45 protein-coding genes (2 of these 45 cut by a window edge) are annotated in these 57,671 nt (G+C 70.8%); 29 read left to right on the plus strand and 16 right to left on the minus strand.

The window, feature by feature from the left end; translation table 11 throughout:
- Together ABZ822_RS04250 and ABZ822_RS04255 are read left to right on the plus strand one after the other, a co-directional pair.
- Nucleotides 1-494 carry the 3' portion of a thioesterase family protein gene (locus ABZ822_RS04250; RefSeq protein ID WP_360846530.1) on the plus strand. The gene continues 364 nt to the left of window position 1, outside the view, so 494 of the gene's 858 nt are visible here — the last part of the coding sequence; its start codon lies off the left edge, out of view; its stop codon occupies nt 492-494.
- A gap of 262 nt (nt 495-756) precedes the next feature.
- Entirely contained in the window at nt 757-1,926 is a 1,170-nt protein-coding gene (locus tag ABZ822_RS04255) for a cysteine desulfurase family protein (protein WP_360846532.1), read from the plus strand.
- A 21-nt stretch (nt 1,927-1,947) separates the two neighbouring features.
- On the opposite strand, the gene ABZ822_RS04260 is transcribed toward ABZ822_RS04255, so the two are convergent.
- Complete coding sequence (locus tag ABZ822_RS04260) at nt 1,948-2,649, minus strand: N-acetylmuramoyl-L-alanine amidase (protein WP_360846534.1); 702 nt, start codon at nt 2,647-2,649, stop codon at nt 1,948-1,950.
- A 79-nt stretch (nt 2,650-2,728) separates the two neighbouring features.
- Here ABZ822_RS04260 and mnmA point away from each other — a divergent pair, with 79 nt between their 5' ends.
- The 13 genes from mnmA (at nt 2,729) to ABZ822_RS04325 (ending at nt 20,877) form a co-directional block, all read left to right on the plus strand.
- Nucleotides 2,729-3,898, plus strand: coding sequence for a tRNA 2-thiouridine(34) synthase MnmA (gene mnmA, locus ABZ822_RS04265; protein ID WP_360846536.1), 1,170 nt, complete (start codon nt 2,729-2,731; stop codon nt 3,896-3,898).
- Between the two features lie 45 nt (nt 3,899-3,943).
- Nucleotides 3,944-4,483, plus strand: a complete 540-nt coding sequence (locus ABZ822_RS04270) for a TIGR00730 family Rossman fold protein (RefSeq protein ID WP_360846538.1) — start codon at nt 3,944-3,946, stop codon at nt 4,481-4,483.
- Nucleotides 4,484-4,498: 15 nt separating this feature from the next.
- Entirely contained in the window at nt 4,499-5,188 is a 690-nt protein-coding gene (locus ABZ822_RS04275) for an SDR family oxidoreductase (RefSeq protein ID WP_360846540.1), read from the plus strand.
- A 5-nt stretch (nt 5,189-5,193) separates the two neighbouring features.
- Nucleotides 5,194-6,204, plus strand: coding sequence for a methionine synthase (locus tag ABZ822_RS04280; RefSeq protein WP_360847059.1), 1,011 nt, complete (start codon nt 5,194-5,196; stop codon nt 6,202-6,204).
- Between the two features lie 15 nt (nt 6,205-6,219).
- Nucleotides 6,220-8,400, plus strand: coding sequence for an NAD-dependent DNA ligase LigA (gene ligA, locus ABZ822_RS04285; RefSeq protein ID WP_360846542.1), 2,181 nt, complete (start codon nt 6,220-6,222; stop codon nt 8,398-8,400).
- 218 nt (nt 8,401-8,618) lie between these two features.
- Complete coding sequence (locus tag ABZ822_RS04290) at nt 8,619-10,748, plus strand: bifunctional diguanylate cyclase/phosphodiesterase (protein ID WP_360846544.1); 2,130 nt, start codon at nt 8,619-8,621, stop codon at nt 10,746-10,748.
- 393 nt (nt 10,749-11,141) lie between these two features.
- Nucleotides 11,142-11,438 carry an Asp-tRNA(Asn)/Glu-tRNA(Gln) amidotransferase subunit GatC gene (gene gatC, locus ABZ822_RS04295; RefSeq protein WP_360846546.1) on the plus strand — a complete coding sequence of 99 codons (297 nt, stop codon included), beginning with the start codon at nt 11,142-11,144 and terminating at the stop codon, nt 11,436-11,438.
- Nucleotides 11,439-11,440: 2 nt separating this feature from the next.
- Nucleotides 11,441-12,934 carry an Asp-tRNA(Asn)/Glu-tRNA(Gln) amidotransferase subunit GatA gene (gene gatA, locus ABZ822_RS04300; RefSeq protein WP_360846548.1) on the plus strand — a complete coding sequence of 498 codons (1,494 nt, stop codon included), beginning with the start codon at nt 11,441-11,443 and terminating at the stop codon, nt 12,932-12,934.
- Entirely contained in the window at nt 12,931-13,170 is a 240-nt protein-coding gene (locus ABZ822_RS04305; RefSeq protein WP_360846550.1) for a hypothetical protein, read from the plus strand. Before gatA ends, ABZ822_RS04305 begins: the two co-directional genes overlap by 4 nt.
- A gap of 14 nt (nt 13,171-13,184) precedes the next feature.
- Entirely contained in the window at nt 13,185-14,690 is a 1,506-nt protein-coding gene (gatB, locus tag ABZ822_RS04310) for an Asp-tRNA(Asn)/Glu-tRNA(Gln) amidotransferase subunit GatB (protein ID WP_360846552.1), read from the plus strand.
- A 478-nt stretch (nt 14,691-15,168) separates the two neighbouring features.
- A complete protein-coding gene (locus ABZ822_RS04315; RefSeq protein WP_360846554.1) occupies nt 15,169-17,358 on the plus strand; it encodes a phosphocholine-specific phospholipase C in 2,190 nt (729 codons plus the stop codon).
- Between the two features lie 198 nt (nt 17,359-17,556).
- Entirely contained in the window at nt 17,557-20,079 is a 2,523-nt protein-coding gene (locus tag ABZ822_RS04320; protein ID WP_360846556.1) for an MMPL family transporter, read from the plus strand.
- Nucleotides 20,080-20,655: 576 nt separating this feature from the next.
- Nucleotides 20,656-20,877: a hypothetical protein gene (locus ABZ822_RS04325; RefSeq protein WP_360846558.1), complete on the plus strand. Its 222-nt coding sequence runs from the start codon at nt 20,656-20,658 to the stop codon at nt 20,875-20,877.
- A gap of 525 nt (nt 20,878-21,402) precedes the next feature.
- Here ABZ822_RS04325 and ABZ822_RS04330 read toward each other — a convergent pair.
- The gene (locus tag ABZ822_RS04330; protein WP_360846560.1) at nt 21,403-22,575 is read right to left on the minus strand and encodes a PQQ-dependent sugar dehydrogenase; all 1,173 of its coding nucleotides are present in this window, start codon (nt 22,573-22,575) and stop codon (nt 21,403-21,405) included.
- 255 nt (nt 22,576-22,830) lie between these two features.
- Entirely contained in the window at nt 22,831-23,895 is a 1,065-nt protein-coding gene (locus ABZ822_RS04335) for an aldo/keto reductase (protein ID WP_360847062.1), read from the minus strand.
- A gap of 77 nt (nt 23,896-23,972) precedes the next feature.
- Here ABZ822_RS04335 and ABZ822_RS04340 point away from each other — a divergent pair, with 77 nt between their 5' ends.
- The 6 genes from ABZ822_RS04340 to serA all read left to right on the plus strand — a co-directional run bounded on the left by ABZ822_RS04340 (nt 23,973) and on the right by serA (nt 33,803).
- Nucleotides 23,973-24,911 carry a 2-hydroxyacid dehydrogenase gene (locus tag ABZ822_RS04340; RefSeq protein WP_360846562.1) on the plus strand — a complete coding sequence of 313 codons (939 nt, stop codon included), beginning with the start codon at nt 23,973-23,975 and terminating at the stop codon, nt 24,909-24,911.
- Nucleotides 24,912-25,237: 326 nt separating this feature from the next.
- Nucleotides 25,238-28,213: an EAL domain-containing protein gene (locus ABZ822_RS04345; protein ID WP_360846564.1), complete on the plus strand. Its 2,976-nt coding sequence runs from the start codon at nt 25,238-25,240 to the stop codon at nt 28,211-28,213.
- Nucleotides 28,214-28,421: 208 nt separating this feature from the next.
- Nucleotides 28,422-30,293, plus strand: coding sequence for an acetolactate synthase large subunit (locus ABZ822_RS04350; protein WP_360846566.1), 1,872 nt, complete (start codon nt 28,422-28,424; stop codon nt 30,291-30,293).
- Nucleotides 30,294-30,336: 43 nt separating this feature from the next.
- Entirely contained in the window at nt 30,337-30,861 is a 525-nt protein-coding gene (gene ilvN / locus ABZ822_RS04355) for an acetolactate synthase small subunit (protein WP_360846568.1), read from the plus strand.
- Nucleotides 30,862-30,934: 73 nt separating this feature from the next.
- A complete protein-coding gene (gene ilvC, locus ABZ822_RS04360) occupies nt 30,935-31,933 on the plus strand; it encodes a ketol-acid reductoisomerase (protein WP_360847065.1) in 999 nt (332 codons plus the stop codon).
- A 277-nt stretch (nt 31,934-32,210) separates the two neighbouring features.
- Entirely contained in the window at nt 32,211-33,803 is a 1,593-nt protein-coding gene (gene serA, locus ABZ822_RS04365; RefSeq protein WP_360846570.1) for a phosphoglycerate dehydrogenase, read from the plus strand.
- A gap of 93 nt (nt 33,804-33,896) precedes the next feature.
- Here the strand turns inward: serA and ABZ822_RS04370 are convergent, their stop codons facing one another.
- A complete protein-coding gene (locus tag ABZ822_RS04370) occupies nt 33,897-35,369 on the minus strand; it encodes a helix-turn-helix domain-containing protein (protein ID WP_360846572.1) in 1,473 nt (490 codons plus the stop codon).
- Nucleotides 35,370-35,642: 273 nt separating this feature from the next.
- Between ABZ822_RS04370 and ABZ822_RS04375 the strand changes: the two genes are divergently transcribed.
- Both ABZ822_RS04375 and pruA read left to right on the plus strand, forming a co-directional pair.
- The gene (locus tag ABZ822_RS04375) at nt 35,643-36,569 is read left to right on the plus strand and encodes a proline dehydrogenase family protein (protein WP_360846574.1); all 927 of its coding nucleotides are present in this window, start codon (nt 35,643-35,645) and stop codon (nt 36,567-36,569) included.
- Between the two features lie 64 nt (nt 36,570-36,633).
- Nucleotides 36,634-38,265, plus strand: coding sequence for an L-glutamate gamma-semialdehyde dehydrogenase (pruA, locus tag ABZ822_RS04380; protein WP_360846576.1), 1,632 nt, complete (start codon nt 36,634-36,636; stop codon nt 38,263-38,265).
- Between the two features lie 134 nt (nt 38,266-38,399).
- On the opposite strand, the gene ABZ822_RS04385 is transcribed toward pruA, so the two are convergent.
- The 3 genes from ABZ822_RS04385 to ABZ822_RS04395 all read right to left on the minus strand — a co-directional run bounded on the left by ABZ822_RS04385 (nt 38,400) and on the right by ABZ822_RS04395 (nt 41,003).
- A complete protein-coding gene (locus ABZ822_RS04385) occupies nt 38,400-39,425 on the minus strand; it encodes a hypothetical protein (protein ID WP_360846578.1) in 1,026 nt (341 codons plus the stop codon).
- Complete coding sequence (locus tag ABZ822_RS04390) at nt 39,413-40,060, minus strand: hypothetical protein (protein WP_360846580.1); 648 nt, start codon at nt 40,058-40,060, stop codon at nt 39,413-39,415. The genes ABZ822_RS04385 and ABZ822_RS04390 overlap by 13 nt, the downstream gene beginning before the upstream one ends.
- Before the next feature lie 298 nt (nt 40,061-40,358).
- Nucleotides 40,359-41,003 carry a hypothetical protein gene (locus tag ABZ822_RS04395; protein WP_360846582.1) on the minus strand — a complete coding sequence of 215 codons (645 nt, stop codon included), beginning with the start codon at nt 41,001-41,003 and terminating at the stop codon, nt 40,359-40,361.
- 437 nt (nt 41,004-41,440) lie between these two features.
- Here ABZ822_RS04395 and ABZ822_RS04400 point away from each other — a divergent pair, with 437 nt between their 5' ends.
- The gene (locus ABZ822_RS04400; RefSeq protein ID WP_360846584.1) at nt 41,441-41,578 is read left to right on the plus strand and encodes a hypothetical protein; all 138 of its coding nucleotides are present in this window, start codon (nt 41,441-41,443) and stop codon (nt 41,576-41,578) included.
- Between the two features lie 361 nt (nt 41,579-41,939).
- On the opposite strand, the gene ABZ822_RS04405 is transcribed toward ABZ822_RS04400, so the two are convergent.
- Nucleotides 41,940-43,532 (minus strand): metallophosphoesterase family protein, encoded by a 1,593-nt coding sequence (locus tag ABZ822_RS04405; protein ID WP_360846586.1) that lies wholly within the window; start codon nt 43,530-43,532, stop codon nt 41,940-41,942.
- A gap of 130 nt (nt 43,533-43,662) precedes the next feature.
- Here ABZ822_RS04405 and ABZ822_RS04410 point away from each other — a divergent pair, with 130 nt between their 5' ends.
- The 3 genes from ABZ822_RS04410 (at nt 43,663) to cimA (ending at nt 48,300) form a co-directional block, all read left to right on the plus strand.
- Nucleotides 43,663-44,703 (plus strand): 3-isopropylmalate dehydrogenase, encoded by a 1,041-nt coding sequence (locus ABZ822_RS04410; RefSeq protein ID WP_360846588.1) that lies wholly within the window; start codon nt 43,663-43,665, stop codon nt 44,701-44,703.
- A gap of 409 nt (nt 44,704-45,112) precedes the next feature.
- Complete coding sequence (locus ABZ822_RS04415) at nt 45,113-46,216, plus strand: branched-chain amino acid aminotransferase (protein WP_360846590.1); 1,104 nt, start codon at nt 45,113-45,115, stop codon at nt 46,214-46,216.
- 470 nt (nt 46,217-46,686) lie between these two features.
- The gene (gene cimA, locus ABZ822_RS04420) at nt 46,687-48,300 is read left to right on the plus strand and encodes a citramalate synthase (RefSeq protein WP_360846592.1); all 1,614 of its coding nucleotides are present in this window, start codon (nt 46,687-46,689) and stop codon (nt 48,298-48,300) included.
- Between the two features lie 111 nt (nt 48,301-48,411).
- On the opposite strand, the gene ABZ822_RS04425 is transcribed toward cimA, so the two are convergent.
- Nucleotides 48,412-49,038, minus strand: a complete 627-nt coding sequence (locus ABZ822_RS04425) for a YceI family protein (protein WP_360846594.1) — start codon at nt 49,036-49,038, stop codon at nt 48,412-48,414.
- Between the two features lie 343 nt (nt 49,039-49,381).
- Here ABZ822_RS04425 and ABZ822_RS04430 point away from each other — a divergent pair, with 343 nt between their 5' ends.
- A complete protein-coding gene (locus tag ABZ822_RS04430; RefSeq protein ID WP_360846596.1) occupies nt 49,382-50,965 on the plus strand; it encodes an acyl-CoA carboxylase subunit beta in 1,584 nt (527 codons plus the stop codon).
- 29 nt (nt 50,966-50,994) lie between these two features.
- Nucleotides 50,995-51,198, plus strand: a complete 204-nt coding sequence (locus tag ABZ822_RS04435) for an acyl-CoA carboxylase epsilon subunit (protein WP_360846598.1) — start codon at nt 50,995-50,997, stop codon at nt 51,196-51,198.
- A gap of 103 nt (nt 51,199-51,301) precedes the next feature.
- Here the strand turns inward: ABZ822_RS04435 and ABZ822_RS04440 are convergent, their stop codons facing one another.
- From ABZ822_RS04440 to ABZ822_RS04470, 7 genes are all read right to left on the minus strand, one after another.
- The gene (locus ABZ822_RS04440) at nt 51,302-51,880 is read right to left on the minus strand and encodes an ATP/GTP-binding protein (RefSeq protein WP_360846600.1); all 579 of its coding nucleotides are present in this window, start codon (nt 51,878-51,880) and stop codon (nt 51,302-51,304) included.
- Complete coding sequence (locus tag ABZ822_RS04445) at nt 51,861-52,430, minus strand: DUF742 domain-containing protein (RefSeq protein WP_360846602.1); 570 nt, start codon at nt 52,428-52,430, stop codon at nt 51,861-51,863. Before ABZ822_RS04445 ends, ABZ822_RS04440 begins: the two co-directional genes overlap by 20 nt.
- Nucleotides 52,431-52,526: 96 nt before the next feature.
- Complete coding sequence (locus ABZ822_RS04450; protein WP_098749732.1) at nt 52,527-52,940, minus strand: roadblock/LC7 domain-containing protein; 414 nt, start codon at nt 52,938-52,940, stop codon at nt 52,527-52,529.
- A gap of 10 nt (nt 52,941-52,950) precedes the next feature.
- The gene (locus tag ABZ822_RS04455) at nt 52,951-56,058 is read right to left on the minus strand and encodes a nitrate- and nitrite sensing domain-containing protein (protein WP_360846604.1); all 3,108 of its coding nucleotides are present in this window, start codon (nt 56,056-56,058) and stop codon (nt 52,951-52,953) included.
- A gap of 330 nt (nt 56,059-56,388) precedes the next feature.
- Nucleotides 56,389-56,970, minus strand: coding sequence for an ATP/GTP-binding protein (locus tag ABZ822_RS04460; protein WP_360846606.1), 582 nt, complete (start codon nt 56,968-56,970; stop codon nt 56,389-56,391).
- Nucleotides 56,951-57,358: a DUF742 domain-containing protein gene (locus ABZ822_RS04465; RefSeq protein ID WP_360846608.1), complete on the minus strand. Its 408-nt coding sequence runs from the start codon at nt 57,356-57,358 to the stop codon at nt 56,951-56,953. The genes ABZ822_RS04460 and ABZ822_RS04465 overlap by 20 nt, the downstream gene beginning before the upstream one ends.
- A gap of 133 nt (nt 57,359-57,491) precedes the next feature.
- Nucleotides 57,492-57,671 carry the final stretch of a roadblock/LC7 domain-containing protein gene (locus tag ABZ822_RS04470; RefSeq protein WP_360847068.1) on the minus strand. 234 nt of this gene lie beyond the right edge of the window, so the window shows 180 of its 414 coding nt (coding positions 235-414); its start codon lies off the right edge, out of view — the gene reads right to left on this strand; the stop codon is at nt 57,492-57,494.

Below are 57,671 nucleotides of genomic sequence, written 5' to 3' on the forward strand. Positions count from 1 at the left end.
ACCTCGCCGCCCTGCCCGACGACGTCCGCACCTCCGCCCAGCCCCCGGCCATCCCCCCGTACGAGGACTGCCCAGGGCCGCGCTCGGGGCAGCAGGCCGCACCCCTCTTCCCGGGCAGCTCGGCCATCACCGAGCGCCTCGACATCCGCCTCGACCCGGCCACCGCGGGCTGGGCTCTCGGGCGGCCGTCGGGGCGGGGCGAGATGCGCGCCTGGTTCGGGCTCGCCGACGGCCGCGACGCCGACCCGCTGTCCCTGCTGCTCGCCGTCGACGCCCTGCCGCCCACGGCGTTCGAACTCGGGCACATGGGCTGGGTGCCCACCGTCGAACTCACCACCCACGTACGGCACCGGCCGGCGCCCGGTCCGCTGCGGATCTCGGTGACCACCCGCAACATGGCGGGCGGCTTCCTGGAAGAGGACGCCGAGGTGTGGGACAGCGAGGACCGGCTCGTCGCCCAATCCCGCCAGCTCGCACGGGCGTTGCTCACCTGAGGTCGCCGCGGGACCCGGACCTCCGGCGTCCCGCGCTCCCCTGCTCCCTCCCTTGCTCCCGCAGGGACTGTCCATTCCCTGCGCGTCCCGCACCGGTGCCGCCTCCGCTGCGCCCGGCGCTTCCCGCGTCATGCGTGCGCCCTCCGGGCCCGCCGCCGCCCGCGCGCGCCGGATCCCGTGCAGGCCGGAGCGCGCTCCTCCCCGCGCTCCCCCGGACGCGTGGGGGAAAGGCTCCGGCCCCGCTCGTAGAATCGTGGGCATCATGGCCTACCTCGACCACGCCGCCACCACCCCGATGCTCCCCGAGGCGGTGCGGGCGATGACCGCCCAGCTCGCCGTCACCGGGAACGCCTCCTCGCTGCACGCCGCCGGCCGGCGAGCGCGCCGTACGGTCGAGGAGTCGCGGGAAACCCTCGCCGCCGCGCTCGGCGCCCGGCCCAGCGAGGTGGTGTTCACCGCGGGCGGCACGGAGTCCGACAACCTCGCGGTCAAGGGTCTCTACTGGGCCCGCAGAGCCGCCGACCCCCGTCGCACCCGCGTCCTGGCGAGCCCGGTCGAGCACCACGCCGTACTGGACGCCGTCGACTGGCTCGCCGGACACGAGGGCGCGCGCGTGGAGTACCTGCCCGTCGACTCCTACGGCCGCGTCCACCCCGGCGACCTGCGCGAGGCCATCGCCCGTGACCCCTCGGACGTCGCCCTGGCAACCGTGATGTGGGCGAACAACGAGATCGGCACCGTCATGCCGGTCCGTGAACTCGCAGATGTGGCCGCTGAGTTCGAGGTGCCGCTGCACGCCGACACCGTCCAGGCCTTCGGGCAGCTCCCCGTCGACTTCGCCGCGTCGAACCTCGCCGCGATGACGGTGAGCGGCCACAAGATCGGGGGCCCGTACGGCATCGGGGCGCTGGTGCTGCGCCGCGAGGAGACACCCGTACCGCTGCTGCACGGCGGCGGGCAGGAGCGGCACGTGCGGTCCGGCACCCTCGACGTGCCCGCCGTCGCCGCGTTCGCCGCCGCCGCCGAGCACGCCGCCGGGCAGCACGACGCCTTCGCCCGCGAGATCGGGGCGCTGCGCGACAAGCTGATCACCGCGGTCCGTACGGCCGTCCCGGACGCCGTCCTGGGCGGGGACCCCGACCCGGCGGGCCGGCTGCCCGCCAACGCGCACTTCTCCTTCCCCGGCTGCGAGGGCGACTCGCTGCTGCTGCTCCTGGACGCCCAGGGCATCGAGTGCTCCACCGGCTCGGCCTGCACCGCGGGCGTCGCCCAGCCCAGCCACGTGCTCCTCGCCACCGGCACGGATCCTGAGCTGGCCCGCGGCACCCTCCGCTTCTCCTTCGGACACACCTCGACGGCCGAGGACGTGGACGCGGTGGCGGCGGCGATCGGCCCGGCGGTCGAGCGGGCGCGCACGGCGGGGCTCTCGTAGGGCCGCCACCCGCGGACCGGGTCACGCCGTCCTGAGGCTCGCCTCCCGTACGAGCCTCAGATAGCGGTCCCAGTCCCAGTGGGGGCCGGGGTCGGTGTGATCGGTGCCGGGCACCTCCACATGGCCCACGATGTGCCGGCGGTCGACCGGTATCCCGTACCGCGCGCATATCCCGGCGGTCAGCCGTGCCGACGAGCGGTACATCGCTTCCGTGAACGACCCTCGGCGGTCCACGAAGCCCTCGTGCTCGATGCCGATGCTGCGCTCGTTCCAGCCGCGGTTCCCCGCGTGGTACGCGACGTCCAGCTCGCGGATCATCTGCGCGATGTGGCCGTCCTTGCGCACCACGTAATGGGTGGCCGCGCCGTGCTCCGGGTCCTGGAAGACCTTCAGCGCGATCGGAAAGCTGCCCTCGACGACATGGATCACCACGCGGTCGATCGTGTAGTCGTCGGGCCGGTCGGCCATGCGCCAGTTCGCCGTCGACGCGGCGATCCACTGGGCGCCCCGGTGGTCGAGCTCGCCCTTCTTGCGCGGCTTGTCATTGCCGGGGATCCGCCACCAGAGGCGGGCCAGCTGGTCCGCGCCCAGCACCCCGGCCGTGCCGACGGCCGCGGCGGCGCCCCCGGCGATCAGGGCACGGCGGCTCAGCCCGGCTCGGCGCGGCGTGCCGCTGCCGGTGCGGCGCTCCGCGCGGGACTCCCCTCGGGCCTGCTCGTCCATCCGCCCCCTTCGCGCATACGGTTCACCGGTACATAACGCCTTCGGGGTCCCGCGCGGTTCCCCTTACCCTGGAGTCGCTATGAACGCCTCTCCCGTCCCCCAGACCAGCCCCGCCGCGCCAGCCGGCCCCGGCGACGGACGCCGCCTGAAGGTGCTCGCCGCCATGTCCGGCGGCGTCGACTCCGCAGTCGCCGCGGCCCGCGCCGCCGAGGCGGGCCATGATGTGACCGGTGTGCACCTCGCGCTCTCCGCCAATCCCCAGTCCTTCAGGACCGGGGCCCGCGGCTGCTGCACGATCGAGGACTCCCGCGACGCCCGCCGCGCGGCCGATGTGATCGGCATCCCGTTCTACGTCTGGGACCTCGCCGACCGGTTCCGGCAGGACGTCGTGGAGGACTTCGTCGCCGAGTACGCGGCGGGCCGCACGCCCAATCCCTGCCTGCGCTGCAACGAGAAGATCAAGTTCGCGGCGCTGCTGGACAAGGCGCTGGCCCTCGGCTTCGACGCCGTGTGCACCGGCCACTACGCGACGGTGGTCCTGCGCGAGGACGGCACCCGCGAACTGCACCGCGCCACCGACATGGCCAAGGACCAGTCGTACGTCCTCGGTGTCCTGGACGAGCGGCAGCTCGCCCACGCCCTGTTCCCCCTCGGCGACACCCGCACCACCAAGGACGAGATCCGCGCCGAGGCCGAGTCCCGCGGTCTGGCCGTGGCCAAGAAGCCCGACAGCCACGACATCTGCTTCATCGCGGACGGCGACACCCAGGGCTTCCTCTCGCGGCACCTCGGCACCGCCGAGGGCGACATCCTCGACGAGGACGGCACCAAGGTCGGGACCCACACCGGCGCGTACGGCTACACGATCGGCCAGCGCAAGGGCCTGCGGCTCGGGGTCCCCGCGCCCGACGGCAAGCCGCGCTACGTCCTGGACATCTCGCCGGTGGACAACACCGTCACCGTCGGCCCCTCCGCGGCCCTCGGCGTCACCGCCCTCACCGGGATCAAGCCGCGCTGGTGCGGCACGCCTCCCAGCGGCCCCGGTACGTACACCGCGCAGCTCCGCGCCCACGGCGGGGAGACCGAGGTGACCGCGGAGTTCGCCGACGGGGAGCTGCGGGTCGCCTTCACCGAGCCGGTGCGCGGTGTGGCACCCGGCCAGGCGATCGTTCTGTACGACGGCACGCGCGTCGTCGGCTCGGCGACGATCGCGACGACACAGCGCGCCCGGCCCGTGCCCTCCGGCTGACGCCGACCTCCGGGCGCACGGCGTGCCGCTCGTACAGTGGCGGGCATGAACATCTGCGTCTTCTGCTCCTCCGCCGACCTCGATGAGCGCTACACGCGCCCCGCCCGCGAGTTCGCCGAGCTGATCGGCAAGGGCGGGCACACGCTCGTCTGGGGCGGGTCGAACGTCGGTCTGATGAAGGTCGTGGCCGACGGGGTCGAGAAGGCGGGCGGCCGGCTGGCCGGCGTCTCGGTGGAGTTCCTGTCCGACAAGGTCCGTCGCGGCGTGGACGAGATGGTGATCACCAAGAACCTCGCCGAGCGCAAGGCGGAGATGCTGGCGCGCGCCGACGCCGTCGTGATCATGGTGGGCGGCACGGGCACGCTCGACGAGGCCACGGAGATCCTGGAGCTGAAGAAGCACCGCATCCATGACAAGCCCGTCGTGCTGCTCAACACCGCGGGGTTCTACGACGGTCTGAAACTGCAGTTCCAGCGCATGGAGGACGAAGGCTTCCTGCCCTTGCCGCTGGACCGGCTCGTCGTCTTCGCGGAGGAGCCGGCCGAGGCCCTGGCGCACCTGGAGGAGGCCGCGGGCGGCCGGTGAGGCAAGCTGGGGGCCATGACTGCACACCTGATCACCGGGGCGGGCTCCGGCATCGGCGCGGCCGTCACCGAGCGGCTGGCCGAACGCGGTGACGAACTCTGGCTGCTGGCGCGCGACGCCGGCCGCGCCAAGGAGCTCCAGCAGCGCTTTCCCGGTGCCCGTACGGTCGTCGGCGACCTGGGCCACCCGGAGAAGCTGTCCTGGGCGTTCGGACACCAGGAACTCCCCGACCGGCTCGACTCCCTCCTGCACGTCGCCGGCGTCGTGGAGCTGGGTCCCATCGGGGAGATGACCCCCAAGGGGTGGAACGCGCAGCTCGCCGCCAACCTCGTCTCGCCCGCCGAGCTGACCCGGCTGCTGCTGCCCCAGCTCCGTGTCGGGCGCGGCCATGTCGTCTTCGTCAACTCCGGTGCGGGGCTGCGTGCCAACGCCGAGTGGGGCGCGTACGCGGCCAGCAAGCACGGCCTCAAGGCTCTGGCCGACTCCCTCCGCCTGGAGGAGCACGACGCCGGTGTGCGTGTCACCTCCGTCTACCCGGGCCGCACGGCCACGCCCATGCAGGCCGACGTGCACCGGCAGGAGGGCAAGATGTACGACGAGTCCCGCTGGATCGACCCCGGGTCCGTCGCCGTGACGATCCTCGCCGCGCTCGACCTCCCGCGCGACGCCGAGGTCACGGATCTGTCCGTACGGCCCGGCTCGTGAGCGGCGTGGACACACCCCGTTTCCCGTGGGGGCCCGCCGCCGCGACGGGTGTCGGCTCGATGCCCGGGACGGACGCGCGGGAAGCCGCGAAGACCGTCACCGGCGCGCTGGAGACCTTCCCGCATCTGCCCGAACTGCCCGCCCGGGGACCGGGCGCCGACATGATCGGGCGTACGGCCGGGCTGCTGGTCGAGATGTACGCACGCGTGGAGCCCAGCGGCTGGCGGATCGGCGACCGGCCGGGCCGCGACACCCGGCGCGCCTGGTCCTGGCGGGGCGAGGACCTCGACGCGCTCGAGGAGTTCACACAGGGGTACGAGGGCCCGCTGAAGGTGCAGGCCGTCGGACCGTGGACGCTCGCGTCCGCGCTGGAGCTGAGGAACGGCGAAGCCGTCCTGTCCGACCCGGGTGCCCGCCGGGACCTCGCCGGATCGCTCACCGAAGGGCTGCGCGGCCACCTCGACGAGGTGCGGCGCCGGGTGCCCGGGGCGCAGGTCGTGCTGCAGCTCGACGAGCCGTCGCTGACGGCCGTGCTGCTGGGTCAGGTGAAGACGGCCAGCGGCTACCGCACGCACGGTGCCGTCGACCGGGCCGTGGCCGAGGGCACGCTGCGCGAGGTGTTCGGCGCGGCCGGGGGCGCCCCCGTGGTGGTGCACTCCTGCGCGCCGGGCGTGCCGTTCGCGCTGCTGCGGCGCGCGGGCGCGACGGGCATCTCGTTCGACGCCGCACTCCTCACGGAGCGTGAGGACGAGCGGATCGGCGAGGCGGTCGAGGGCGGGACCGCGCTCCTCGCCGGAATCGTGCCCGGCACGGACACCGGATTGTCGGACCCTGCCGGTAGCGTCGGGGGTGTCAGGACGCTGTGGCGCAGGCTGGGCCTGTCACCGGGGACTCTCGCCGAGTCCGTGGTGATCACTCCGGCATGTGGTCTCGCGGGTGCCTCACCGGCGTACGCCCGGAAGGTGCTGGCCCATTGCGTCCGGTCCGCGAGATCGCTCGCGGACAACCCTGAGTAACGGGAGGAAGCAACGGTGGCCGGCGAACAGCAGGGGAGCGTGCCCGCGAAGGCGCGGGAGCGGCATGCACAGCTCGCTGAGCAGGTGGAGGAGCACCGCTTCCGCTACTACGTCAACGACGCCCCCGTCATCAGCGACGGGGAGTTCGACAAGCTGCTGAGGTCCCTGGAGGCGCTGGAGGAGGAGCATCCGGAGCTGCGCACGCCGGACTCGCCCACCCAGAAGGTCTCGGGGCACTACGAGACCGAGTTCACCGCCGTGGAGCACCGCGAGCGGATGCTCAGCCTCGACAACGCCTTCGACGAGGCGGAGCTGGAGTCCTGGGCGGACCGCGTCGCCCGCGAACTGAGCGGCTCCGCCTTCCACTTCCTGTGCGAGCTGAAGGTCGACGGCCTCGCCGTCAACCTCACCTACGAGCGCGGCCGTCTCACCCGCGCCGCCACCCGCGGCGACGGCCGCACCGGCGAGGACATCACGCCCAACATCCGGACGATCGCCGAGATCCCGGACCGGTTGCACGGGGACCGCGTCCCGGACCTGGTCGAGATCCGCGGCGAGGTCTTCTTCCCGATGGAGAAGTTCCAGGAGCTGAACGCCCGCCTGGTGGAAGCCGGCAAGCCGCCGTTCGCCAACCCGCGCAACGCGGCGGCCGGTTCGCTCCGCCAGAAGGATCCCAAAGTCACCGCCACCCGCCCGCTGCACATGGTGGTCCACGGCATCGGCGCCCGCGAGGGCTTCGGCATCGCCCGCCTCTCCGAGGCGTACGGACTGCTCCACGAGTGGGGCCTGCCCACGTCCAAGGCGTACAAGGTCGTCAATTCCCTCGACGACGTGCGGCAGTTCATCGACTACTACGGCGAGAACCGCCATGCGGTGGAGCACGAGATCGACGGCGTGGTCGTCAAGCTCGACGAGGTGCCCCTGCAGGGCCGGCTCGGCTCCACCTCACGCGCCCCGCGCTGGGCCATCGCCTGGAAGTACGCGCCCGAGGAGGTCAACACCAAGCTGGTCGACATCCGGGTCGGCGTCGGACGCACCGGGCGCGTCACGCCCTACGCGGTGGTCGAGCCGGTCAAGGTCGCGGGCTCCGAGGTCGAGTTCGCCACGCTGCACAACCAGGACGTCGTCAAGGCCAAGGGCGTGCTCATCGGGGACACGGTCGTGCTGCGCAAGGCGGGCGATGTGATTCCCGAGATCCTGGGGCCCGTGGTGGACCTGCGGGACGGCAGTGAGCGCGAGTTCGTCATGCCGGCCCGGTGCCCGGACTGCGGCACCGCCCTGCGCCCGATGAAAGAGGGCGACATCGATCTGCGGTGCCCCAACGCCCGCTCCTGCCCTGCCCAGTTGAGGGAGCGGATTTTCTATCTCGCGGGCCGCAGATGCCTGGACATCGAGAACTTCGGCTATGTCGTCGCCTCGGCGCTGACCCAGCCGCTGGAGCCCTCGGAGCCGCCGCTGAAGGACGAGGGCGACCTCTTCGACCTCACCGTGGAGGAGCTCCTGCCCATCCGGTCGTACGTCCTCGACATGGACACCGGACTGCCCAAACGGGACCCGAAGACCGGTGAGGAGAAGGTCGTCACGCTCTTCGCCAACCAGAAGGGCGAGCCGAAGAAGAACACCCTCGCGATGCTCCAGCACATCGAGGAGGCCAAGCAGCGCCCGCTCGCCCGCATCATCACCGGCCTGTCCATCCGTCATGTCGGACCGGTCGCGGCGGAGGCCCTGGCCAGGGAGTTCCGCTCGGTGGACCGCATCGCCGAGGCGGACGAGGAGGAACTGGCCGCCGTGGAAGGCGTCGGGCCGACGATCGCGGCCTCGGTGAAGCAGTGGTTCGCGGAGGACTGGCACCGCGCGATCGTGGAGAAATGGCGTGCCGCTGGAGTCCGGCTCGAGGAAGAGGGCGGAGAGGACAGCGGTCCCCGTCCGCTCGCGGGGCTCACGGTGGTGGTCACGGGAACGCTGGCGTCCTGGACGAGAGATGGCGCGAAAGAGGCCCTGCAGAACCTAGGAGCGAAGGCGGCCGGTTCCGTTTCGAAGAAGACCAGCTTCGTTGTCGTAGGTGACAACCCGGGTTCGAAGTACGATAAGGCCCTCCAGTTGAAGGTTCCGGTACTGGACGAGGACGGCTTCGCCGTACTGCTGCAGCAAGGGCCCGACGCCGCCAGGGAAGTGGCCGAGGTGTCACCCGAATAGCCGTCAGGGACCACCCGTACGGCGCATATCAGATGGTTCCGGGTGCCTGGGTCGCATTCGGGCAACCGCTGCGGATCGCTGCCCGTTCCAGCCTTTCGCGGCCTACTGTTGAGATGTGCGCCTCCCGGGCACGGCTGCGTGGTCGAACGTGACGTGGTGGCATCGGAAGGGGTGCCGCTTCGTCGCGTGGGCACCGCCGGCTGTGAGAGGGACGGGAGATGAAACCCACCGAAAGCGCCGATCCGGCGTCATCAGTGCGCCGGGTCGCCGTGCCCGGACTGCCCGCCCTGGTCGTCGTCGTGGCCGTCGCGGCTCTGACCGCGGGGGTCATCCGGGTTCTCGGCGACGGTCATGCGCTCTTCCCCGACGCCACGGTCGGCTGGTCCCTCGCCGTCCTCACCGGCATCATCGTCGGCCACCTGGTCGCCCTCGGCCGTGACCGCTGGTGGGGCGGCACCGGTTCGGGCGCCGCCCTCACCCTCGCCGTGCTGCTCCTCAACGGCTGGATCCCCGCCGTCCTGGTCAGCCTGGCCGTGGTCGTCCTCGTCAGCACAGCGCGCCGGCACCGCTGGAAACAGGGCGTCCTGCACGGCGCCGTGGACATCCTCGGCATCGGTTCGGCGGGACTCGCGCTCGCCGCCTGCGGCACGGTCCCGACCGTCGAGGACCCGTGGCTCCCCGGGCACTGGGACCTCGCATCCGTCCCCCAGGTGATCCTCGCCGCGCTCACCTACCTCGCGGTGACCCGCGCGCTGCTCTGGTACTCCCGCACCTCGCGCGACGGCGGCCTGCGGACCATCGCCCGTACGGCGCTGGCCCGGCAGGCGCTCGTCGGCGTCGCCCTGCTCGGGATCGCCCCGCTCATCTGCGTCGTCGCCACCACACTGCCGGTGCTGCTGCCGCTGTTCGCCGTCCCGTTGGTCGCCCTGGACTCCACGCTGTGGATCGCCCGCGCGCGGGCGGAGGAGCAACTCCGCGACCCCCTCACGGGTCTGCCGAACCGTCAGTGGCTGCTGGAGCGCACCTGGACCGCGCTCGACGAGGCCGAACGGATCGGAGCGCGCGCGGCGCTCGTCCTGATCGACCTGGACCGCTTCCGGTCGGTCAACGACACGCTCGGACATCTGGCCGGCGACCGGTTGCTGCTGCAGATCGCCGAGCGTCTGCGGGTGGCGCTGCCCCGCGGCGCGGAGGCCGCCCGGCTCGGCGGCGACGAGTTCGCCGTTCTCCTCCCCACCGCGGACTCCACGACGTCCGCCCAGCGCGTGGCCCGCCAGCTCGTCGCCACCCTCGGCTCCCCGCTCGACCTCGACGGCCTCACGCTCGTCCTGGAGGCCAGCGCCGGGGTCGCCGTCTACCCCGATCACGCCCTGGACGCCGAAGGCCTGCTGCGCCGCGCGGACGTGGCCATGTACCAGGCGAAGCGCGACCGCAGCGGCGTCGAGGTCTACGAGGCGAAGCGCGACGGCAACACCCCCGACCGCCTCGGTCTCCTCGGCGACCTGCGCCGTGCCCTCGACGCCGGCGACGTCGAACTGCACTACCAGCCCAAGGTCGGCTTCGACGGCCGGGTCGCGGGCCTCGAGGCGCTCGTACGGTGGGTGCACCCGGAGCGCGGGCGGGTCAGCCCGGACGAGTTCATCGCCATCGCCGAGTCCTCCGGCCTGATGCCGCATCTCACCGAGTACGTCCTGGAGACCGCCCTCTGCCAGGTCGCCCGGTGGCGCGCCACGGGCCTGGAGGTGCCGGTCGCCGTCAACGTCTCGCCGCGCGACGTCCACACCCCCGGCTTCGCGGGCGCGGTCGCGGCCCGCCTGGCGCGCCACGGTGTCCCGCCCGGCGCCCTGCAACTGGAGATAACGGAACACGTCCTGCTCGAGGACCCGCAGCGCGCGGCCGACACCCTGGCCGGGCTCACCGGCCACGGCGTCAAGATGTCGCTCGACGACTTCGGCACCGGCTACTCCTCGCTGGTCCACCTGCGGCGGCTGCCGGTCAGCGAGCTGAAGATCGACCGCTCGTTCGTGGCCCGGCTGGCGGTCGACGCGGAGGACGCCGAGATCGTCCGCTGCACGGTCGACCTCGCGCACTCGCTCGGCCTGCTGGTGGTCGCGGAGGGCGTCGAGGACGACGAGACCTGGGAGCGGCTGCGCGACCTCGGCTGCGACGCTGTCCAGGGCTGGCTTGTCGCGGCCGCGATGCCGCCGGACGAGACGACGGCCTGGCTCCGCCTCCGCGGCGAGCGCGGCTGGCAGCGCGTCGCCCCGTCCGAGGACGGCACGGAACCGGAGCCGGAACATGCGGCGATCGAGGAGGCCGACCACCCCTCGGGCACGCCGGTCAACTGACAGGGGCACGGCGCGGTTCTCCGCCGACCGGCGGGACGCGACTCCGTCCGCCGAGGCCCCGCGCGCCGGGCAGGAACGGGGTACGGCGTACGGGGCGCGCCGCCGTGTCGCATCGCGTCCAACGGCCTCGGCCGCTCTCGGGCCCTGCCGCATGCCCATGTCGCTCCCGAGCCCCTGCCGTGCACCCGTTCCTCGTACGACGGATCGTTCCTCCCGCTCCACGGTGGCCCGTTCCGCCGTCCCGCACCCGGCGGTGACCGCCCCGCCGGCCCGACGGAGCGCGCCCCTGCCGGCGGGGCGTACGGGCGGCAGGCGAATGCGTTTCGCTCCCACCCCTGCCGCCGCCATAGGATTGGGCCAAAACCGTTGCACACTCACCTTGAGGATCGCTGCATGCCTGGCATCACGCGCGAGGAGGTCGCCCACCTCGCCCGGCTGTCACGTCTGGAGCTGTCCGGCGAAGAGCTCGACCATTTCGCCGGACAGCTCGACGTGATCATCGGCGCGGTCGCCCGCGTTTCCGATGTGGCCGACGAGGACGTTCCGCCGACCTCCCATCCGCTGCCGCTGACGAACGTCATGCGGGCCGACGAGGTCCGTCCGTCACTGACCCCGGAGCAGGCGCTGGCCTGCGCCCCGGCGCAGGAGCAGCAGCGATTCAAGGTGCCGCAGATCCTGGGGGAGGACTGAGCATGACCGACCTCACCAGGCTCACGGCCGCCGAGACCGCCGCGAAGATCGCCTCGGGCGAGGTGACCGCGGTCGCCGTCACCGAGGCCCATCTGGCCCGGATCGACGCCGTCGACGAGAAGGTCCACGCCTTCCTGCACGTCGACCGCGAGGGCGCACTCGCCCAGGCGCGCGCCGTCGACGAGAAGCGGGCCCGGGGCGAGAAGCTCGGCCCGCTCGCCGGCGTCCCGCTCGCGCTCAAGGACGTCTTCACCATGGAGGGCATCCCGACCACCTGCGGGTCGAAGATCCTCGAGGGCTGGGTCCCGCCGTACGACGCCACGCTGACCCGCCGCCTCAAGGAGGCGGACGTCGTCATCCTCGGCAAGACCAACATGGACGAGTTCGCCATGGGGTCCTCCACCGAGAACAGCGCGTACGGGCACACCGGCAACCCCTGGGACCTGACCCGTATCCCGGGCGGTTCCGGCGGTGGCTCCTCCGCCTCCATCGCCTCCTTCCAGGCGCCCCTCGCCATCGGCACGGACACCGGCGGCTCGATCCGCCAGCCCGCGTCGGTGACCGGCACCGTCGGCGTCAAGCCGACCTACGGCGGGGTCTCCCGCTACGGCCTGATCGCCTTCTCCTCGTCCCTCGACCAGGGCGGCCCCTGTGCCCGTACGGTCCTGGACGCGGCGCTGCTGCACGAGGCGATCGGCGGCCACGACCCGATGGACTCCACCTCCATCGACGCCCCGGTCCCGCCGGTCGTCGAGGCGGCCCGCAACGGCTCGGTCCAGGGCATGCGGGTCGGTGTCGTCAAGGAGTTCAGCGGCGAGGGCTACCAGCCCGGCGTGATGCAGCGGTTCAACGAGTCGGTCGAGCTGCTGCGCGAACTGGGCGCCGAGGTCGTGGAGATCTCCTGCCCGTCCTTCGACAAGGCGCTCGCCGCGTACTACCTGATCGCACCGAGCGAGTGCTCCTCGAACCTCGCCCGGTTCGACGCCATGCGCTACGGCCTGCGCGTCGGCGACGACGGCACGCGCTCCGCCGAGGACGTCACCGCCCTCACCCGCGCCGAGGGCTTCGGCGCCGAGGTCAAGCGCCGCATCATGCTCGGCACGTACGCGCTCAGCTCCGGCTACTACGACGCGTACTACGGCTCGGCGCAGAAGGTCCGCACGCTCATCAAGCGCGACTTCGACCGCGCCTTCGAGCAGGTCGACGTTCTGATCTCGCCGACCACCCCGACGACCGCCTTCCCGATCGGGGAGCGCGTCGACGACCCGATGGCGATGTACCTCGCCGACCTGTGCACCATCCCGTCCAACCTGGCGGGCAACGCCGCCATGTCGCTGCCCTGCGGCCTCGCCCCCGAGGACGGGCTGCCGGTCGGACTGCAGATCATCGCGCCCGCCATGGCTGACGACCGGCTCTACCGGGTAGGCGCCGCGGTCGAGGCCGCATACACCGAACGCTGGGGACATTCCCTGCTCGAGGAGGCTCCGTCGCTGTGAGCAAGCTGGAGAAGGCCAAGGGCTTCAAGAAGTCCAAGCCCGGCACGTACCTGTCCATCGGCACGTCGCTCTTCGGCGCCGTCAGCATCATCAAGCAGGCGAAGAAGGCCCGCTTCGAGAACGACAAGCTGATGCTGGCCGACGCGGTCGTCTCGGCGGCCGCCATCGTCACCGGTGTCGCCCTGCTCGTGCGCGAGCTGCGCCGCATGGGCGACGACGACGTCCTGCTGGGCTGAAGGGTTTGGGGAAAGTGACCGTCACTGAACTGGTGTCGTACGAGGACGCGTTGGCGGCCTACGAGCCCGTGATGGGCCTGGAGGTCCACGTCGAGCTCGGCACCGCGACCAAGATGTTCTGCGGATGTTCCACGGAGCTCGGCGCCGAGCCCAACTCGCAGACCTGCCCGACCTGTCTCGGCATGCCCGGCTCGCTCCCGGTCGTCAACGCGAGCGGCGTCGAGTCCGCCGTCCGGATCGGTCTCGCCCTCAACTGCGAGATCGCCGAGTGGTGCCGCTTCGCGCGGAAGAACTACTTCTACCCGGACATGCCGAAGAACTTCCAGACCTCGCAGTACGACGAGCCGATCGCCTTCAACGGCTATCTGGACGTCGAGGTCGATGGCGAGAACTTCCGGGTCGAGATCGAGCGCGCCCACATGGAGGAGGACACCGGCAAGTCCACGCACGTGGGCGGCGCCACGGGCCGTATCCACGGTGCGACGCACTCGCTGCTCGACTACAACCGGGCCGGTATCCCGCTCATCGAGATCGTCACCAAGCCCATCGTCGGCGCCGGTGACAAGGCTCCCGAGATCGCCCGGGCGTACGTCGCCGAGCTGCGCGAGCTGATCAAGGCGCTCGGCGTCTCCGAGGCCCGCATGGAGATGGGCCAGATGCGCTGCGACGTGAACCTGTCGCTGCGGCAGCACGGCGTCGAGAAGTTCGGCACCCGCTCGGAGACGAAGAACGTCAACTCGCTGCGCAGCGTGGAGCGGGCGACGCGCTTCGAGATCATGCGCCACGCAGCGGTGCTGTCCGAGGGCGGCACGATCGTGCAGGAGACCCGGCACTTCCACGAGGAGGACGGTTCGACCACGTCCGGCCGTGTGAAGGAGGAGGCCGAGGACTACCGGTACTTCCCGGAGCCGGACCTGGTGCCCGTCGCCCCCGCGCGGGAATGGGTCGAGGAGCTGCGGGGCACGCTGCCCGAGCTGCCGCGCGTACGCCGCAACCGGCTGCGTGAGGAGTGGGGCATCTCGCAGCACGAGATGCAGTCCGTCCTCAACGCGGGCGCGATCGGCCCGATCGTCGCGACGATCGACGCGGGCGCCCCGGCCGACCAGGCTCGCAAGTGGTGGATGGGTGAACTGGCCCGCCGCGCCAATGAGGAGGGCACCGAGCTGACCGCCCTCCCCATCACCCCGGAGCAGGTGGCGCGGGTGTGCGCGCTCGTCGCCGAGGGCTCGCTCAACGACAAGCTGGCCCGCCAGGTCATCGAGGGCGTGCTCGCGGGTGAGGGCGGCCCGGACGAGGTCGTCGAGAAGCGCGGCCTGAAGGTCGTCTCGGACGACTCGGCGCTGGGTGCCGCGGTCGACGAGGCCATCGCGGGCAACGCGGCCATCGCCGACAAGATCCGCGGCGGCAAGGTGCAGGCCGCGGGCGCGCTGGTCGGCGCGGTCATGAAGGCCACGCGGGGTCAGGCGGACGCGGCGCGCGTACGCGAACTCATCCTGGAGAAGCTGGGCGTTCAGGGCTGACGCCTCCCGGCGTTCCCGGCCCCGCACGGCGGGGCGACGGCTTGCGGAATCGCGGACGGACTCGCGGACACCAGGGCCCTCCCGGACGAACCGGGAGGGCCCTTCGCCGTTTCCGGGGGAGCGGTGCCCGCGGCGCGGTGCCTGCGGCGCGGTGGGGGCGCCGCGGTGGGCCCGTCGCCGTGATGCGGTGCGGGCGCCTCGTACGTTCCGTGGGTGGCGGGGCGGGTGACGGCGTCGGTGCTGGTCACGGCATCAGGGGGCTGGGGCCCGAGCGCCTGGCGCCTCGTGGTGCTGGGGCCGTACGTCCAGCGCCTGATGGTGCAGGGGCCGTGCGCGTCCGGGGCCCCTGGCGCTGAGCCCCGTACGCCCCGGCCGTGGGCGCCTCCGTACGTTTTCCGCCAAGCCGTCCACATGTCTGTCCGTCGCCACCTGCCCTCGCTACCGTCCCGGCCGTCAACAGGACGATCGGGAGGCTGTTTTGGCAACGGACATCTCACGGCGGCGGCTGCTCGCCCTCGGCGCGGGCACGGCCGGCGCCGCCGCGGCGGGCTCCCTGCTGCCGCCCTCGCTGCAGGCCGCCCTGGCCGCGGAGCCCCCGCCCGGCGGAATGGACGCGATCCGGCATGTGGTGATCCTCATGCAGGAGAACCGCTCCTTCGACCACTACTTCGGGACCCTGCGCGGCGTACGCGGCTTCGGCGACCGCAACGCGATCACCCTGCCCCATGGCCGGCCCGTGTTCGAGCAGCCGGGGCTGCTGGGACTGGGACACGTCCTCCCCTTCCCCGTCCGCGATGCCGCCGAGGCGCAGAAGAAGGACCTGCAGTACATCGGCGATCTCGACCACAGCTGGGACGGCGGCGCGGTGGCCTGGAACAACGGCTGGTCGGACCGCTGGGTCACCGCCAAGTCCGCGGCCACCATGGCGTACTACGACCGCCGCGACGTGCCCCTGCACTACGAACTGGCCGACACCTTCACCGTGTGCGACGCCTACCACTCCGCCATCCACAGCTCCACCAGCCCCAACCGCAACCACCTCGTGAGCGGTTGGACCGGTTACGAGCCCAACGGCAAACGCGCCGTCGGCAACGACGCCTACGACGAGGACCGCCACACCGGCTACACCTGGACCACGTACGCCGAGCGGCTGGAGAAGGCGGGGCGGACCTGGAAGACGTACCAGGAGTGGGACAACTTCCAGGACAACAACCTCGAATTCTTCGCGACCTTCAAGGCCGTCGCCCGCAAGGCGCTGTCCCGGGCGGGCGACTTCCGGAACACCGAGGCCTTCTACGCCCGGGTGCGCAACGCCGCGACGCCCGAGGCGGAACGACGGCGGCTGCTGGGCCTTCTCGAGGAGGGGGTCGCCGCGCTGGACCCGGCCGAGCGGAGTCTCTTCCAGCGGGGGCTGCGGCGCGGCGAGACCGGCGGCCTGGCTGCGGAATTCCGCAGCGACGTCGCCGCGGGCCGACTGCCGGAGGTGTCCTACCTGGTGCCCTCGGCCGCCGACTCCGAGCACCCGGGGGCGTCCTCGCCGGTCGCCAGCGCCACCCTCGTCAATCAGGTGCTCGACGCCCTCGCCTCCCACCCGGACGTCTGGCGTCACACGGTCGTCCTCCTCACCTACGACGAGAACGACGGCTTCTTCGACCACGTCCCGCCGCCTGTGCCGCCGCGGGGGGAGACCGACGAGATATGGGGCGGCCGCCCCACAGGGCTCGGGGTCCGCGTACCGCTGCTGGTGATCTCCCCGTGGACGGTGGGCGGCTACGTCTGCTCCGAGGTCTTCGACCACACCTCGCTCGTACGGTTCCTCGAGCGGTGGACCGGTGTCGAGGAGCCCAACATCACGCCCTGGCGTCGCCGGGTCACCGGCGATCTGACCTCCGCCTTCGACTTCCGGCGCGGGCGGCCGCAGCCGGAACTCGACCGCCCCGCCCCGATTCCGCCGTTCACGGGGCGGTGGCGGCCCGAGCCTCCGTCCGAGCAGCAGATGCCGGTTCAGGAGCCGGGGCGCCGGCGGGCGCGCCCGCTGCCGTACCAGCCGGACGCCCACGGGCGGGTCGACGGGCGCAGCGTCCGGCTGCTCCTGGTCAACACGGGCAGGCGGAGCGCCCACTTCGCGCTCTACCCGTACGCGGGTGAGTTCCCGGCGCCTCAGCACCGGGACGTGAAGGGCATCGCGGGCTGGGAGGTGCCGGTCGTGGGGGAGGAGTACCGCTTCACGCTCACCGGGCCGAACGGCTTCCGCCGCGAATTCGCGGGACGCCTGGCGGACGGCGCGGACGGCGCGGACGGCGGCCACGGCAGGGACGGCGCGGACGAGGGCCTTGGGGCAGGTGCGGGCCATGGCGCGGGTGCGGCGGCCGCCGAGGTCGCCACGCGTATCGACCCGCGGGACCGCGACGTCCATCTCACTCTGGCCAACCGTGGCACCACACCGCTCACCTTCACCGTGCGCCCCACGGGTTACGTCGACGAGGCGGACCTGGGGGACTGGACGCGCGAGATCGTCGTGAAGCCGGGGCGCAGCAGGTCCGTCGTCCACTCGGCGGCGGACGCGCACGGCTGGTACGACCTGACCGTTGCCATCGCGGAGGATCCGGCCTTCCACCGCCGGTTGATGGGGCACATCGAGAACGGGCGGGAGAGCGTCAGCGGCTGACCCGGCGTATGCGCGCCATCACCTTTCGAAAAGGGCAGATCTCGGTGCGAGATCTGCCCTTTCGGGCATATCGGTGTGACTAACCACACGAAAGGGTCCTTTGATCTTGACTGGCTGCCACAGTGTTCGGCGTACGTCTTGTGATCTTTGGTGGCTGTTGTCCGAAAAGATCCACGAACCGCTCAGGGAGTCCAGGGAATGCCCGCACTTGCCCGGTGGTGTCTTCGTCGCCGTTTCACCGTCATCCTGCTGTGGCTCGCCGCCTTCGTCGGCGTCGCCGCCGCCGCGGGGGTGGCGGGGTCCTCGTACTCGAACGACTACGACATTCCAGGCACCGAAGCCGGCAAGGCCACCCAGATCGTGAAGGAAGCCTTCCCCGGCAAGAGCGGTGACAGCGACACGATCGTCTGGCACACCGACGACGGCGACACCGTTCGCGCGGGCACCGTCGAGGACCGGATGACCGAGACGCTGAACGAGATCGAGCACCTCCCCGGCGTCTCCGGCGTCACCAGCCCGTACGGGACCGTCGGCGCGGGCCAGATCAGCCGCGACGGCCACACCGCGTACGCCACCGTCACCTTCGACAAGCCGGCCGACGACCTCGACCGCGGTGACGTGGAGAAGGTCGTGGACACGGCCAAGTCCGCGGAGCAGGACGGACTCCAGGTCGAGCTGGGCGGCGCGGGCATCGGGCTGACCGAGAAGTCGACCGCGCACATCAGTGAGGTCGTCGGCATCCTCGCGGCCGCCGTCGTGCTCTTCCTGGCCTTCGGCTCCCTCTTCGCGATGCTGTTGCCGATCGCCACCGCGCTGGTGAGTGTCGGCACCGGCTATCTGGCCATCGGGCTGCTCGGCCACGCCATGACGCTCGCCGACTTCGCGCCCATGCTCGGCATGCTCATCGGCCTCGGTGTCGGGATCGACTACGCGCTGTTCATCGTCACCCGCCATCGCAAGGGCCTCAGACAGGGGCTACCGGTCGAGGAGGCTGCCGCACGGGCGGTCTCCACCTCGGGACGCGCCGTCATCTTTGCGGGTGTGACCGTCTGTATCGCGCTGCTCGGCATGCTGGTCCTGCGGCTCGACTTCCTCAACGGCGTGGCCATCGCCGCCTCGCTCACCGTCGTGCTCACCGTGGCCGCGTCGATCACGCTGCTGCCCGCGCTGCTCGGCATGATCGGGATGCGGGCCCTCAGCAGGCGCGAGCGCCGCAAGCTGCTCGAGCACGGGCCGCAGCCCGAACTGCCCACCGGCTTCGCGGCACGCTGGTCGGCCTTCGTCGAACGGCACCCGAAGCTGCTCGGCGCCGTGGCGGCCGTCGTCATGGTCGTGCTCGCCATCCCGACCTTCCATCTGCACCTCGGCAGCTCCGACCAGGGCAACAACCCGACCACATCGACCACGCGGCAGGCGTACGACCTGATCTCCGACGGCTTCGGGCCCGGCACCAACGGGCCGCTGACCCTCGTCGCCGATCTCGACGACGCCGGCGACCGGGTCGCCTTCGAGAAGCTGCCGCAGACCCTGCGGGACACCGAGGGCGTGGCCCAGGTGTCGCCCGCCTCGCTCAACGGCGCCCGCGACGCGGGCGTGATCACCGTCGTCCCGGACAGCGCACCCCAGGACGAGGAGACCTCGCAGCTGATCAAGCATCTGCGGGACGACGTGCTCCCCGAGGCGCAGGAGGGCACCTCGCTCGACACGCACGTCGGCGGCCAGACCGCGGCGTACGAGGACTTCGGCTCCGTGATCATCGGGAAGCTCCCGCTGTTCGTCGCCGTCGTGGTGGCGCTGGGCTGCTCGCTGCTGCTGCTCGCCTTCCGCAGCATCGGCGTACCGCTCAAGGCGGCCCTGATGAACATCCTCGCGGTCGCCGCCTCGTTCGGGATCGTCGTCGCGATCTTCCAGATGGGCTGGGGGAGCGAACTGCTCGGACTCGGCAGTGCGGGACCGATCGAACCGTTCCTGCCCGTGATCATGGTCTCGGTGCTCTTCGGACTCTCCATGGACTATCAGGTCTTCCTGGTCAGCCGGATGTACGAGGAATGGCGGCAGACCGGCGACAACCGGCGCGCCGTACGCGTCGGGCTCGCCGAGACGAGCCGGGTCATCAACTCCGCGGCTGTCATCATGATTTCGGTCTTCGGCGCCTTCGTGCTCAGCGGCGACCGGATCATCGCGATGTTCGGCATCGGGCTGGCCGCCGCCGTGGCACTCGACGCCTTCCTGCTCCGAACACTGCTGGTCCCGGCCCTGATGCACATGCTGGGCGGCGCCAACTGGTGGCTCCCCAAGTGGCTGGACCGCATCCTGCCGCGCCTCAGCATCGAGGCTCCGGAGGAGGCCCCGGCCACGACTCCGGAACCGGAGCTGGTGCCCGACTCCGAGCTGGTTGCCGAACCGGTACCGGTGGGCGCGGCGCCGGGCGTGCCGACGGCCGAGCACACCACGGATCCGGAGCGAGTACGGGTCTCGATCGCCAAGCCCGAGCGAGGCAACGAGTTCCTGCGTGAAGCCGACCCGTCGAAGGTCCTCCTCCCGTCGCAGCGCGCGGGCGGCCCTGCCCGATCGATCCGGCCGCCCCGCACGACGAACGGCACGGCCCGCACCCGCGGGGCGGCAGACCCTGCAGGGTCTGCTGGAACTGCGAGGTCTGCCGAGACCGCAGGTGCGGCCGAAGGAGCCGACAGGCAGGCGGAGACAGAGCGCGAGAGTTGAGCGCCCGTCGCCGGGGCCGTGCCTGACGGCATGCCCGGCGCACCGCAGGCGCCCCCCCAGCACGGCACCCCTCCACCCGAGGTCAGGCGGGTGGAGGGGCGCCGCCATTTCCGCGGCCGTGCCGTTCCCGGGTGTGCCCCTCCTACTCCAAGCCGGACCAGCCCTCTGGCACCTCGAAGTCCGCCCCCTCTCAGCTCGTTCTGCTCGTCCCTCGGGACCGGGCTCGAATCCGACGAGCAGTCGCCGCCCCTCCCGTGCTGTTTCGTGCTGCTCCCGGTCGTCTTCGCCGGGCGCGCGGTGGGCCGCCTCCGCTTCGCGGAAGGGAAGCATCGGCATGCCCTCGGCGGATGATCCCGAGCGCTCCCCAGGGACCTGCTGACTCCGGCTCCCGCTCCTCGCTCCTGAGTTGCCGATGAGGTGCCGATGAGGTGCCTATGAGGTGCCTAAGGCATGCGCGACGCCGGACTAAGGCACCCGCCCCTGAGGAGATCGGGAAGTCGCCCGATGTGGCGGCCCCACCTGCGGGACGAAGGTTGAGGCACAACACAACGAACCTTTCGTCACCAGGAGATGGTCATGTTCGAGATGGTCGAGCAGGAGCTGATGCGGAACCGCACGGAGGAGCTGAGGCGCCAGGCCGATGAGTACCGCCGTGCTCGTCAGGCCCAGGCCGGCAGCCGTCGACGCCGCTCCGGCGCGACGCCCAAGACCGCCGAGCCGGAAGCCGAGGGGCGGGTGAGCAGAACTTTCCGGAAGATCGGACGTCGATCGCAGCGGGGCGCTCCCCGGACCTGCTGACACCCCTCCACCCAGGGTGGGATCAATGCCCGACCGCCTGTCCTGCCTTGCGGTCGTCCTGCCCACCGCCGATCCGCCCGGCCGGAGCGCCGCCCGCCTCTCCGGCCGAGCACCCGCCCTCCGGCCGAGCGCCTCACGGGGAGCACCACCCGGCCCCGCCGCGTCAGCGCCCGCCCGTCCGACGCGATCGACGTCGGCCCGCGCTCCCGGTGGGGAGGGCACGGGTGCCCTCCCCACCGGGAGCGCGTAGCCCCGAGCAGGAAGGCGCAGGGCAGGCACGGCCCGCGGGTGGCCTGGAGCATCGACCAGCGACTGCGCAGCCCGAGCGAGCCGGGCCGCCCAAGGGCCCACCACCACTCTGAGCCGCATAGCCACGACATCGGCCAGGCGCCGATCGGGAGACGCAGGCGGCGCGCGGCCGGGCGGTACGCAACCGGCGCTGTGGTCCGCGCCGGTCCCGTTCGCCACCCTGAGCTGTTCGCCACCCGACGCCGTTCGCCACCCGACGTCGTACGCCAACCGGCCTCAGCTCACGCGCAGTTGAAGGATGCGGTCATCACCGGCGGCCGGGCTGCCGCGGCCGTCCGTCTCGCTGGTGACCAGCCACAGACCGTCCGAGCCGTCGGCGAGCACCGTGCGCAGCCTGCCGTAGCGCCCGTCCAGGAAGGACTGCGGATCCGCGACCGGCTTGGTGCCGGCCAGGGGGATGCGCCACAGCCGCTCGCCGCGCAGGCCCGCCATCCATATCGAGCCCTTCACATAGGCGATACCGCTCGGCGAGGCCTGATCGGTCGTCCACTGCTCGACGGGATCGACATAGCCGGGCTTGCTGTCCTTGCCCTCCACCTCCGGCCAGCCGTAGTTCTTTCCGGGCTGGATGAGGTTGAGTTCGTCCCAGGTGTTCTGACCGAACTCGGCCGCCCACAGCCGCTTGTCTGCGTCCCAGGCCAGCCCCTGCACATTGCGGTGACCGTAGGAGTAGATCACCGAGTCCGCGTCCGGATTGCCGTGCACCGGCTCGCCGTCCGGGGTCATACGGAGAATTTTGCCGCCGAGGGACTTCTTGTCCTGGGCCAGGCCCTCGTCCCCGCTCTCGCCCGTCCCCGCGTACAGCATCCGGTCCGGGCCGAAGGCGATCCGGCCGCCGTTGTGGATCACACCCTTGGGGATGCCCTTCAGCACGGTGTCCGGCGCGCCGAGCTTGCTGCCGGCGGGCTTCTCCTCGTCGTGGACCATCCGCACGATGCGGTTGTCCGACTCGGTCGTCAGATACGCATAGATGAAGTGGTCCTCGCCGAAGGTCGGCGCGATGGCGAGGCCCAGCAGGCCGCCCTCCCCGGCGGCGGAGACGCCCGGCACGGAGCCGAGCTCGGTCTTCTTCCCGCTCTCAGCCGAGACCTGGAAGATCGTCCCGTCGTCACGCGAGGAGACCAGCAGGTCCCCGTCGGGCAGCGCCGCGAGTCCCCAAGGCGATTTCAGCCCGGTGGCGACCGTGCGCTCCACCTTCACCGAGCCCTTTGCGGGCGGTGCCGAAGCACCCGGGGGAGGGGTGGTCTTCGAAGCGGAGGTGTCCGGTGATCGCTCCGGCGAGCCGGTGTCCCCGTCCCCGGACGAACAGCCCACGGCCAGCAGCAGCGCTGCGGCAGCGGCGGATACGGCAGTCACAGCAGGGCGTCGCACGATGACCGGTCCTCTCATTCGCAAGAAGTGCCTCACACCTCTCATACACCGGTGCAACGAATGAGGTTCCCGATCAGTCCCAGAACTCCGGTCGATCCGCAGGCCCGGTCGATCCCCGCGCTCGATCGATCCCGGCCCGATCGATCCCCCGGCCTGATCGATCCCCCCCTGACCCGATCGGTCCCGGAACCGATCGGTGCCGACCGGGATCAGCCCCCGGCGCCCGGCGATCAGCCCCTGGCCCCCGGCGCCCGGCGCACCCACCGGCACCTGTCAGTCCCACGACCCCTTCGCCGACGGCAGCGCGCCGATGACCGCGAGATCCTCCGCGGTCAGCCGGACCGTCGCCGCCCGCGCGTTCTCCTCCGCCCAGTGCTCCTTCTTCGTGCCCGGCACGGGTACCACGTGCCGCCCCTGCGCCAGCAGCCACGCCAGCGCCGTCTGCGCCGGCGTCGCCCCGTGCCGTTCGCCGACCCGCCGCAGTCCGGCCACGATCGGCTGGTTCGCCGCCATCATCTCCGCCGTGAAGCGGGGATGGCGGGCCCGTACGTCCTGCCGCTCGAACCCCTGCCCCGGGGTGAGCGTGCCGGTGAGATAGCCGTTGCCCAGCGGCATCGCGGCAAGGAAACCGACGCCGCGGGACTCGCACCACGGCAGCAGCGCCTCCAGAGCCTCCGGCGACCAGACCGAGAACTCCGCCTGCACGCTGCTGACCGGGAAGACCTGCTGCACGCGCTCCAGCTGCCGGACGGTCGCGTCGTGCACCCCGGCCCGGCCGGTTCCGGCGGCGCCGGCGCGGGAACCGGCGCGCGTCCGTTCCCGTTCGCTGCCGGCCGGCCTCCGGCGGACACGCTCCGCGCCGCCGTTCTGGATCGCGCAGAGCCCCAGGGCGCGCACCTTGCCCGCTGTGACGAGTTCGGCCATCGCGCCCCAGGTGTCCTCGACCGGCACCTCCGGATCGGCCCGGTGCAGTTGGTAGAGGTCGATGACATCGGTCTGCAGCCGCCGCAGCGAGGCGTCGCAGGCCCGCTTCACATAGCCGGGGCGGCCGTTGGCGACGATGTGCTGTTCCCCCACCAGCAGCCCGCACTTGGTGGAGACGAAGGCGTCCGATCGCCGCTCCTTGAGCACCCGCCCGAGCAGCAGCTCGTTGGTGAACGGCCCGTACATGTCGGCGGTGTCGAGGAGAGACATGCCGTGGTCGAGAGCGGTGTGCACGGTCCGCAGCGAGCTCTCTCCCCGCTGCTCGGAGGCGGTGTACGCCCAGCTCATCGGCATGCATCCGAGGCCGATCGCGCCCACCGTGAGCGCGCCTGCACCGACGGTCCTGAGCTCCACCTCGTCCTGCACCCCTCCCTGATCGGTCCTACAAACTAACCTCTGCGGCCGGCCGCTCTTCGCCTAGCCTCTCGACCATGAGTGCTGACGTATGGCTGCCGCTTCCGCCCGACGGCATCGAAGGGCTCCCCGAAGGTTTCGCGTACCACTTCTGGGACGGTGATCAGGACTTTCCCGCGGATCCGGCGCGGTGCGTCTTCTACGGCGTCCCCTACATGAAGGGCCCCGACGTCCCGTCCCGTCCCCTGCCGCGGATGACGTCCCTGCGCGTCGTGCAGACCCTGACCGCCGGGATCGACCACGTGCTCCCGGCGCTGTCCGGACTCCCGCCCGGCGTGCGCCTGTGCAACGCCCGCGGTGTGCACGAGGCGAGCACGGCCGAGCTCGCGCTCACGCTCACCCTCGCCTCCCTGCGCGGCGTCCCCGACTTCGTGCGGGGGCAGGATGCCGGGGAGTGGCGCCAGGGCTTCCGTCCGGCGCTCGCCGACAAGTCGGTGCTGATCGTGGGCTACGGCGCGATCGGCAGCGCCATCGAGGACCGGCTCACGCCGTTCGAGTGCGCCCGTGTCATGCGCGTCGCGCGCTCCGCCCGCACCACCCCGCGCGGTCCCGTGCATCCACTCGCCGAACTTTCCTCACTGCTCCCGGACGCCGACGTCGTCATCCTCTCGACCCCGCTCACGGACGAGACCCGTGGTCTGGCCGGCGCCGGTTTCCTCTCCCGGATGAAGGAGGGAGCGCTGCTGGTGAACGTCGCCCGCGGCGCGGTCGTGGACACCAAAGCCCTGCTCACGGAGCTGGAGTCGGGGAGACTGCGGGCCGCGCTGGACGTCACGGACCCCGAGCCCCTGCCCGCGGGACACCCGCTCTGGCACGCCCCGGGCGTGCTCATCACGCCGCACGTGGGCGGGCCGACGTCCGCCTTCCTCCCGCGCGCGCAGCGCCTGTTGCGTGAGCAATTGGTCCGTTTCGAGGCCGGTGAACCGCTGGCCAACGTCGTCACGACGACGGGCTGAGCAGGGGCCAAAGGGTCGTTCTCTGCTCGTTTCGGCACGCTCCGCGATCATTCGGTTGCGCGCAGTTTCCTTAATTCCCCTGGTAGTTACGCTGTGTAGAGACACTATGTCCCTGAGTGACGGTCCTGGTGTATCGTCCCGACGGGGGCTGTCCCGCGGAGCAGTACGGCGGCGGCAGCGACGGACAGGACTCTAGGGGGGCGACGGGCAGTGCACGGCCAATGGACGATTTTCCCGAAACGGCGCGGACCCGGCTGCAGACAGCCCCTGTTGTATGTATCCCCGCGCAGGCAAGAGCCGAGGACCGAGCCCCCCAGGACGGTCCGGTGACCTCCCCGGGGCAGGTGATCCCCCGCCGCACGGTCTGCGGTGGAGGGACCGGGGCGCTTCCCCAGCTCGCGCTCGCCCTGGTCTGCGGGGGATACGCCCTCGGATCCGCGGTGGGCTGGGGGTCGCCGTGGTTCGCCCTCGTCATGGGTGACTTCGGCCTGGGAGCCGCGGCGATGATCGCCGCAGTCTCCTGCCTGTGCTACGCGCGCATCAGCTCCAGCCGACTCCGTCCGGCCTGGGTCCTCTTCGCCGTCTCCTCGGCCATGGCCGCGTTCGGCAATGTGATCTGGGGCTGGTACGAGGTCGTGCTGCAGCAGCCGGTGCCGACGCCGTCGGCCGCCGACTTCTGCTTCCTGCTGTTCGCGCCACCCGCGATCGTGGGCCTGCTCGTGCTGGCCAAGCGTCCCGTCACCAAGGCGGGATGGATCTGTCTGGCTCTCGACGCGTGGCTCATAGGCGGTTCCCTGCTCACGCTCTCCTGGAGTCTGGCGCTCGCCCACACAGCGCACTGGGAGGGCGAGTCCGTGGCCCGTGCCGCGCTCTCGCTCGCCTATCCGCTGCTGGACATCGTGCTGGTCAGCATGGTCCTGGCCCTGCACTTCCGGTCCGCCTCCGCCAACCGCGCGGCGAACCGGTCCGCGGTGCGCCCCGGGAACCGCTCGGCGATCAACACCGCCATCGCGGCCCTCGCCCTGACCGTCCTCTGCGATGCCCTGTTCACGCTGCCGATGCTGCGCGAGCACTACCGCTCGGGCGAACTGCTGGACGCGGGCTGGTTCGCGGGATCCATACTCCTGGCCTACGCGCCCTGGGTAAGCCGTCGCGACGCCGACGGATGGGACCCCGCGGCCGTGGCGCGCTACCGCCGGCAGCCCCAGGGCACCCGTCCCATCGCGGGCTCCATCGCGGCGCTCACCCCGTATCTGGCGGCCGCCGTCTGCACGTTGGGGATCCTCTCCAACATCATCGACGGCCGGGTCCCCGACCGTGTGGTGATCTTCACGGCCTGCACGGTCGTCCTCGCCCTCGTCGTACGCCAGGGCATCATGCTGCTCGACAACATCAGCCTCACCCATGAACTGGCCCAGAAAGAGAACCACTTCCGCTCCCTGGTCCAGGGCTCCAGCGACGTCATCATGATCGCCGCACCGAGCGGGGTGCTGCGCTACGTCAGCCCGGCCGCCGCCGGTGTCTACGGCATCGAGCCCGACGATCTCGTCGGCACCGAACTCTCGTCGCTGATCCACCCAGAGGACCTGGGTTCGGTGGTCCACGAGCTGCGCCGGTTCATCGCCGCCCGCCCCGAGGACGAGCCCAACACCCGTATCGAGTGCCGATTCCGGGCCGGGCGGAGCCGCGTCGGCGGCGGCGCCTGGCTCAATGTCGAGTCCACGGTCAACCGCCACCACGGCGGCCTCATCCTCAACAGCCGCGATGTCACCGAACGCGTCCGCCTCCAGGAGCAGTTGCAGCACAACGCCGAGCACGACCCGCTCACCGATCTGCCCAACCGCGCGCTGTTCACGGAGCGGGTCCGCCAGGCCCTCAGCGGCCGCCGCACGACCGACCCCGGCACCGCCGCGCTCTTCATCGACCTCGACGGCTTCAAGGCGGTCAACGACACGATCGGCCACCAGGCGGGCGACGAGCTGCTCATCCATGCCGCCCGCCGCCTCCAGGAGTCCGTACGGGCCGGGGACACCGCGGCACGCCTCGGCGGTGACGAGTTCGCCGCCCTCATCCTCGGCGACGGCACCCTCGACGACGCCGAACGCGAGTGCCGCATCCTGGAGATCGCCGACAGGCTGCGCGACCGGCTCTCCCGGCCCTACCGCGTCTCCGGCACCGACGTCCGCGTCGCCGCAAGCATCGGCGTCGCCTTCGCCGAACCCGGCATCACCCCCACCGACCTGATGCGCAACGCGGACCTGGCGATGTACCGCGCCAAGGCCGCGGGCAAGGGACGGGTCGAGCTGTACGCCCCGCAGATGCAGGCCGACCTCGTACGCCGCACCGAACTGGCCGCCCGGCCCCGAGCGGCCTTCCACGACGGCGAGTTCGCGTTACTGCACCAGCCCGTCGTGGCGCTCGAGAGCGGCCGGATCACCGCGGTGGCGGCCCAGGCGCGCTGGCGTTCGCAGCAGGGCATCCTCTTCACCCCGGCCGACTTCCTGCGCGTCTGCGACCACGAGGGAGGGGAGCGCAGCCCCCGCCCCGGCAGCGACGGCGGCTCCGGAAGAGCGGAACTCGGCCGCTGGCTGCTCGACGAAGCGGTCGCGCAGGCGGCGGAGCGGCACCGCGCGGGCCACGTGTCGCCCGTCGCCGTACGGCTCTCGCCCCGGCGCGTGATGGACCGCGGCATGGGGCAGCGCAGCGTGGAGACGCTCCTCACGCGGCACGGACTGCCCTCCGGCGCGCTCATCCTCGAGCTTGCCGACAGCGATCCGCGCGTCCCGCTGGACGAGCTGGAGCGGCGTCTGGTGGCGCTGCGACGCCTCGGGGTCCGGATCGCGCTCGACGGATTCGGCGGGGGGTGCGCGGCCTTCGGCGCCCTGCGCAGGCTCCCCGTCGACGTCCTGAAGCTCGACCGGTCGCTCGTCGCGGGGGTCGTGGAGTCCGCGCGGCTCAACAAGATCACCGCGGGACTGCTGCGGATCGCCGCCGACTTGGGCGTCCAGTCCGTGGCCGACGGTGTCGACCTGCCCGAGCAGGTCGTGGCGCTGCAGTCGATGGGCTGCACCCACGGTCAGGGCATGGCCTTCTCCGGGCCGCTCGACGAGCACCGGCTGCGGCGTGCGCTCACCCTGGGGGAGTACCCCGTACCGGAGTTCGCCGAGGCGGCCGGCGCCGCCCGCAAAGCGGTTCTGACCAGCGGCGCTCTGCCGGTGCGGCTGGGTGGAGCGGCCGCTCCGGACTCCGTCGTTCATCCACCATTGCGCTCAAATAATGAGACGCCCGTCCCACCCACTTGACACCTCCTATGCGCCGGAGAGAGGGTCAAGCCATGCGCACCCGAATTCTCGTACTTGGACAGCGCGTCGGCTGAAGCAGGGCCTACTTGATCGCCCTGCGGACCGCACCGGCGCGCTCCCCTCGCTTGCCTCACGGCACGAGGGGTTTTTTGTTGCACCGAACTTCGCAGAACACCACAAAACCCTCATCTTCGAGAAGAGATTGCCGATGACCGAGCAGGCCACCGGGGCCCAGAATCCGCACCCACGGCCCCGTAACGGCGGACAGCAGCCCTCCATCACCGAGCACGTCACGGGTGCGCAGTCCCTGATCCGCTCGCTCGAGGAGGTCGGCGCCGACACGGTATTCGGCATTCCCGGCGGTGCGATCCTTCCGGCCTACGACCCGCTGATGGATTCCTCGAAGGTCCGTCACATCCTGGTCCGGCACGAGCAGGGCGCGGGTCACGCGGCCACCGGCTACGCCCAGGCGACCGGCAAGGTCGGTGTGTGCATGGCCACTTCCGGTCCCGGTGCGACCAACCTGGTCACCCCGATCGCCGACGCCCACATGGACTCGGTCCCCATGGTCGCGATCACCGGCCAGGTGGCGGCCAAGGCCATCGGCACGGACGCCTTCCAGGAGGCGGACATCTGCGGCATCACCATGCCGATCACCAAGCACAACTTCCTGGTCACCGACCCCGCCGAGATCCCGAAGACGATCGCCGAGGCGTTCCACATCGCCTCCAGCGGCCGCCCGGGACCGGTTCTGGTCGACATCGCCAAGGACGCACTCCAGGCGCGCACCACCTTCGTCTGGCCGCCGCAGACCGACCTGCCCGGCTACCGACCCGTGACCAAGCCGCACGCCAAGCAGATCCGGGAGGCCGCCCGGCTCATCGCCGAGGCCCGCCGACCCGTGCTGTACGTCGGCGGCGGTGTCATCAAGTCCGGTGCCACCGCGGAGCTGAAGGTCCTGGCGGAGCTGACGGGCGCGCCGGTCACCACCACCCTGATGGCGCTCGGGGCCTTCCCCGACAACCACGAGCTCCACGTGGGCATGCCGGGCATGCACGGCTCGGTCACCGCCGTGACCGCGCTGCAGAAGGCCGACCTCATCGTGGCGCTCGGCGCACGCTTCGACGACCGCGTCACCGGCAAGCTGGACTCCTTCGCCCCGTACGCCAAGGTGGTCCACGCCGACATCGACCCGGCGGAGATCGGCAAGAACCGCGCCGCCGACGTCCCCATCGTGGGGGACGCCCGCGAGGTGATCGCCGACCTCGTCGTCGCAGTCCAGGCCGAGCACGACGCGGGCCGCACCGGGGACTACACCGAGTGGTGGCGCTCCCTGAACCGCTGGCGCGACACCTACCCCCTGGGCTACGACCAGCCCGAGGACGGCAGCCTCTCCCCGCAGCAGGTCATCCAGCGCATCGGCCGGCTCGCGCCCCAGGACACCATCTATGCCGCGGGCGTCGGGCAGCACCAGATGTGGGCCGCCCACTACATCGACTACCAGCAGCCCGGGACCTGGCTGAACTCCGGCGGCGCCGGAACCATGGGCTACGCGGTCCCGGCCGCGATGGGTGCCAAGGCGGGCGCCCCGAACCGTACGGTCTGGGCGATCGACGGCGACGGCTGCTTCCAGATGACCAACCAGGAGCTGGTCACCTGCGCGCTGAACAACATCCCGATCAAGGTCGCGATCATCAACAACGGCGCCCTGGGCATGGTCCGTCAGTGGCAGACGCTGTTCTACAACCAGCGCTACTCCAACACGGTCCTCCACTCCGGCCCGCAGGCGCTGCAGGACGCCGCAGCCGAGGGCAAGCAGCCGAGCGCCGGGACCCGTATCCCCGACTTCGTGAAGCTGTCCGAGGCCATGGGCTGTGTGGCGCTGCGCTGCGAGGACCCGGCCGACCTGGACAAGGTCATCGCCGAGGCCAATGCCATCAACGACCGCCCCGTCGTGGTGGACTTCATCGTCCACGAGGACGCGATGGTGTGGCCGATGGTCGCCGCCGGCACCTCCAACGACGAGGTCATGGCCGCCCGCGGTGTGCGTCCCGACTTCGGCGACAACGAAGACGACTGACAGCCGGGACCACAGCCCTCAAGCAGAGAGATTCGAGCAGCCCATGTCCAAGCACACGCTCTCCGTCCTGGTGGAGAACAAGCCGGGTGTCCTGGCCCGTATCACCGCCCTGTTCTCCCGCCGCGGGTTCAACATCGACTCCCTGGCGGTCGGCACCACCGAGCACCCCGACATCTCCCGCATCACCATCGTCGTGAACGTCGAGTCGCTGCCGCTGGAGCAGGTCACCAAGCAGCTCAACAAGCTCGTCAACGTACTGAAGATCGTCGAGCTGGAGCCGACCGCTGCCGTTCAGCGGGAACTCGTCCTGGTGAAGGTCCGCGCCGACAACGAGACGCGCTCGCAGATCGTCGAGATCGTGCAGCTCTTCCGCGCCAAGACCGTGGACGTCTCCCCGGAGGCCGTCACGATCGAGGCCACAGGCAGCAGCGACAAGCTCGACGCCATGCTCCGGATGCTCGAGCCGTACGGCATCAAGGAACTGGTCCAGTCCGGCACGATCGCCATAGGACGAGGTGCCCGCTCCATCACCGACCGGTCGCTCCGCGCGCTCGACCGATCCGCATAACGAGACTGAGATTCCCCTCGGACCCCACCGTCATACGGTGGGACGCACAACCCCGATCAAGGAGAAACCCGAAGTGGCCGAGCTCTTCTACGACGACGACGCAGACCTGTCCATCATCCAGGGCCGTAAGGTCGCGGTTCTCGGCTTCGGCAGCCAGGGCCACGCCCACGCGCTGTCGCTGCGCGACTCGGGTGTCGACGTGCGCGTCGGCCTTCCCGAAGGCTCCAAGTCGCGGTCGAAGGCCGAGGAGCAGGGCCTGCGCGTGACCACCCCGGCCGAGGCCGCCGCCGAGGCCGACGTGATCATGGTCCTGGTGCCGGACCCGATCCAGGCCCAGGTCTACGAGGACTCCATCAAGGACAACCTCAAGGACGGCGACGCGCTGTTCTTCGGCCACGGCTTCAACATCCGGTTCGGCTTCATCAAGCCCCCGGTCAACGTGGACGTCTGCATGGTCGCCCCGAAGGGCCCGGGCCACCTCGTCCGCCGCCAGTACGAGGAGGGCCGCGGCGTCCCGTGCATCGCGGCCGTCGAGCAGGACGCCTCCGGCAACGCCTTCCCGCTGGCGCTCTCCTACGCCAAGGGCATCGGCGGCACCCGCGCCGGCGTCATCAAGACCACCTTCACCGAGGAGACCGAGACCGACCTGTTCGGCGAGCAGGCCGTGCTCTGCGGCGGTGCGTCCGCCCTGGTCAAGGCGGGCTTCGAGACCCTGGTCGAAGCCGGCTACCAGCCGGAGATCGCGTACTTCGAGTGCCTCCACGAGCTGAAGCTGATCGTGGACCTCATGTACGAGGGCGGCCTGGAGAAGATGCGCTGGTCGATCTCGGAGACGGCCGAGTGGGGCGACTACGTCACCGGTCCGCGGATCATCAACGACCAGACCAAGGCCGAGATGAAGAAGGTTCTCTCCGAGATCCAGGACGGCAGCTTCGCCCGGAGGTGGATGGAGGAGTACCACGCCGGTCTGCCGAAGTACAACGAGTACAAGAAGGCCGACTCGGGTCACAAGCTGGAGACCACCGGCAAGGAGCTGCGGAAGCTCATGAGCTGGGTGGACGAGGAGGCGTAAGGCGTCACGCCGGGGGCCGCGGTGACGCGCGAGCGGAGACCGCCGCGGCCCCCTGTCGAGCGTGGCGAGCCACGACCGAGTGATCCTTCCCCGGAGGCGCATGACGCGCCCCGGCACGCCGATACACTGCAAAGACAAGCGCGTCAGGCTCACAGCGTCGTGCGTCTTCCACGCGGCTGCCCCCTTCACGCCTGCGGCCGTCGGGACGGCCGTCCTCCCCCGGGCCCCTTGGGGTGCGGGAGGGGCCATCCAAGGACAAGTGAGGACTGAGGACCCCGTGAGCCCGAAACCTGTCGTACTCATCGCCGAAGAGCTGTCGCCCGCCACCGTCGACGCCCTCGGCCCCGACTTCGAGATCCGCCACTGCAACGGCGCCGACCGAGCCGAGCTGATCCCCGCCATCGCCGAGGTCGACGCGATCCTCGTGCGCAGTGCCACCCAGGTCGACGCCGAGGCCATCGCCGCCGCGAGGAAGCTCAAGGTCGTCGCCCGTGCCGGCGTGGGTCTCGACAATGTGGACGTCTCCGCCGCCACCAAGGCCGGCGTCATGGTCGTGAACGCCCCGACCTCCAACATCGTCACCGCGGCCGAGCTCGCCTGCGGCCTGATCGTCGCCACCGCCCGCAACATCCCGCAGGCCAACGCCGCCCTCAAGGACGGCGAGTGGAAGCGCAGCAAGTACACCGGTGTCGAGCTGACCGAGAAGACGCTCGGCGTCGTCGGCCTGGGCCGCATCGGTGTCCTCGTCGCCCAGCGGATGGCCGCGTTCGGCATGAAGATCGTGGCGTACGACCCCTACGTGCAGCCCGCGCGCGCCGCGCAGATGGGGGTCAAGCTGCTCTCCCTCGACGAGCTGCTCGAGGTCTCGGACTTCATCACCGTCCACCTCCCCAAGACACCGGAGACCGTCGGCCTGATCGGCGACGAGGCGCTGCACCGGGTCAAGCCCGAGGTGCGGATCGTCAACGCCGCCCGCGGCGGGATCGTGGACGAGGCCGCCCTGGCGAGTGCGCTCAAGGAGGGCCGGGTCGCGGGCGCGGGTCTGGACGTCTTCTCCAAGGAGCCCTGCACCGACTCCCCGCTGTTCGAGTTCGACAACGTGGTGGCCACCCCGCACCTGGGCGCCTCCACGGGCGAGGCCCAGGAGAAGGCGGGCATCTCCGTCGCCAAGTCCGTACGCCTCGCGCTGGCCGGTGAGCTCGTGCCGGACGCCGTCAACGTCCAGGGCGGTGTCATCGCCGAGGACGTCAAGCCCGGTCTTCCGCTGGCCGAGAAGCTGGGCCGGATCTTCACCGCGCTGGCGGGCGAGGTCGCGGTCCGGCTGGACGTCGAGGTCTACGGCGAGATCACCCAGCACGACGTGAAGGTGCTGGAGCTCTCCGCGCTCAAGGGCGTGTTCGAGGACGTCGTCGACGAGACCGTCTCCTATGTGAACGCCCCTCTGTTCGCGCAGGAGCGCGGCGTCGAGGTGCGCCTCACCACCAGCTCGGAGTCGCCCGACCACCGCAATGTGGTGACGGTCCGCGGCACCCTCGCCGACGGCCAGGAGGTCGCCGTCTCCGGCACCCTGGCGGGCCCCAAGCACGTCCAGAAGATCGTCGCGGTCGGCGAGCACGACGTGGACCTCACGGTCGCCGACCACCTGGTCTTCCTGCGCTACGCGGACCGGCCCGGCGTCGTCGGCACCGTGGGCCGCATCCTGGGCGAGGCCGGTCTCAACATCGCGGGCATGCAGGTCTCGCGGAACGCGCAGGGCGGCGAAGCGCTCGTCGTCCTGACCGTGGATGACGTCGTTCCGGCGGCCGTGCTCTCCGAGATCGCCGAGGAGATCGGCGCCACCTCGGCCCGTACGGTCAACCTGCAGGACTGACGCCCGCGCGACAGCGATGCACGGAGCGGAGCCCGGCGCGACGAACGCGCCGGGCTCCGCCGCGTCCTCGGCAGAAGTGACCGGGGCTCCGGGCTAGATCCGGGCGGCCTTCAGCGCCATGTGGAGGAGCAGACGGTCCTCGCCCACGTTCAGGTCGAGCCCGGTGAGCTTCTCCACCCGCGACAGCCGGTAGTAGAGCGTCTGGCGGTGGATCCCGAGCGCCGCCGCCGCACGCCCCGCCTGCCCCGCGCAGTCCAGGAACACCTCGGCCGTGTGCGCGAGCTGCACCTGCCCCGGTTCGAGCAGCGGGGCGGCCGCCGGGTCCGCCGGACCCATGGCCGGCAGCCGGGTGAGCGTGCGGTACGGGCCGATCGCCGCCCACTCGGCGACCGGGCCGAGCCGGGCGTCGCCCCGGGCGACACGGGCCGCCGCCACCGCTTCGCGCCAGGCGGCGGGCAGGTCGCTGACGCCGCGCCGCGGCTCGCTGATCCCGGCAGCCGCATCGGCCGGTTCGCCCGACGGGAGAGCGGCGGCCCATCCGGTGTCCGGGCGCTCGGCGGTGGCGGTCCCGTTCCGGGCGGCCCCGCCGCTGCCCGTCCGGGCGTTCCGGCCCCCGCCCGCCCGGGCGCTCGGGCCGCCCCCCGTCACGGCCGCCGTACCCGTGGCACCGCGCCCGTGGCCTCCGCCGGCCGATCCGGCGCGCGGCGAACCCAGCAGGCGCTCCGCCGCCGTCAGCGCCGGATCGAGGGTGGTCGTCGTCCGGAGCCGTACGAGTGCGGCGAGCCCCTCGCCGCCCGCCTCGGCCGCTGCCCCCTCGGGCTGCCAACCCGGTGACGCCATGGGATCGCCCGTGCCCTGCGCCCCGCCCGGGACCGGCACCACGCACATCGCGGCCACCCCCGGCTGCCCCGCCAGGCCGGACCCGGGCCCCTCACCGGAAGCGTCCCCGCCCGTACCGCTCCCGCTCCGCCACGGCACCACCGCGACCATCGCCAGCGGGCCGTCGGCCGACGCGCCGAGCGCGCCCCGGAGCCCGGACAGGGCGTCGTCGCGGCTGCCCGGTGGCCCGGTCAGCACCTCCAGCAGCAGTTCGCCAGCCTCGGCACCCGCCCGGTCCTCCGCCGCGAGCAGTGCCCCGATGCGCGCGGCCGTGTCCATCGCCTGCGCCAGCACGGGGTCGGGTGGCACGCCCGGACGGCCGGTTTCCAGCCGGGAGAGATGGCCGTCGTCGAGCAGCCAGACGTAGCCGTGGACGACGCCGCCATGGCGCACCGGAAGACATATGCGGCCCATGACCACGCCGGCGGCGGGGTCGGGCGGGATGCGGAGCGGGCCCGTGGCGCGCGCGATGCCGAACGCCTCGAACCACGCCCGTACGGCGGCGGTCGAGCGGCGGTGGAGGATCGAGCGGGTCCGTACGGGATCCATCGTGAGCTGGCTGTCGTCGTCCGAGGCGTTGCCGTGCGCGCCGAAGGCGATGAGGCCGAAGTCGCGGTCCTCGAGGGTCGCGGGGGCGCCGAGCACCGCCGAGATCTCGTCCACGAGCTGCTGATAGTCGCCGCGCATGCACCGCTCCGGTTGTTCTCGTGCAGGTGGTCCCGGTGCCGGACGTCCTCCGGTCCGCTGACGGAACGCTCCACGGGACCGGAGGACGTCCGGCACCGCGATTCCGTGACCGAAACCCATTCTCATACATCTGTCTGAGATACGTCCCACGGATGCGTGACACGTGTCGATGGATCACCGCCGAGGCGATCCCTAGGTTTCACGGTGGTTCTCCTTGCCGACCGCGGAACGTTCCGCGACGGCAGCTTCCGTCCTCTTCGTGGAGGTGCCCCCGTGCTGGGTCCCGTGCTCCTCGCCGCCGCGCGCAGCGACAGCATCCGCCGCCTCGTCTCGGCGGCGCCCGTCACCCGCCCCGTGGTCGACCGGTTCGTCGCCGGCGAGCACCTCGACGAGTCGCTGGCGGTCGTGCGGTCGCTGGCCGCGCGCGGCCTGGAGGTCACGCTCGACCGCCTCGGCGAGGACATCACCGACCCGGCCGAGGCCCTGCGTACCCGCGACGCCTACCTCGCGCTCGCCGAAGCCCTCGGCCGCGAGAACCTGGGCGTACGCGCCGAGATGTCGGTGAAGCTCTCCGCCTTCGGACAGGCCCTGTCCGGCGGTCACGACCTGGCGCTGGCCAACGTCACCCCGGTCGTCGAGGCGGCCGCCGCGGCCGGGACGACCGTGACCCTCGACATGGAGGACCACACCACCGTCGACTCCACGCTCGCCATCCTGGCCGAGCTGCGGAAGACCTTCCCCCAGACCGGCGCCGTCGTGCAGTCCTACCTCTTCCGCACCGAGGACGACTGCCGCGCGCTGGCCGGGGAAGGCTCCAGGGTGCGACTGGTGAAGGGCGCGTACAAGGAGCCCGCATCCGTCGCCCACCAGGACAAACGCGAAGTCGACCGGGCGTACGTCCGCTGCCTGAAGATCCTCATGGCGGGCCAGGGCTACCCGATGATCGGCTCCCACGACCCGCGGATGGTCGCCATCGCCCAGGAACTCGCCTTCCGCGCCGGCCGCAAGCCGGCCGACTACGAGTTCCAGATGCTCTACGGCATCCGCGAGGCCGAACAGCAGCGCCTCGTGGCCGAAGGTCACCGTATGCGGGTCTACATTCCGTATGGCACAGACTGGTACGGGTACTTCATGCGGCGGCTCGCGGAGCGGCCGGCCAACCTCGCCTTCTTCCTCCGCTCGCTCGCCACCCGCGGCTGAGGCCGCCCCGACACTTCCGACTCTCCGTCCCCGACCGACCGATCGAAGGAGACAACGGCCCACCATGGACGCTGTGACCCAGGTCCCCGCGCCGGTGAACGAGCCGGTGCACACCTACGCACCCGGCAGCCCGGAACGCGCCCGGCTCGAGAAGAAGCTGAAGGAGCTCGCGGGCAACCAGCGTGAGCTGCCGATGACGATCGGCGGCACGAAGAGGATGGGCGGCGGTGAGCGCTTCGACGTCGTCCAGCCGCACAACCACGCGTCCACGCTCGGCACCTACGCCAACGCGACCCAGCAGGACGCGCAGGACGCGATCGACGCCGCCCTGGCCGCCGCCCCGGCCTGGCGAGCGATGGCCTTCGACGACCGCGCCGCGATCATCCTCAAGGCCGCCGAGCTCCTGTCGGGCCCGTGGCGCGAGGTCCTGGCCGCCGCGACGATGCTGGGGCAGGGCAAGACGGCGCAGCAGGCCGAGATCGACACCCCCTGCGAGCTGATCGACTTCTGGCGCTTCAACGTGCACTTCGCGCGCCAGATCCTGGCCGAGCAGCCCGTCGCCAACGACAAGGGCGTGTGGAACCGCACCGACCACCGCCCGCTCGAGGGTTTCGTCTACGCGATCACGCCGTTCAACTTCACCGCCATCGCGGGCAACCTGCCCACCGCCCCGGCCCTCATGGGCAACGTGGTGATCTGGAAGCCGTCCCCGACGCAGACCCTCGCGGCCGTGCTGCTGATGGAGATGCTGGAGGAGGCGGGCCTGCCGAAGGGCGTCATCAACCTGGTGACCGGTGACGGCAAGGACGTCTCCGAGGTGGCCCTGGAGCACCCGGACCTCGCCGGTATCCACTTCACCGGCTCGACCAAGACCTTCCAGTACCTGTGGAAGACGGTCGGCAACAACATCGAGAAGTACAAGACGTATCCGCGTCTGGTCGGTGAGACCGGCGGCAAGGACTTCATCGTCGCCCACCCGTCGGCCGACCCGGCGGTGCTGCGGACCGCGATGACCCGCGGCGCCTTCGAGTTCCAGGGCCAGAAGTGCTCCGCGGCGTCCCGCGCGTACGTCCCGCGTTCGATCTGGGAGAGCGGCTTCAAGGAGGAGCTGGCGGCCGAGGTCGACGCCCTGCAGATGGGCGATGTCACCGACCTGTCCAACTTCATGGGCGCCGTCATCGACGAGCGTGCCTTCGCCAAGAACAAGGCGGCGATCGACCGGGCCGCGTCCGACCCGACGATCGAGGTCGTCGCGGGCGGTACGTACGACGACAGCGAAGGCTGGTTCGTCCGCCCGACCGTCCTGGTCTCCTCCGACCCGGACAACGACATCTTCAGGACCGAGTACTTCGGCCCGATCCTCGGCGTCCACGTCTATGAGGACGACGCCTACGACGAGATGCTCCAGCAGATGGAGTCGGCCTCGCCGTACGGCCTCACGGGCTGCGTCATCGCCCAGGACCGCGCGGCCGCGGCGCACACCGGCGAGGTGCTGCGCTTCGCCGCGGGCAACTTCTACATCAACGACAAGCCGACGGGCGCGGTCGTCGGCCAGCAGCCCTTCGGCGGCGGCCGTGCCTCGGGCACGAACGACAAGGCGGGCGCCAAGCAGAACCTGATGCGCTGGACCTCTACCCGCTCCATCAAGGAGACCCTGGTCCCGCCGACGGACTACCGCTACCCGCACATGGGCTGACACCGCCCCTGTGACACTCCGCCCCCGCCCGGTATGGCTCCGGGCGGGGGCGGGTGCGCTTTCCGCGGTCTCGTGGCGCGCGGGAGTCCGCCAAGTCCTGTGTGCCGACGGACCGTTGGGCGCCTGGCGCGCTGTCAGCGGTTGATGGCCTGGACTTCCTGGACCGTGACGTCGGTCGTGGTGCCGAACGTGCCGTTCGGCAGGTCGCCGCCCTGACCGTTGGAGCCCTCCCAGGAGATCTCCCACGTGAGCGTCGCGTTGAACTCGTACGGACTGCCGTCCGCCGACGCGCGCAGGTAGGTCAGGCCGCACGGCGGCGTCTGCTTGCCCTTGCCCTTCGTGTACGGCGAACCGATGCGGCCGTCGTCACCGATCGGGCATTCGCCGGACCCCGGATGCAACGTGGCGTCCTTGGTGCCCGGTTCGAGCTTCAGCGAGACCGGACGGGCGGTGGTCGTGGCGGAGAGGTTCAGCGCGTCGAGCGACGCCGTCACCTTCACCGGCTTGAACCTGGCCTGGTCCAGCCACGCCCACGTCGCGAGGTTGACGGTCTGCTTACCCTGCGGCGAGAGCTCGACCGTGGTGTCCGGGACGCGGATCTTGTCGTACGCGAGCTGCGCCAGGATCTCGGGCGTCACGGCGTTCTCGACGTTCGGCGGTTCACCGGTGTCGACCCAGAAGTAGGGCTTGTCGCAGTCGAGGGCACCCGGATCACCGATCCGGTCGGGGTTGGTCTGGGAGCTCCACCAGTGGCCCTTGCCCTGCTTGTCGAGGTTGAAGTCCTTGTAGGGCTTGCCGCCCTCGTAGCGCTCGCGCTGCTGGGCGTCCCACTCGTAGCCGGTGGACCCGGCTTCCCAGATGGGCTCGACGTACGCCTTGAACTCCTTCGGCGACCACTTCGGCTCGTACCAGCACGCGGGCGGCGTCCAGTTGCCCACCGGCGTGACGGCGCCGGTCGTCTTCCCTGTGCCGTTCTGCGAGGTGTCGAACGTGATGGACGTCGCGGTGGCGGACAGTTCGCCGTCCTGCTCCCCACCGTCCGTCTGCGTACTGCCCCCGTGCCCCCTCTCCGCGAGGGCAGGCGGCGCGGATGCGATGGCCGCCAGGACGAGGCCGGCCGCGATCGCGACTATCCGAGCGGATCTGTTCATGGCTGACACTGTGAGACCCCCCGCTGTGAAATCATGCGCTCGGTGACCCAAACTCCCTTGTCATTCTTGCGGAGTTGGGTGTTGTACGCGACGTAGCTGTCCTTGGTCGCGGGATTCTTGTCGACCTTCTTGGACTTGAGGTCCATGTTGAAGGCCTTGCTCTCGTCCGTGCAGTAGACGAGCGACGCCGTTCCGTCCTTGGACACGGTGGCCTTCCGGTCGAAGACGCGAAGCTCACCGGTCGTGCGGTCGCCGTACTGGATGTATTCCTTGATCCATTTTTCGGTGCCCGCCGCGGCCAGCCCCTCCGAATAGAACTGGTACGCCTTGTCGCGCGCATCGCTCCGGGCAATGGCCAGGTCGGTGGCCTTGATGAACTGCTCGTTGTCGCGGAGTACCGCATCTTTGTCCGGGTCGCCCGTCTTCGTGGGCGTGAAGGAGTACGTCAGGTCGCTCGGCAGCTCGATCTTGGGCCGGTCGATGTCGTCCTCGGCCGCCGTCGCGCTCGGCGACGCGGACTTCTTGGCCTTGTCCGCTCCGGCGATCTTGTCCTTCGAGGTGTCGTCGCCCCCGCCGCAGGCGGTCAGCAGCAGTGCTCCGGCCGCGGCGAGCGCGGCGGCTGTGGGCAGGAAACGGCGGGTCAAGGTCAACTCCCGGTGGGGCGAGGCGTATTTCGGCGAACGAGACGCTATCGGGGTGCTCTTCGGTTTCGCCAGAGAGTTCCCCGTGCCGTGACGCGCCTGTTTCCTGGCCTCGACCTCCGGTACCCCGTTGGTCGCGCTGCCGTGAGGACCTGGCCTTGCCGGGCGTTGAGTTCACCCGCGCGCGTGATGACGAGCGTGGGCCATGCGGCGTTCGAGAATTCCTCCGAGGAAGCCGTGAGACGGAACGACAGGTAGCGGCTGTTCCGCGCTGCTCTGCTGAGCCGGGCCGAATGGCGAGCTACGGCCGGCATTGTGCGGCACCCCGCCGGGAGACCACCTTCTCCGTGACCCAGACACCCCGGTCGTTCTTCCTGAGCCGGGTGCTGTACACGACGTAGCTGTTCTCGGAGACCGGCGTGACATCGACCTTCCCGGTCTCGATGTCCTTGTTGTAGGCCTTGCCCTGGTTCTCGCAGTAGACGAGCGAGGCGGTGCCGCCCTTCACGGAGACACGCGCCTTAGAGAAGCGGTACGTGCCCGTGGTGCGGGCCTTGTGGTCGACGAACCGCTGGACGTAGGTCTGCGTCCCGGCGGCCGCCTCGCCCTCCGCGTAGAACCGGTAGGCCTGATGTGTGGGGTCCTGCTCCGCGATCGCGAGATCGGTGGCCTTGATGAACTGCTCGCCGTCGCGCAGCACGGCGTCCTTGTCGCGGTCACCCGTCCTGGCCCAGTCGAACTCGTAGGTCAGATCACTCGGCAGTTCGATCCTGGGCCGATCAGGGCCCTTCTCCGCCGTTGCGCCGGGCGCGGCGGACCGCGTGGCCTGGTCCGCTTCGGCGGCCTTGCCGCCCCCGGTGGTGTCCTCGCCTCCGCCGCAGGCGGTCAGGAGGAGTGCTGCGGCCGTGGTGAGGGCGGCGGCTGTGGGCAGGGGACGGCGGGGCACGGCAACTCCCGGTGGCGGGCGGCGGATTCGGGCGAACCAGAGGCTATCGGGGCGGTCGTCGCGCTCCGCCGGGGCCGTCGTCAGGGGTGCCCGAGCGTCTGCTCCACGTATCTCCGTCCCCCCGCTCGGCCCCGACGCCGTACCCGCGCCGGGCCTGTACCGATGACCGCCTTCCGCGCTCGCTGGGCTCACCCACACGTGTGATGTTCGCCGTAGGCGTCTCAGATAGTAGGAAGCCCAAGTATTTGTGCAGACAGCCGCGCCGACCTGTCCTACTTTTGTAGAAGCCGAACGTCTCGCTCGATCCAGCGATCGGCGGTCGAGGGCAAGTGCTCCGTCGCAGGTGACCCCTGTTGAGCCGACGCCCCCCGCCCCTCCGGCGTCCCGATCAGCAATCTCGGGGATCTTCCTCGCTCTGTTATTGGAGACGTGCACCCATGAACGAGACCCTCCGCAAGGTCCGCCACACCGCCGCCCGCAACGCCGACGCCGTCGCCCGGAAGAACGCAGCCGCCGCCCTTCAGCGCGCGCTGGACCGCCGGGACAACGGAGGCTCCACGGGTCACGGGCACTGACCACCACGGTGAGCGCCGGGCCGCGACCAGCGGCCTGGCGCGCCATGCCCCGGGTCCGGCGCACCGCATCCCGGGTCCAGCGCGTTCAGGTCCCGGCCTGATGTGCCCGTCGTCACGTACGGCGCAGCCGTCACGTAAGGCGCACCTGCCGTCGTGACGGCCTGCCCGTCGTCGCCGCGCGGCACGCGCCGCGCACCCGTCGTCCCGTACGGCATGGACCGGCCCCGCCGCCGCGGCGGCCCCGCAAGCCCCGCCGCAGCACCAACCGGCAGCCGCCCCATTTCCGTATCGCCGTCGCGGTGCGGGCGACCGCCGGGTGTCGTCGCCGTGCGGCGTGACTCGGCGGTCGCCCGGTGTCGTGCTACCGGCCGCTGCCCGGCCGTACGATCTCGAACGCGTCGATGCGCTCGCCGCTCTCCGCCAGCGCGGTGACCTTCATCCGAGGGCGGCTGCCCGGCTCGGCCTCCACCGCGAGGAACGAGAAGCCGGTGTAGCGGACGCGCGACCACTCCACCGTGTCCGGGTCCGGCAGCCGCGACTTCGTCCAGTGGAAGGTCAGGATGTGGTCGTGGTCGTGGACGTGCCCCTCGTAGCTGTCCTTGACGCCCGGCCCGAAGCCGTAGAGGTCCTTGCCCGCTCCGCCCGCCGTCACGTAGACGATGCCGTCGCGCGTCGGGTCCGCCGTGGCGCCGATCGGCACGGGCTTGCCGACCTCGCCGCCCTTGATCGCGTCGGTGCGCTCGTAGACGTGGTTGTGCCCGGTGATGACCAGGTCGACCTGATGCTTCGCGAAGAGGTCCCCCCATGCGTCCCGCACCCCGCCGTCCGAGGCGTGCGTGCTGGTGGAGTACGCGCAGTGGTGGAAGAAGACCACGATGAAGTCGATGCCGGAGTCGGCGCGCAGGGAGCGCAGGCGCTTGTCGAGCCACTCGGTCTGCTTGCCGTCCGTGTAGCCCTGGTTGGCCGGGATCTCGTAGCTGACGTCGTTGGCGTCGAGCGCGACCACGCCGACGTTGCCGTAGGTGAACGAGTAGACGCCCGGGGCCTTTTCCGGGTCCGGGCCGTTCTCGGGGAGGGACCAGCGGGCGGACTGCCCGCCGTAGCCGTTGGGGGAGTACCAGGCCTCCATGTCATGGTTGCCGGTCGTGACCATCCACGGCACGCTCGCCGCCACCGACTCCGTCTGCGCCAGGAACTGGTCCCACACGCGGGCGTCGTAGGTGTCGGACTCCTTGCCCTTTCCCGAGGAGTCCGCGTAGCAGATGTCGCCCGCGTGCAGGTGGAAGGACGGGTTCTGGCCCAGGATCAACTGGTCGTTGGCGAGGGCGTCGTAGCTCACGCCCTGGTCGCCGAAGGCGGTGAAGACGAACTTCTCCGCCTTCGCCGGGGCGGTGCGGAACGAGCCGATCGTGGAGAGCCGGCTCGCCTCGGCCGGGTCGAAGCCGTCGTGCCCGACGCCGTAGTAGTACGTGGTCCCCGGGCGCAGCCCGTCCAGCGCCACGTGGAGGTAGTACTGGTCGACGGCCGGGAGCTTCTTCGACAGCGAGGGGGTGTGCAGATCGCGCACCTCCGCCTCGACCTTGCGGCTCAGCTCCCAGGGCTTGAGCCCCACGCGCAGGTACGGCCGCTTGACCGCGAACGGCACCTGCCAGGAGATCCGCATCTGTGTCCTGGGGTCGGCGCCGAAGGCCAGATGGCGTCCGAAGGGGGCCACAAGCGCGCCGTCGACCTCGGCGGTCGCGCGGGCGGTGACGAGTGTGGGGGAGGGGGTGCCGTGGGCGGTGCCCGCGGAGCCGGCGAGGAGGCCGAGGCCGCCCGCCGCCCCGGCGGTGGCCGCGCCGCCCACCAGCACCTTGCGGCGCGACAGCTTCGAGCGCAGGTACTCGTGCTGTTCCGGCATGCTCATCCGGTTCTGGAGCTGCTCCGGGATGCCGACACGTGGGGTATCAGTCATGCCGAACAACTTGCCAGTAACTTTCAACTCCCCGCTATCCGCCAGGTGAACAGAGTTCGTCGGCGACCCGGATTGTCCGGATGGCGGACAGGGCGTGTCGAAGCATGGGACGGGGAGTAGGGTGCGAAGCATGTCTCGCAGCATCGATCTCGCAGTGATTCCGGGTGACGGCATCGGTCAGGAAGTCGTGGCCCAGGGCCTCAAGGTCCTCTCCGCCGTACTCCCGCAGGATGTGAAGCTGGAGACGAAGACCTACGACCTGGGCGCCCGGCGCTGGCACGCCACGGGCGAGACCCTCCCGGACGCGGATCTGGAGTCCCTCGCCGGGCACGACGCGATCCTGCTCGGCGCGATCGGCGACCCGTCCGTGCCGTCCGGTGTCCTGGAGCGCGGGCTGCTGCTCAAACTCCGGTTCGCCTTCGAGCACTTCATCAACCTGCGGCCGTCGAAGCTCTTCCCGAACACGGCCACCCCGCTGGCCGGCCGTCCGGACATCGACTTCGTCGTCGTCCGCGAGGGCACCGAGGGCCCGTACGTGGGCAACGGCGGTTCCCTGCGCACCGGTACGCCCGCCGAGGTCGCGACCGAGGTCAGCCTCAACACGGCGTACGGCGTGGAGCGCGTGGTCCGGGACGCGTACGAGCGGGCTCAGGCGCGCCCCCGCAAGAAGCTGACGCTCGTTCACAAGAACAACGTCCTCGTCCACGCCGGGCACCTCTGGAAGCGGATCTTCGACGCGGTCGGGGAGGAGTACCCCGAGGTCACCACCGACTACCTGCACGTGGACGCCGCGACGATCTTCTTCGTCACGCAGCCCGAGCGGTTCGACGTGATCGTCACCGACAACCTCTTCGGCGACATCCTCACCGACCTCGCCGCCGCCGTCACCGGCGGCATCGGCCTCGCGGCCTCCGGCAACATCAACCCCACGCGCGCGTTCCCGTCGATGTTCGAGCCGGTCCACGGCTCGGCCCCCGACATCGCGGGCCAGGGCAAGGCGGACCCGACGGCGACGGTCCTCTCCGTCGCACTGCTCCTCCAGCACCTCGGCTACGCGGACGAGGCCGCCCGTATCGAGGCCGCCGTCGCCGCGGACCTCGCGGAGCGGGGCGAGACGCCGCGCACCACCGATGCGATCGGCGACGCGCTGGCCGCACGAGTATCCGGCTGATCCGCCGGGACGACCCACCCGCCCGACGGCGCGTCCGCCCCTCCCGGGGCGGGCCGCCGCCCAGCGGTGTCACGCACTCGCACATCCCGCGAGCACCCCGGCCCTCCCGCACACCTCCCGGCACCCGGAGTGGGGGCACCTCCCAGCGGTAGCTGGGGGAACACGTCACGGCTGACGGCTCCGGCCGCTGACAACGGCGGTCGCCGGGTGCCACCATCAAGCTGGACCGCAGCTGCCGAGCCCGCCGGCACGGTGCCCGTGTTCTCGCTCGCGGCGCGATTCGCGATAATCGGACGAGGGCCGCATCCGGAGAGAAGCTCGGACGTCCTAGCATCGCCCGAGGCGGCGTGCCACGGCGAAGGCGGAGCGCGCGGTCCGCCACGACCTCACGGTGAAGGACAGAGCAGACATGACGACCCCCTCGATCGAGTTCAAGCCATCGGCCCACCCGCTCTCGGACGCGGAGCGTGAGGCGATCCTGGCCGGCCCCGGCTTCGGCCGGCACTTCACCGACAACATGGTGACGATCAAGTGGACCGAGGGGCGGGGCTGGCACGACGCCCAGCTCGTCCCGTACGCGCCGCTGTCGATCGACCCCGCCAACATGACGCTGCACTACGCGCAGACGATCTTCGAGGGGCTCAAGGCGTACCGGCAGCCCGACGGCAGTGTCGCCACCTTCCGCCCGGAGGAGAACGCCAAGCGCTTCCAGGCGTCCGCCCGCCGTCTGGCCATGCCCGAGCTGCCCGTCGAGACCTTCATCGCCGCCTGCGACGCCCTGGTCACTCAGGACAAGGCGTGGGTGCCGAGCCAGGGCGAGCAGTCGCTCTACCTGCGGCCGTTCCTCTTCGCCACCGAGGTCGGGCTGGGTGTGCGGCCCGCCAACGAATACCTCTTCATGGTCATCGCCTCGCCCGCCGGCGCGTACTTCCCCGGCGGCGTCAAGCCGGTCTCGGTCTGGCTGTCGGAGGAGTACGTCCGGGCCGCGCCCGGGGGCACCGGCGCCGCGAAGGCCGGCGGCAACTACGCCGCCTCCCTCGTCGCCCAGGCGCAGGCGGCCGAGCAGGGCTGCGACCAGGTGGTCTGGCTGGACGCGATCGAGCGCCGCTGGATCGAGGAGATGGGCGGCATGAACCTGTACTTCGTGTACGGAGAGGAGGGCGGCAAGCGCCGGATCGTGACCCCGGAGCTGTCCGGGTCGCTGCTGCCCGGCATCACCCGCGCCTCGCTGCTGCAGATCGCCGCCGACCTGGGCCACGAGGTGTCCGAGGGGCGGATCTCGGTGGACGACTGGCGCGAGGGCAACGCCGACGGCTCGCTGACCGAGGTCTTCGCCTGCGGCACCGCGGCCGTGATCACCCCGGTCGGCTCGGTGAAGTCCGCCAAGGGCGACTGGGCCGTGGCCGACGGGGAGCCGGGCGAGGTCACCATGCAGCTCCGCAGGGCGCTGCTGGACATCCAGACGGGCCAGGCCCCCGACACGCACGGCTGGATGCACCCGCTGGGCGGCTGACACCCCCTCGCAGACGGTCTCCAGGGCCGCGCCCCGACCGGCGTCGGGGGCGCGGCCCTCGCCGTACGCAACGCCCCGGTGCGCGGCCCTCGCCGTACGCCCCGCCCGGTACGAACCTCGCCCGGCACCCGATGCGTGGCCCTTCACCGCGGCCCGACGCCCACATCGTGAGACCTTGTCTCGCCGTGAGCGGATTCCGTGCAAGAATGCCCGCGTGCTCTCGTTCGCCATGATTATTGGCAGGGCGCGCCGGTCCGCAGTGACCGCCCCGTAGGACCCGATACGGAGCGGACACCGTGTCCTATGACCCGCGCGCAGACCTCTCGCACCCGCGAGGGGTTTTTTCGTTTTCCGGCCCACTCATGCCGGACGCGGAGCGCGAGGAGTCACGAGGGACGGTGGAGCCGGATCCCCCGTGGCTCGTCTCCGGGGGTCCCAGGTAGACCGAGATCCAACAGGAGTCAGACAGCATGACGGACGCAAACGGTCCCTCTTCTCCCGGGGACGACTTCCACGTCTTCGACACCACGCTGCGCGACGGTGCCCAGCGGGAGGGCATCAACCTCACCGTCGCGGACAAACTGACCATCGCCCGGCACCTGGACGCATTCGGCGTGGGCTTCATCGAGGGCGGCTGGCCCGGTGCGAACCCGCGGGACACCGAGTTCTTCGCCCGCGCCCGGGCCGAGATCGACTTCCGCCACGCACAGCTCGTGGCCTTCGGCGCGACGCGGCGCGCGGGAGTCTCCGCCGCCGACGACCCGCAGGTGCGCGCTCTGCTGGACTCCGGTGCCCCGGTGATCACGCTGGTCGCCAAGGCGCACGACCGCCATGTGGAACTGGCGCTGCGCACCACCCTGGAGGAGAACCTGGCGATGGTGCGCGACACCGTCGCCCATCTCCGCTCCGAGGGCCGCCGCGTCTTCGTCGACTGCGAGCACTTCTTCGACGGCTACCGGGCCAACCCCGCGTACGCCAAGGAGGTCGTGCGCACCGCGTCCGAGGCGGGGGCGGACGTGGTCGTGCTGTGCGACACCAACGGCGGCATGCTGCCCGCCCAGATCCAGGCCGTCGTCGCGACCGTGCGGGCGGACACCGGCGCACGACTGGGCATCCACGCCCAGGACGACACCGGGTGCGCCGTCGCCAACTCGCTCGCGGCCGTGGACGCCGGTGCCACGCACGTCCAGTGCACGGCCAACGGCTACGGCGAGCGGGTCGGCAACGCCAACCTCTTCCCCGTCGTCGCCGCGCTCCAGCTCAAGTACGGGCGCCAGGTGCTGCCCGAGGGCGCGCTGGAGGAGATGACCCGGATCTCGCACGCCATCGCCGAGGTCGTCAACCTGACTCCCTCCACCCACCAGCCGTACGTCGGTGTCTCGGCCTTCGCGCACAAGGCGGGGCTGCACGCGTCCGCGATCAAGGTGGACCCGGATCTGTACCAGCACATCGACCCCGAGCGCGTCGGCAACACCATGCGGATGCTGGTCTCCGACATGGCCGGACGCGCCTCCGTCGAGCTCAAGGGCAAGGAGCTGGGCGTCGATCTCGGCGGGGACCGCGAACTGGTCGGCCGCGTCGTGGAGCGGGTCAAGGAGCGCGAACTCGAGGGCTACACCTACGAGGCGGCCGACGCGTCGTTCGAGCTGCTGCTCCGCGAGGAGGCCGAGGGCCGCGCCCGTCGCTACTTCCGCATCGAGTCCTGGCGCGGGATCGTCGAGACCCGCCCGGACGGGACGCACGCCAACGAGGCGACGGTGAAGCTGTGGGCCAAGGGCGAGCGGATCGTCGCCACAGCCGAGGGCAACGGTCCCGTCAACGCCCTCGACCGTGCGCTGCGCGTGGGTCTGGAGCGGATCTACCCGCAGCTCGCGAAGCTGGAGCTGGTCGACTACAAGGTCCGCATCCTGGAAGGCAAGCACGGCACCCAGTCCACGACCCGGGTGCTGGTCTCCACGACCGACGGCCGGGGTGAGTGGGCGACCGTCGGGGTCGGGGACAACGTGATCGCCGCGTCCTGGGAGGCCCTTGAGGACGCGTACACCTACGGGTTGCTGCGGGCGGGCGTCGAACCGCAGGAGTGACGGCAGCGGGCGGACGGCCCGCGGGCGAACGCACGGCGCCCCGGCCGGGGTGGGGAGACCCTGGCCGGGGCGCGGTGCCGTACGGCGGCGGGGCCGGCGCCGCCGGGAGTGTCACGCGGCCTGCGGCGCGGACTTGATGGCGGAGATGTCGAAGGTCAGCTTGACCTTGTCGCTGACCATGACGCCGCCGGTCTCCAGGGCCGCGTTCCAGGTGAGACCCCAGTCGGAGCGCAGGATGTCGGCGCGGCCCTCGAAGCCGACGCGCTCGTTGCCGTAGACGTCGGTGGCGGAGCCGTTGAACTCCAGGTCGATGGCGAGCGGACGCGTCACGTCCTTGATCGTGAGGTCTCCGGTGATCCGGTAGGTGTCGCCGGACAGGTGCTCGGCCGCGGTGGAGCGGAAGGTCATCGACGGGTACTTCTCGGCGTCGAAGAAGTCACCGCTGCGCAGATGACCGTCGCGGTCCGCGATGCCGGTGTCGATGCTGGCGATACGGACGTCGAGGGACGCGCCGGAGCGGGAGACGTCGGCGCCGTCCAGCGAGAGCGTGCCGTCGAAGTCGCCGAAGTCGCCCCGGACGTTGGTGACCATGGCGTGGCGGACGGTGAAGCCGAGGCTGCTGTGCGCCGGGTCGATGGTGTAGTCCCCGGTGAGCGCGGCGAGAGCCGCGCCGGGGGCGGCCGCTGCGGCGGAGCCGGCGGCCGGGACGTCTGCGCTCTTCCGGTTGAACAGAGCCATGGCTTCCTCCAGGGAGTGGTGTAGTCGTTTAAGCTTCAACTAGTGAGGCCCACTGTAGGGGAAAGTGGTTGACGAATCAACATGGGGCTCTCGTGGGCTGCGCCGGAGAAGTGCGCGGGTTCCGGCTGTAGGCAGGCCACACGCATGGCTGTACGGTCTCCACTGCGTGAACGCAGGAGGCATGGCGGACCACGATTGTGGGATGTGCACAGCGCAGAGCCGCCTCAGTCGTAGCTACTCAGGTCTACGGTGGCGGTTCTGTCCAAGGGTTCCAGGAAAACCCTGGGGAGACTGTTAGAAGTCAACGGGCCGTTTTCGGGCCCTCTTTTCGTAGGGTCGTTACATGACCCTTCTCGACGAGTCGCCCACCGGGGCGAGCGATGCCCGTGGGCGAGTGGCCGAGCTGCATGCGATCCGTGAGCAGGCTCTGCGCGGGCCGAGTGACCGTGCGACCGAGGCCCAGAAGGCCAAGGGGAAGCTGACGGTTCGTGAGCGGATCGAGGTGCTGCTGGATGAGGGCTCCTTCCACGAGGTGGAGCCGTTGCGGCGGCACCGTGCGACGGGGTTCGGTCTGGAGGCGAAGAAGCCGTACACCGATGGTGTGGTGACGGGGTGGGGGACGGTCGAGGGCCGGACGGTCTTCGTCTATGCGCACGATTTCCGGATCTTCGGTGGGGCGCTGGGTGAGGCTCATGCGACGAAGATCCATAAGATCATGGACATGGCGATCTCGGCGGGTGCTCCGCTGATCTCGCTGAACGACGGTGCGGGGGCGCGCATCCAGGAAGGCGTCTCCGCGCTGGCCGGGTACGGGGGGATCTTCCAGCGGAACACGCGTGCGTCCGGGGTGATCCCGCAGATCTCCGTGATGCTGGGCCCGTGCGCGGGCGGCGCCGCCTACTCACCCGCGCTGACGGACTTCGTGTTCATGGTGCGGGAGACCTCGCAGATGTTCATCACCGGTCCGGACGTGGTGCGGGCGGTGACGGGTGAGGAGATCAGCCAGAACGGTCTGGGCGGTGCGGACGTGCACGCCGAGACCTCGGGTGTGTGCCACTTCGCCTACGACGACGAGGAGACCTGCCTGGCCGAGGTCCGCTACCTGGTCTCCATGCTGCCGTCGAACAACCGGGAGAACCCGCCGTCGTCGACGTGCGAGGACCCGGCGGACCGGCGCTCGGAAGCGCTGCTGGACCTGGTGCCCGCCGACGGCAACCGGCCCTACGACATGCGCCAGGTCATCGAGGAGATCGTCGACGACGGCGAATACCTGGAGGTCCACGAGCGCTGGGCGCGGAACATCATCTGCGCGCTGACGCGGATGGACGGTCAGGTGGTGGGGATCATCGCCAACCAGCCGCAGACGCTGGCCGGGGTGCTGGACATCGAGGCCTCCGAGAAGGCCGCCCGGTTCGTGCAGATGTGCGACGCGTTCAACATCCCCATCGTCACGCTCCTGGACGTACCCGGGTTCCTCCCCGGTGTGGACCAGGAGCACGGCGGCATCATCCGGCACGGCGCGAAGCTGCTGTACGCGTACTGCAACGCGACGGTGCCGCGGATCTCGCTCATCCTCCGCAAGGCCTACGGCGGCGCCTACATCGTGATGGACTCGCAGTCCATCGGGGCCGACCTGACCTATGCGTGGCCGACGAACGAGATCGCGGTCATGGGCGCCGAGGGTGCGGCGAACGTCATCTTCCGTCGTCAGATCGCGGACGCCGACGACCCGGAAGCCATGCGGGCGCGCATGGTCAAGGAGTACAAGGCCGAGTTGATGCATCCGTACTACGCGGCCGAGCGCGGCCTGGTCGACGACGTCATCGACCCCACCGAGACCCGCGCCGTCCTCATCGGCTCCCTCGCCATGCTCCGCACCAAACACGCCGACCTGCCGTCCCGCAAGCACGGCAACCCCCCGCAGTGACGCGGCCCACGAAAGGCACGGAGATTCCCATGAGTTCAGACTTCCTTCGCGTCGAGAAGGGCCACGCCGAGCCCGAGGAGCTGGCCGCGCTCACCGCCGTCCTGCTCGCTCGCGCCGCCGGCGGCGGTCACCACCGCGAGGTGGCCGCGGCCCGCAACCACGGCTCCACGGCCCGCTGGCGCCGTCTGGAGCGCCAGTCAGGGTTCCGGGCACCGCACAGCTGGCAGCGCTAGCACCAGGCCGCGAGAAAGGCGCTGAGAGCGCCCGCAGAACGACGAAATCCCCCTGCAACTCCTCGAGTTGCAGGGGGATTTCGTGTGTCCGTGCCCGGAAGGGCTAGCGCAGCCGCGCCATCAGGGCGTGCTCGACCAGCGTGATCAGCGCGCTCTTGGCCTCGCTGCGGTGGCGGGCGTCGGTGGTGATGATCGGGGCGTCCGGTCCGATCTGCAGCGCCTCGCGGACTTCCTCCGGGGTGTACGGCTGGTGCCCGTCGAAACCGTTGAGCGCGATGACGAAGGGCAGCCCGCTGTTCTCGAAGTAGTCGACCGCGGGGAAACAGTCCGCCAGCCGCCGGGTGTCGACGAGCACGACCGCGCCGATGGCGCCGCGGACGAGGTCGTCCCACATGAACCAGAAGCGGTCCTGTCCGGGTGTACCGAAGAGGTACAGGATCAGGTCCTGGTCCAGGGTGATCCGGCCGAAGTCCATCGCCACGGTCGTGGTGGTCTTGTCCGGGGCGTGCGTGAGGTCGTCGATCCCCGCCGATGCGGAGGTCATCACGGCTTCGGTGCGCAGTGGGTTGATCTCCGAGACCGCGCCGACGAACGTGGTCTTGCCCACGCCGAAGCCGCCCGCCACCACGATCTTCGCGGAGGTGGTGGAGCGGGCTGCACCGCTAGAGCTTCCGAAGTCCACTGAGCACCCTTTCGAGCAGTGTCACGTCTGGCTGTCCGCCGGCGGCCGCGTCGCCGCCGGGCTGGTGGATGGCGACGAGTCCGGCCTCGGCCAGGTCGGCGACGAGGATACGGGCGACGCCGAGGGGGATGGTGAGCAGGGCGGAGATCTCGGCGACCGACTTGATCTCCCGGCAGAGGTGGCAGATGCGCTGGTGTTCCGGAAGCTGCCCCTGGAGCTGCGAGGGCGCCGCGGTGGTGTGCACCAGCGCCTCGATCGCGAGCTGATAGCGCGGCCGGGTGCGGCCACCGGTCATCGCGTAGGGACGCACCAGCGGGTTGGAGCCTCCGCTCGCCGGAGAGGGCTGCGGCGCCGGGCTCTGCGGCTGCACCGGCTGGATCCGCGGCGGCGGCGGGTCGTACGGCTCGTACCCACCCGGCTGCTGCTGGCGGTGCGGCGGTCCCTGACGGCTCGGCGTGGAGGGGAAGTTGAAGCGGTTGGGCTGCTCACCACCCTGCGGATGAGGCTGCTGACCACCGCCGTACGGGTAGCCGCTTGGGGGTGTTGCCACGATTCTCCTCCTCCAACTTCCGTTCTACCGGTCCCGCTTGAGGATCCGCGCCACCGCACCCTATGGCGCGGTGGCGCGAAACGCACGGCCTGTCTGCTAGTTGAGCAGGCTTCCCTGCAGTTCCGCGCGCAGGTCCGGGGTGAGGACGCTGCCCGCGCGGTCGACAAGGAGGGCCATCTCGTAACCAACAAGGCCGATGTCGCACTCGGGGTGCGCGAGGACGGCCAAGGAGGAACCGTCGGAGACGGACATGATGAAGAGGAAGCCGCGCTCCATCTCCACCACGGTCTGGTTGACCGATCCGCCTTCGAAGATGCGGGAGGCGCCGGCCGTCAGCGAGGTCAGGCCGGAGGCCACGGCCGCGAGTTGGTCGGCGCGGTCGCGCGGGAACCCTTCGGACATCGCGAGAAGGAGTCCGTCGGCGGAGACCACCACGGTGTGCGACACCCCGGGGGTGTTGTCCACGAAGTTGGTGATCAACCAGTTCAGGTTCTGCGCCGCCTGGCTCATCGGGCTCACACTAACGCTCCTGATCGTAGGTGCTGCCGCCGGGGCCGAAGCCCTGGCCGCCTGAGTTCATCCCTGCGTTGCGTCCCCGCTGGACGCCCCGCCGCAGGTTGCTCAACCTGCCACGGACGTCCTCGGGAGCGCGGGAGACCTGAGGGCCGCCCTGCTGGGTCTGCTCTGCGGTTCCCTCGACCAGGTTGGCCTTGGGCACCCGCCGGGGGAGTCCGGACGGAGTGACTCCGCCGGCCTTCGGGTCGCGGAGCTGCTCGGCGCGCCTCCAGCGGTCGTCGTTCGCCGAGCGCCAGTCGCCACCGTCGTCCTGCCTGTCCTGCTGGTCCTGCGGGGCGCTGGGCGCCTGCGGGACCTGCTGGGTCCGCTCCGCCTCCTCGTGAGGCTGCCACGCCCTGTCCCGGCGCGGCAGGCCGGCGCCGGTCATGGAGTGGGGGCCGCTCGAGGTGGGTCGCGGACGGTCGAAGCCTACGCGTTCGGACGCTTCCGCGGGAGCCGCGCGGGATTCCGATTCCGCTCCGTAGCCTGCCTCGTGGCGCGGTTCGTAGGAGGCCGGTGCGTCCCAGCCCGTCTGCGGCGACGGGGCGTCGTACTGGGGGTACGTACCGTGTCCGTGGCCCGCGGGCTCGTTGTAGGGCGACTCCCGGTAACCCTGTTCCTCGTAGGCCTGCTCCTGGTATCCGGATTCCGGATAGGCGGCCCGAGGGAACTCCGCGGTGTCGTAGCCCTGCGGTTCGTCGCGGTAGCCGTTCCGGTCCCGGTCGTCCTGGTACGGGTCGTCCTGGTAGCGGTCGGCGGCCTGCGCCTCGAGCTGGGCCCGCCGCTCCTCCCGCATCAGCGAACGGCCCACCGGGTCGAGCTCGCGGGCGTCGTCCGGCACCTCGTAGCGGCTGTCGTCGAAGCCCAGCTCGGCGGCGGTGCGCATCGGGGCCGGAGCCTGCGAGAAGCCGTTGAACGAGGGCTGCTCCTGCTCCGGCATGATCCGCGAGACCGTGAAGTCGTCGTCCGGCGTCTGCTCGCCGCCGCCACCGTGGGTGATCGCCTCCGGCAGCATGACGAGCGACGTCGTCCCGGCCTGCTCGCCCGAGGGGCGGAGCTGGACGCGGATGCCGTGCCGGTCGGCCAGCCGGCCGACCACGAAGAGACCCATGCGCTGGGAGATCGCGGCGTCCACGGTCGGCGGGTTCGCCAGCTTGTGGTTGATGTCCGCGAAGTCCTCGGCGGTGAGGCCGATGCCCTTGTCGTGGATCTCGATCATCACGCGGCCGTCCGGCAGCCGGGTCGCGGTGACCCGCACCTTGGTCTGCGGCGAGGAGAACGTGGTGGCGTTCTCCAGCAGCTCGGCCAGCAGGTGCACGAGGTCGGTCACGGCGGTGCCGTGGATCTCGCTCTCCGGCACGCCGGTGATCTCGATGCGCTCGTACGCCTCCACCTCGGAGGTCGCGGCGCGGAGCACGTCGACCAGCGGGACGGGCTGGTTCCAGCGGCGGCCGGGCTCCTCGCCCGAGAGGACGAGGAGGTTCTCGCCGTTCCGCCGCATACGGGTGGCCAGATGGTCCAGCCGGAAGAGGCTCTCGAGCTGGTCGGGGTCGGCCTCGTTGTTCTCCAGCTCGGTGATCAGGGTGAGCTGTCCCTCGATGAGGCCCTGGTTCCGGCGGGAGAGGTTGGTGAAGATCGCATTGACGTTGCCCCGCAGCAGGGCCTGCTCGGCGGCCAGCCGGACGGCCTCCCGGTGCACCTGGTCGAAGGCGCGGGCGACCTCGCCGATCTCGTCGTGGCTGGTGATCGGGATCGGCTTGACGCGGGTGTCCACGCGGCCGGGGTCCGTACGGGAGAGCTGGTCGACCAGCATCGGCAGACGCTGCTCGGCGACGTCGAAGGCTGCGGTGCGGAGCTGCCGCATGCTGCGGCTCATCGAGCGGGCCATCAGCCCGGCGATGATGAACGCGGTGAGCAGCGCGACGACCACGATGGCGCCGTTGACGATGGCGTCCCGCTTGGCGTCCTCGGAGATCTGCGAGGCCTCATTCACGGCCTTGTCGATGAGGTCCGTCTCGACCGAGCGGTAAGCGTCGAACTTGCCCGTCGCCGTGGCGAACCAGGTCTCCGGGGTGATGCCCTCGGGCTTGAGGTCCTTGGCGCCGGTTCCCCGGCCGATGGCCGTGACCATGTCCTTCATGGGCGGCGGCGCGACGAACGGTACGCCCGCGGCCTCCGCCTCCTGCTCGGCCTGCGCGACCTGCTGCTTGCCCTTGGCCTGCGCGGCGGCCATCGCCTTGCGCAGGGCGGTCTGGTCCTGGGCCGTGCCGCCGGAGACGTACTCGGCGAGTGCGATGTTCTCCAGGTACGCGTACGAGGTGAACGCGGTGACCTGGGCGCTGCGGTCCTTCGCGGCCGGGCCGGGCTTCACCAGGAGGTGGGTGCCGATGGAGCGCTGAAGCGATTCAGCAGCCTTGGCCAGCGATATCGCGTAGACGGTACGGCCGTAGCTGGTGATGTTGCCGGTGCCGAGGCCGAGTTCGTTGGCGAACTCCATCAGCGGGTGCTGGACCTGGACGTAGCCCTCTTCGGTCTGCACGGCCGGCAGGGCCGAGGTGTAGGCGCCCTGGCGGAGCTTGGGGAGGTTGCCCTCGGCGTCCCGGAACGCCTTCAGACGGCGCTGGAGACCGGGGCGGTCCGGCATCTCCGCGACGGCCGCCTCGAAGTCCTTGCGGGCGTTGTCGGTCGCCGCGCGGACGTCGGTGACGACCTTGCTGTCACGATCCCCGCTCAAAAGTGGAACCGCAGTGCGGTCACGCTCGTCAATGAGAGCGTGACCATAAGTTTCCGCCGCCCTGACGAGACGCGCCGTGCGCACCGCGTCCTGCGCCTCGCGCCAGGTGTCGATGGAACTGCTCACCTGGAATCCGCCGAAGACGAGTCCGACGAGCACGGGTATGAGCAGGATCGCGTTCAGCCTGGTGGGCACGCGCCAGTTGCGGGGAGACAGCCGGCTGCCGCTCGCCGGGGCGATGTCCGGGACATCGGCGGTGGACGCCGCGGGGCGCGGCGCGGGGGTGAAGTTGCCTCGTGCCGCTTGATGCGACGCGGGACCGGGCTTGCTTCGCCTCACTCGACCAACAACCTCTCGGCGTCGGCACCCAGGGGTGTGCCGGGGACTTTCAGAGCCGTTACTACTCGGCAGTTCAGGGAATTGCAGCACGTCAGGGGCGCGCATTCCAAACACCCGGTGGGGGCCGTTCCGGCGGGCATAAGGGCGAGATAATTGGGGCATCACCTCAGATTTTCCGCATAACGTCGGGTGATTGTGCGCACAGCGAAGCCATCTGGATGCGTCGGGTGTTGACCGCAGAACAATTCTCTGTCGAAACGTTATGAACACAGCGGCGGGCCGTGTCAAAGGACACAGCCCGCCGGTCGATCAATTTCCGCCCCTGTACGGCTACTTGAGCCGGGCCATCAGAGCGTGTTCCACCAGCGTGATCAGCGCGCTCTTGGCCTCGCTGCGGTGGCGGGCGTCGGTGGTGATGATCGGGGCGTCCGGTCCGATCTGCAGCGCCTCGCGGACTTCCTCCGGGGTGTACGGCTGATGCCCTTCGAATCCGTTGAGGGCGATCACGAACGGAAGGCCCGAATTCTCGAAATAGTCCACCGCGGGAAAACAATCGGCCAGCCGCCGGGTGTCGACGAGGACGACCGCGCCGATGGCGCCGCGGACGAGGTCGTCCCACATGAACCAGAAGCGGTCCTGTCCCGGTGTACCGAAGAGGTACAGGATCAGGTCCTGGTCCAGGGTGATCCGGCCGAAGTCCATCGCCACGGTCGTCGTGGTCTTGTCCTGGACATGGCTCAGATCGTCGATCCCCGCCGACGCGGAGGTCATCACGGCCTCGGTGCGCAGCGGATTGATCTCCGAGACCGCGCCGACGAACGTGGTCTTGCCCACGCCGAAGCCGCCCGCCACCACGATCTTCGCGGAGGTCGTGGAGCGGGCCGCTCCGCCGCTAGAGCTTGCGAAGTCCACTGAGCACCCTTTCGAGCAAAGTCACATCCGGCGTACCGCCGGCCTCGTCGGCGCCGCCGGGCTGGTGAATGGCCACCATGCCGGCCTCCGCCAGATCGGCCACGAGGATCCGAGCCACACCCAGAGGGATTGCCAGCAGCGCGGATACCTCGGCGACGGATTTGACCTCGCGGCACAGGTGGCAGATGCGCTGGTGCTCCGGGAGCAGCCCGCCCAGCTGAGCCGGATCGGCAGTGGTGCTGACCAGTGCCTCGATGGCGAGCTGGTAGCGCGGCCGGGTCCGGCCCCCGGTCATGGCGTACGGCCGCACCAGCGGCTGGTCGCCATCGTCCCCGTACGGCGCGTCCTGGTATGCGCCGTACGGGCCGAGCGAATGGGGCGGGGTCATGAGTCCTCCGGGCGGGACAACGGTTGTCGTCTCGCGGGGCCGCTGGGAGGTGCGATCGGCCCGACGAGGTCGGTCGGTTGAGCGTACGTCGGACGGGCGTTTCGGTCAGTCGGTTCGGAAAGGTCGGTCGTGTTCAGTTGAGGAGGCTTCCTTGCAGTTCGGCGCGCAGGTCCGGAGTGAGGACGCTGCCCGCGCGGTCGACGAGCAGAGCCATCTCGTAGCCCACGAGACCGATGTCGCAGTCGGGGTGGGCCAGGACGGCCAGGGAGGAACCGTCGGAGACGGACATGATGAAGAGGAAGCCGCGCTCCAT

This window comes from Streptomyces sp. NPDC047108 (genome assembly GCF_040643575.1).
Taxonomy (GTDB): Bacteria; Actinomycetota; Actinomycetes; order Streptomycetales; family Streptomycetaceae; genus Streptomyces.

What these genes read in the sequence shown, in the direction of transcription:
- ABZ822_RS04435 (WP_360846598.1), top strand. Translation starts at nt 50,995, where the DNA reads ATGAGTTCAGACTTCCTTCGCGTCGAGAAGGGCCACGCCGAGCCCGAG.
- ABZ822_RS04270 (WP_360846538.1), top strand. Translation starts at nt 3,944, where the DNA reads ATGAACATCTGCGTCTTCTGCTCCTCCGCCGACCTCGATGAGCGCTAC.
- ABZ822_RS04320 (WP_360846556.1), top strand. Translation starts at nt 17,557, where the DNA reads ATGCCCGCACTTGCCCGGTGGTGTCTTCGTCGCCGTTTCACCGTCATC.
- ABZ822_RS04465 (WP_360846608.1), bottom strand. Translation starts at nt 57,358, where the DNA reads ATGACCCCGCCCCATTCGCTCGGCCCGTACGGCGCATACCAGGACGCG.
- ABZ822_RS04260 (WP_360846534.1), bottom strand. Translation starts at nt 2,649, where the DNA reads ATGGACGAGCAGGCCCGAGGGGAGTCCCGCGCGGAGCGCCGCACCGGC.
- ABZ822_RS04340 (WP_360846562.1), top strand. Translation starts at nt 23,973, where the DNA reads ATGAGTGCTGACGTATGGCTGCCGCTTCCGCCCGACGGCATCGAAGGG.
- ABZ822_RS04275 (WP_360846540.1), top strand. Translation starts at nt 4,499, where the DNA reads ATGACTGCACACCTGATCACCGGGGCGGGCTCCGGCATCGGCGCGGCC.
- ABZ822_RS04325 (WP_360846558.1), top strand. Translation starts at nt 20,656, where the DNA reads ATGTTCGAGATGGTCGAGCAGGAGCTGATGCGGAACCGCACGGAGGAG.
- ABZ822_RS04370 (WP_360846572.1), bottom strand. Translation starts at nt 35,369, where the DNA reads ATGCGCGGCGACTATCAGCAGCTCGTGGACGAGATCTCGGCGGTGCTC.
- ABZ822_RS04415 (WP_360846590.1), top strand. Translation starts at nt 45,113, where the DNA reads ATGACGACCCCCTCGATCGAGTTCAAGCCATCGGCCCACCCGCTCTCG.
- ABZ822_RS04430 (WP_360846596.1), top strand. Translation starts at nt 49,382, where the DNA reads ATGACCCTTCTCGACGAGTCGCCCACCGGGGCGAGCGATGCCCGTGGG.
- ABZ822_RS04255 (WP_360846532.1), top strand. Translation starts at nt 757, where the DNA reads ATGGCCTACCTCGACCACGCCGCCACCACCCCGATGCTCCCCGAGGCG.
- ABZ822_RS04450 (WP_098749732.1), bottom strand. Translation starts at nt 52,940, where the DNA reads ATGAGCCAGGCGGCGCAGAACCTGAACTGGTTGATCACCAACTTCGTG.
- ABZ822_RS04330 (WP_360846560.1), bottom strand. Translation starts at nt 22,575, where the DNA reads ATGAGAGGACCGGTCATCGTGCGACGCCCTGCTGTGACTGCCGTATCC.
- mnmA (WP_360846536.1), top strand. Translation starts at nt 2,729, where the DNA reads ATGAACGCCTCTCCCGTCCCCCAGACCAGCCCCGCCGCGCCAGCCGGC.
- cimA (WP_360846592.1), top strand. Translation starts at nt 46,687, where the DNA reads ATGACGGACGCAAACGGTCCCTCTTCTCCCGGGGACGACTTCCACGTC.
- ABZ822_RS04290 (WP_360846544.1), top strand. Translation starts at nt 8,619, where the DNA reads ATGAAACCCACCGAAAGCGCCGATCCGGCGTCATCAGTGCGCCGGGTC.
- ABZ822_RS04410 (WP_360846588.1), top strand. Translation starts at nt 43,663, where the DNA reads ATGTCTCGCAGCATCGATCTCGCAGTGATTCCGGGTGACGGCATCGGT.
- ABZ822_RS04425 (WP_360846594.1), bottom strand. Translation starts at nt 49,038, where the DNA reads ATGGCTCTGTTCAACCGGAAGAGCGCAGACGTCCCGGCCGCCGGCTCC.
- gatC (WP_360846546.1), top strand. Translation starts at nt 11,142, where the DNA reads ATGCCTGGCATCACGCGCGAGGAGGTCGCCCACCTCGCCCGGCTGTCA.
- ABZ822_RS04350 (WP_360846566.1), top strand. Translation starts at nt 28,422, where the DNA reads ATGACCGAGCAGGCCACCGGGGCCCAGAATCCGCACCCACGGCCCCGT.
- pruA (WP_360846576.1), top strand. Translation starts at nt 36,634, where the DNA reads ATGGACGCTGTGACCCAGGTCCCCGCGCCGGTGAACGAGCCGGTGCAC.
- ABZ822_RS04400 (WP_360846584.1), top strand. Translation starts at nt 41,441, where the DNA reads ATGAACGAGACCCTCCGCAAGGTCCGCCACACCGCCGCCCGCAACGCC.
- ABZ822_RS04405 (WP_360846586.1), bottom strand. Translation starts at nt 43,532, where the DNA reads ATGACTGATACCCCACGTGTCGGCATCCCGGAGCAGCTCCAGAACCGG.
- ilvN (WP_360846568.1), top strand. Translation starts at nt 30,337, where the DNA reads ATGTCCAAGCACACGCTCTCCGTCCTGGTGGAGAACAAGCCGGGTGTC.
- gatA (WP_360846548.1), top strand. Translation starts at nt 11,441, where the DNA reads ATGACCGACCTCACCAGGCTCACGGCCGCCGAGACCGCCGCGAAGATC.